The 46383-nt window shown below is 41.9% G+C and carries 45 protein-coding genes and 1 pseudogene; 28 read left to right on the top strand and 18 right to left on the bottom strand.

Annotated elements, in window-relative coordinates; all coding sequences use genetic code 11:
- The coding region (locus ACTJKA_RS18840; RefSeq protein ID WP_440607896.1) for a ribonuclease YeeF family protein at positions 1 to 691 on the bottom strand (691 nt) is incomplete at its 3' end.
- 542 nt (positions 692 to 1233) lie between these two features.
- Here ACTJKA_RS18840 and ACTJKA_RS18835 point away from each other — a divergent pair.
- Positions 1234 to 2208: a tRNA dihydrouridine synthase gene (locus tag ACTJKA_RS18835; RefSeq protein WP_035703581.1), complete on the top strand. Its 975-nt coding sequence runs from the start codon at positions 1234 to 1236 to the stop codon at positions 2206 to 2208.
- A gap of 106 nt (positions 2209 to 2314) precedes the next feature.
- On the top strand, positions 2315 to 3169 hold the full coding sequence (locus tag ACTJKA_RS18830; protein ID WP_058214234.1) for an SMI1/KNR4 family protein: 855 nt from the start codon (positions 2315 to 2317) through the stop codon (positions 3167 to 3169).
- A 53-nt stretch (positions 3170 to 3222) separates the two neighbouring features.
- On the opposite strand, the gene ACTJKA_RS18825 is transcribed toward ACTJKA_RS18830, so the two are convergent.
- Positions 3223 to 3594, bottom strand: a complete 372-nt coding sequence (locus ACTJKA_RS18825) for a hypothetical protein (RefSeq protein ID WP_007496834.1) — start codon at positions 3592 to 3594, stop codon at positions 3223 to 3225.
- A gap of 180 nt (positions 3595 to 3774) precedes the next feature.
- Here ACTJKA_RS18825 and ACTJKA_RS18820 point away from each other — a divergent pair, with 180 nt between their 5' ends.
- Together ACTJKA_RS18820 and ACTJKA_RS18815 are read left to right on the top strand one after the other, a co-directional pair.
- Positions 3775 to 4212 (top strand): Rrf2 family transcriptional regulator, encoded by a 438-nt coding sequence (locus tag ACTJKA_RS18820; RefSeq protein ID WP_336750325.1) that lies wholly within the window; start codon positions 3775 to 3777, stop codon positions 4210 to 4212.
- 64 nt (positions 4213 to 4276) lie between these two features.
- A complete protein-coding gene (locus ACTJKA_RS18815) occupies positions 4277 to 5191 on the top strand; it encodes an NAD(P)/FAD-dependent oxidoreductase (RefSeq protein ID WP_336750326.1) in 915 nt (304 codons plus the stop codon).
- Between the two features lie 10 nt (positions 5192 to 5201).
- Here the strand turns inward: ACTJKA_RS18815 and ACTJKA_RS18810 are convergent, their stop codons facing one another.
- The gene (locus ACTJKA_RS18810) at positions 5202 to 5402 is read right to left on the bottom strand and encodes a hypothetical protein (protein ID WP_025206887.1); all 201 of its coding nucleotides are present in this window, start codon (positions 5400 to 5402) and stop codon (positions 5202 to 5204) included.
- A gap of 113 nt (positions 5403 to 5515) precedes the next feature.
- Between ACTJKA_RS18810 and ACTJKA_RS18805 the strand changes: the two genes are divergently transcribed.
- Positions 5516 to 6163, top strand: a complete 648-nt coding sequence (locus ACTJKA_RS18805; RefSeq protein WP_345912142.1) for a DUF3885 domain-containing protein — start codon at positions 5516 to 5518, stop codon at positions 6161 to 6163.
- Positions 6164 to 6197: 34 nt separating this feature from the next.
- Here the strand turns inward: ACTJKA_RS18805 and ACTJKA_RS18800 are convergent, their stop codons facing one another.
- Positions 6198 to 7526, bottom strand: a complete 1329-nt coding sequence (locus ACTJKA_RS18800) for a 6-phospho-beta-glucosidase (protein WP_017366779.1) — start codon at positions 7524 to 7526, stop codon at positions 6198 to 6200.
- A 204-nt stretch (positions 7527 to 7730) separates the two neighbouring features.
- On the opposite strand from ACTJKA_RS18800, the gene ACTJKA_RS18795 reads away from it, so the two are divergent.
- Entirely contained in the window at positions 7731 to 8462 is a 732-nt protein-coding gene (locus ACTJKA_RS18795; RefSeq protein ID WP_017366780.1) for a MurR/RpiR family transcriptional regulator, read from the top strand.
- Between the two features lie 13 nt (positions 8463 to 8475).
- On the opposite strand, the gene ACTJKA_RS18790 is transcribed toward ACTJKA_RS18795, so the two are convergent.
- A complete protein-coding gene (locus ACTJKA_RS18790) occupies positions 8476 to 9678 on the bottom strand; it encodes an MFS transporter (RefSeq protein ID WP_025206889.1) in 1203 nt (400 codons plus the stop codon).
- A gap of 146 nt (positions 9679 to 9824) precedes the next feature.
- On the opposite strand from ACTJKA_RS18790, the gene ACTJKA_RS18785 reads away from it, so the two are divergent.
- Positions 9825 to 10304, top strand: coding sequence for an aminoacyl-tRNA deacylase (locus tag ACTJKA_RS18785; protein ID WP_025206890.1), 480 nt, complete (start codon positions 9825 to 9827; stop codon positions 10302 to 10304).
- A 32-nt stretch (positions 10305 to 10336) separates the two neighbouring features.
- Here ACTJKA_RS18785 and ACTJKA_RS18780 read toward each other — a convergent pair whose 3' ends face one another.
- On the bottom strand, positions 10337 to 11245 hold the full coding sequence (locus tag ACTJKA_RS18780; protein ID WP_025206891.1) for a LysR family transcriptional regulator: 909 nt from the start codon (positions 11243 to 11245) through the stop codon (positions 10337 to 10339).
- Between the two features lie 103 nt (positions 11246 to 11348).
- Between ACTJKA_RS18780 and ACTJKA_RS18775 the strand changes: the two genes are divergently transcribed.
- Positions 11349 to 12548: an MFS transporter gene (locus ACTJKA_RS18775; protein ID WP_035391404.1), complete on the top strand. Its 1200-nt coding sequence runs from the start codon at positions 11349 to 11351 to the stop codon at positions 12546 to 12548.
- 63 nt (positions 12549 to 12611) lie between these two features.
- Here ACTJKA_RS18775 and ACTJKA_RS18770 read toward each other — a convergent pair whose 3' ends face one another.
- Both ACTJKA_RS18770 and ACTJKA_RS18765 read right to left on the bottom strand, forming a co-directional pair.
- Positions 12612 to 13691: a DUF3900 domain-containing protein gene (locus ACTJKA_RS18770; RefSeq protein ID WP_017360425.1), complete on the bottom strand. Its 1080-nt coding sequence runs from the start codon at positions 13689 to 13691 to the stop codon at positions 12612 to 12614.
- Positions 13692 to 13891: 200 nt separating this feature from the next.
- Positions 13892 to 14041 carry a DUF1540 domain-containing protein gene (locus tag ACTJKA_RS18765; RefSeq protein ID WP_008344201.1) on the bottom strand — a complete coding sequence of 50 codons (150 nt, stop codon included), beginning with the start codon at positions 14039 to 14041 and terminating at the stop codon, positions 13892 to 13894.
- Between the two features lie 354 nt (positions 14042 to 14395).
- Here ACTJKA_RS18765 and rfbF point away from each other — a divergent pair, with 354 nt between their 5' ends.
- The 5 genes from rfbF to ACTJKA_RS18740 are packed head-to-tail and all read left to right on the top strand — an operon-like array spanning position 14396 to position 19177.
- Entirely contained in the window at positions 14396 to 15160 is a 765-nt protein-coding gene (gene rfbF / locus ACTJKA_RS18760) for a glucose-1-phosphate cytidylyltransferase (protein ID WP_017360424.1), read from the top strand.
- Positions 15161 to 15164: 4 nt separating this feature from the next.
- Positions 15165 to 16136 carry a GDP-mannose 4,6-dehydratase gene (locus tag ACTJKA_RS18755; RefSeq protein WP_017360423.1) on the top strand — a complete coding sequence of 324 codons (972 nt, stop codon included), beginning with the start codon at positions 15165 to 15167 and terminating at the stop codon, positions 16134 to 16136.
- A gap of 12 nt (positions 16137 to 16148) precedes the next feature.
- Positions 16149 to 17060: a putative nucleotide-diphospho-sugar transferase gene (locus ACTJKA_RS18750; RefSeq protein WP_058214226.1), complete on the top strand. Its 912-nt coding sequence runs from the start codon at positions 16149 to 16151 to the stop codon at positions 17058 to 17060.
- Positions 17057 to 18247 (top strand): glycosyltransferase family 2 protein, encoded by a 1191-nt coding sequence (locus ACTJKA_RS18745; RefSeq protein ID WP_060832149.1) that lies wholly within the window; start codon positions 17057 to 17059, stop codon positions 18245 to 18247. Before ACTJKA_RS18750 ends, ACTJKA_RS18745 begins: the two co-directional genes overlap by 4 nt.
- Positions 18248 to 19177 (top strand): putative nucleotide-diphospho-sugar transferase, encoded by a 930-nt coding sequence (locus ACTJKA_RS18740; protein WP_025206895.1) that lies wholly within the window; start codon positions 18248 to 18250, stop codon positions 19175 to 19177.
- Positions 19178 to 19211: 34 nt separating this feature from the next.
- On the opposite strand, the gene ACTJKA_RS18735 is transcribed toward ACTJKA_RS18740, so the two are convergent.
- Both ACTJKA_RS18735 and pbp4 read right to left on the bottom strand, forming a co-directional pair.
- Positions 19212 to 20450: an MFS transporter gene (locus tag ACTJKA_RS18735; protein ID WP_099496376.1), complete on the bottom strand. Its 1239-nt coding sequence runs from the start codon at positions 20448 to 20450 to the stop codon at positions 19212 to 19214.
- 145 nt (positions 20451 to 20595) lie between these two features.
- A complete protein-coding gene (gene pbp4 / locus ACTJKA_RS18730) occupies positions 20596 to 22635 on the bottom strand; it encodes a penicillin-binding protein PBP4(5) (RefSeq protein ID WP_345912143.1) in 2040 nt (679 codons plus the stop codon).
- A 249-nt stretch (positions 22636 to 22884) separates the two neighbouring features.
- Here pbp4 and ACTJKA_RS18725 point away from each other — a divergent pair, with 249 nt between their 5' ends.
- A complete protein-coding gene (locus tag ACTJKA_RS18725) occupies positions 22885 to 24297 on the top strand; it encodes an SLC13 family permease (RefSeq protein ID WP_017360416.1) in 1413 nt (470 codons plus the stop codon).
- Here ACTJKA_RS18725 and ACTJKA_RS18720 read toward each other — a convergent pair.
- The gene (locus tag ACTJKA_RS18720; protein WP_224562676.1) at positions 24229 to 24642 is read right to left on the bottom strand and encodes a hypothetical protein; all 414 of its coding nucleotides are present in this window, start codon (positions 24640 to 24642) and stop codon (positions 24229 to 24231) included. The genes ACTJKA_RS18725 and ACTJKA_RS18720 overlap by 69 nt on opposite strands.
- Before the next feature lie 82 nt (positions 24643 to 24724).
- Between ACTJKA_RS18720 and ACTJKA_RS18715 the strand changes: the two genes are divergently transcribed.
- Complete coding sequence (locus ACTJKA_RS18715) at positions 24725 to 24952, top strand: hypothetical protein (protein ID WP_017360415.1); 228 nt, start codon at positions 24725 to 24727, stop codon at positions 24950 to 24952.
- Here ACTJKA_RS18715 and ACTJKA_RS18710 read toward each other — a convergent pair.
- Positions 24933 to 25412 (bottom strand): Hsp20/alpha crystallin family protein, encoded by a 480-nt coding sequence (locus ACTJKA_RS18710; RefSeq protein WP_017360414.1) that lies wholly within the window; start codon positions 25410 to 25412, stop codon positions 24933 to 24935. The two genes, ACTJKA_RS18715 and ACTJKA_RS18710, sit on opposite strands and share 20 nt — an antisense overlap.
- Positions 25413 to 25477: 65 nt before the next feature.
- Between ACTJKA_RS18710 and ACTJKA_RS18705 the strand changes: the two genes are divergently transcribed.
- Together ACTJKA_RS18705 and ACTJKA_RS18700 are read left to right on the top strand one after the other, a co-directional pair.
- Complete coding sequence (locus tag ACTJKA_RS18705; protein WP_008344180.1) at positions 25478 to 25735, top strand: hypothetical protein; 258 nt, start codon at positions 25478 to 25480, stop codon at positions 25733 to 25735.
- Between the two features lie 6 nt (positions 25736 to 25741).
- The gene (locus ACTJKA_RS18700; RefSeq protein ID WP_008344178.1) at positions 25742 to 25975 is read left to right on the top strand and encodes a hypothetical protein; all 234 of its coding nucleotides are present in this window, start codon (positions 25742 to 25744) and stop codon (positions 25973 to 25975) included.
- A gap of 35 nt (positions 25976 to 26010) precedes the next feature.
- Here the strand turns inward: ACTJKA_RS18700 and ACTJKA_RS18695 are convergent, their stop codons facing one another.
- The gene (locus ACTJKA_RS18695) at positions 26011 to 27402 is read right to left on the bottom strand and encodes an amino acid permease (protein WP_008344176.1); all 1392 of its coding nucleotides are present in this window, start codon (positions 27400 to 27402) and stop codon (positions 26011 to 26013) included.
- A gap of 178 nt (positions 27403 to 27580) precedes the next feature.
- Positions 27581 to 28654 carry a tetratricopeptide repeat-containing glycosyltransferase family 2 protein gene (locus ACTJKA_RS18690; protein ID WP_191219208.1) on the bottom strand — a complete coding sequence of 358 codons (1074 nt, stop codon included), beginning with the start codon at positions 28652 to 28654 and terminating at the stop codon, positions 27581 to 27583.
- Between the two features lie 133 nt (positions 28655 to 28787).
- On the opposite strand from ACTJKA_RS18690, the gene ACTJKA_RS18685 reads away from it, so the two are divergent.
- Positions 28788 to 30680, top strand: coding sequence for an ABC-F family ATP-binding cassette domain-containing protein (locus ACTJKA_RS18685; protein WP_345912144.1), 1893 nt, complete (start codon positions 28788 to 28790; stop codon positions 30678 to 30680).
- A gap of 227 nt (positions 30681 to 30907) precedes the next feature.
- On the opposite strand, the gene folE2 is transcribed toward ACTJKA_RS18685, so the two are convergent.
- On the bottom strand, positions 30908 to 31804 hold the full coding sequence (folE2, locus tag ACTJKA_RS18680; protein WP_345912145.1) for a GTP cyclohydrolase FolE2: 897 nt from the start codon (positions 31802 to 31804) through the stop codon (positions 30908 to 30910).
- Between the two features lie 143 nt (positions 31805 to 31947).
- Between folE2 and ACTJKA_RS18675 the strand changes: the two genes are divergently transcribed.
- Complete coding sequence (locus tag ACTJKA_RS18675; RefSeq protein ID WP_017366797.1) at positions 31948 to 32373, top strand: MerR family transcriptional regulator; 426 nt, start codon at positions 31948 to 31950, stop codon at positions 32371 to 32373.
- A 57-nt stretch (positions 32374 to 32430) separates the two neighbouring features.
- Positions 32431 to 33621, top strand: coding sequence for an MFS transporter (locus ACTJKA_RS18670; RefSeq protein WP_341002449.1), 1191 nt, complete (start codon positions 32431 to 32433; stop codon positions 33619 to 33621).
- Positions 33622 to 33667: 46 nt separating this feature from the next.
- Here ACTJKA_RS18670 and ACTJKA_RS18665 read toward each other — a convergent pair whose 3' ends face one another.
- The gene (locus tag ACTJKA_RS18665; protein WP_322536274.1) at positions 33668 to 35221 is read right to left on the bottom strand and encodes an ABC-F family ATP-binding cassette domain-containing protein; all 1554 of its coding nucleotides are present in this window, start codon (positions 35219 to 35221) and stop codon (positions 33668 to 33670) included.
- Positions 35222 to 35373: 152 nt separating this feature from the next.
- Between ACTJKA_RS18665 and ACTJKA_RS18660 the strand changes: the two genes are divergently transcribed.
- Positions 35374 to 36516 (top strand): DEAD/DEAH box helicase, encoded by a 1143-nt coding sequence (locus ACTJKA_RS18660; protein WP_268359162.1) that lies wholly within the window; start codon positions 35374 to 35376, stop codon positions 36514 to 36516.
- Between the two features lie 37 nt (positions 36517 to 36553).
- Here the strand turns inward: ACTJKA_RS18660 and ACTJKA_RS18655 are convergent, their stop codons facing one another.
- On the bottom strand, positions 36554 to 37558 hold the full coding sequence (locus ACTJKA_RS18655; RefSeq protein WP_216099603.1) for an NADP-dependent oxidoreductase: 1005 nt from the start codon (positions 37556 to 37558) through the stop codon (positions 36554 to 36556).
- 120 nt (positions 37559 to 37678) lie between these two features.
- A complete protein-coding gene (locus ACTJKA_RS18650; protein ID WP_017366799.1) occupies positions 37679 to 38056 on the bottom strand; it encodes a YfmB family protein in 378 nt (125 codons plus the stop codon).
- A gap of 222 nt (positions 38057 to 38278) precedes the next feature.
- Between ACTJKA_RS18650 and ACTJKA_RS18645 the strand changes: the two genes are divergently transcribed.
- The 7 genes and pseudogenes from ACTJKA_RS18645 to ACTJKA_RS18615 form a co-directional block, all read left to right on the top strand.
- Positions 38279 to 38626, top strand: coding sequence for a general stress protein (locus ACTJKA_RS18645; RefSeq protein ID WP_007496775.1), 348 nt, complete (start codon positions 38279 to 38281; stop codon positions 38624 to 38626).
- 1132 nt (positions 38627 to 39758) lie between these two features.
- Entirely contained in the window at positions 39759 to 40415 is a 657-nt protein-coding gene (locus tag ACTJKA_RS18640; RefSeq protein ID WP_007496773.1) for a class I SAM-dependent methyltransferase, read from the top strand.
- Between the two features lie 512 nt (positions 40416 to 40927).
- Positions 40928 to 41653: a GTP cyclohydrolase II gene (locus ACTJKA_RS18635; protein ID WP_017360404.1), complete on the top strand. Its 726-nt coding sequence runs from the start codon at positions 40928 to 40930 to the stop codon at positions 41651 to 41653.
- Positions 41654 to 41685: 32 nt separating this feature from the next.
- Positions 41686 to 42489, top strand: a complete 804-nt coding sequence (locus ACTJKA_RS18630; RefSeq protein ID WP_024718589.1) for a formylglycine-generating enzyme family protein — start codon at positions 41686 to 41688, stop codon at positions 42487 to 42489.
- Positions 42490 to 42493: 4 nt separating this feature from the next.
- Positions 42494 to 44251, top strand: coding sequence for a WD40 repeat domain-containing protein (locus ACTJKA_RS18625; RefSeq protein ID WP_046527041.1), 1758 nt, complete (start codon positions 42494 to 42496; stop codon positions 44249 to 44251).
- Between the two features lie 281 nt (positions 44252 to 44532).
- The gene (gene ribD / locus ACTJKA_RS18620; protein ID WP_440607895.1) at positions 44533 to 45615 is read left to right on the top strand and encodes a bifunctional diaminohydroxyphosphoribosylaminopyrimidine deaminase/5-amino-6-(5-phosphoribosylamino)uracil reductase RibD; all 1083 of its coding nucleotides are present in this window, start codon (positions 44533 to 44535) and stop codon (positions 45613 to 45615) included.
- A 116-nt stretch (positions 45616 to 45731) separates the two neighbouring features.
- Positions 45732 to 46383 (top strand): annotated as a pseudogene (locus tag ACTJKA_RS18615) (exosporium glycoprotein BclB-related protein); the annotation flags it as partial.

The following is a 46383-nucleotide window of genomic DNA, read 5'->3' as shown; positions in this document are numbered from 1 at the left end:
TGTCTATTTTTTTATTCAATTCGTTTAGGTTACTGCTGATCTTTTTGTCTTCCTTATCTTTGAGAATGGACCCTTTTTGATAGGTGGTGATCCCGATTTTTGCACCAGTGAACATTGTGCCTAGAGTGTCTATGTATTCTTTCATTGTTTGTATGGAGTTCTTGGTTTCATTCAAAGCACTGGCTTGTTCTCTGTCAAAGGCATGGAGCGTACCGATGGTTTTTGAGATGTTCATCCAGGCTTTTTGGTAACTGACTTGAAAAGCAGACTCGTCCACAATTGGTAAATGAATAATATGGCTGACTTTGCCGATGGCACTGCTCACATCTGACATGATATCAGATACAGCTGTTTCGGCATTTTTTAAACCTTGATCAAGCTCATGCTCGAGAAATGCTTGTGAGATAAAGCCATTTTCATTTGATTTAAATGCGTGAAGTGCATTCTGTACCTTTTGGAGTACGGAGGTGTATTCTCCAATCGTGACTTGAAAGAATTGCAAGAAAGGGATATGGCACTCTGAGTAAAACGCTCGAATCGCTTCTCCAGCTTCCCCCTTTAGTGCGCCATCCAATGAAATGATTCGATTGATTTGGCTTTCAAGGGATTTGATATGTAGTGATTGTTGTTTTAACTGTGTCAGTGTTTGATCAATTGCATGGTGCAAAGTTTTAACATCTAACGTTTTCATGGTATTCTCCTTTAATGCTTGGTCGCAATCAATAGAGATTTTACCATTATACGGAGAATGATTGGGGAATAAATACTTAATTTCATGAAGTTGAACCGATTTGCTTAGGTGATAAAGACTAGTTGTTCAAATAACAAGTGGAACAGTTTGAAAAGGTGTACGTTCTCACAAGCTTGCCATGTGCTTTATTGACAGCACGTTGTATAACACGATTCCCGAAAGTTTCCTTTTTGAACAACGTTTACGCCTTCTGAAATTTTTGATATTTTATATAGTGCTGATCGTATTTTGTTAACGTTTGTTTTACGCTTCTTTTGCATTGTCGCTTATAAAAAAAACATAATATTACCCAAAAGAATACTTTTAACTGCAAAATGATTTGCAATTATTGGTCATAGTTGATTATGATCAAGGCCTGTTATAATAAGGTTTTTAACACCAAGAATGAACGTTTGCGTTGGCTTCTTACTAAAGTATATAATGATATTTTATAGAAGGACATGCCCTTTAGGTGCTATGTCATGAGAGGAATTGGATGAAAGATGAGTAAAAATTTCTGGCGTGATTTACCACGGCCATTCTTTATATTAGCACCAATGGAAGAAGTGACAGATGTTGTGTTTCGTCATGTTGTGAGTGAGGCGGCGAGACCGGATGTGTTTTTCACAGAGTTTACGAACAGTGAGAGCTACTGCCACCCTGATGGCATTCAAAGTGTGAAAGGCCGTTTAACATTTACAGAGGATGAGCAGCCGATTGTTGCTCATATTTGGGGAGATAAGCCTGAGAACTTCAGACAAATGAGTATTGGAATGGCGGAGTTAGGATTTCAGGGGCTTGATATTAATATGGGCTGTCCTGTCCCAAATGTCACGCAAAACGGGAAGGGTAGTGGATTGATTCTTCGCCCAGACGTTGCGGCAGAGCTGATTCAAGCGGCAAAAGCAGGGGGATTACCTGTTAGTGTGAAAACAAGACTAGGGTTTACAGAGGTCGATGAATGGCGTAGTTGGCTCAGACACATTTTGGAGCAAGACATTGTGAATTTATCGATTCATCTTCGTACAAGAAAGGAAATGAGCCAAGTAGATGCGCATTGGGAGCTCATTCCTGAAATTAAAAAACTACGTGATGAAATAGCACCTGATACGCTTTTGACGATCAATGGTGATATTCCTGATCGTCAAACGGGCTTAAAGCTCGCTGAGCAGTATGGAGTGGACGGAGTGATGATTGGACGTGGGATTTTTCATAACCCATTTGCTTTTGAAAAAGAGCCGAAGGAGCATACGAGTGATGAATTGCTTGGTCTTTTAAGATTGCATCTTGATCTTCATGATCAATATTCCTCATTAGGCTTGCGTCCATTTAAGGCGTTGCATCGTTTCTTTAAGATTTATGTGAAAGGGTTCAGAGGAGCGAGTTTCTTAAGAAATCAATTAATGAATACATCGTCAACAGATGAAGTGCGTGAGATGTTGGATGAATTTGAGGCGAGAAATCAGGAACAATCATAATCAAAAAGAGGAGGGGTAACCCTTCTCTTTTTTTATGAATAGGACTATTAAACTAGTTCTATCAAATGGTAAAATGAGATAGAAATAACAATTGGAGGTATTTTATTTGAAACCATTTTGGGATACAGACAGAGAAAGTGAAGAGACATTTAAGAAAATCAATGAAAAAGGCATTGCAAAAGCAGAAAAGAAACTAGGCGTCATCTTGCCTGATACATATAAGAAGCTTATCCTCGAACAAAATGGCGGTTATACCTTGCATAATGCTTTTCCAACAGACCAGCCGAATGGATGGGCAGAGGATCATGTGTCATTTGATCATTTAAGAGGAATTGCCAAAGGCGAAGGTATTATGGATAGTGATTATTTAATAGAAGAATGGGAATTGCCTGAGGGAATTGTGCCTATTTGTGGGGATGGTCATACATGGATTGCATTGGATTATAGAGAAACAAAGGAACATCCGCCGGTTCATTACTTTGATCTGGAATATGAGACGGATTTTAAATTAGCGGATTCGTTTGATGAATTGATTGCGGGGCATTATACCGCAGAGGATAGTGAAGAAGATGAAATGTCGGATGAAGAGTGGCAGGCTGAATATGAAAAACAGAATAAACCATTATCAAAAGAAGAAGTGAAAGATATCTTTTTAACCAAAGACCCTGAGCAACTTTCAAAAATCGCGAATTTCCAAGTGGAACAAATTGATGATATCAAGTGGATTTTTTCTGAGGTGGAAACGTATATGGACAGCCTTCAGAACGAAGAAATGTTAACGACTGCTGGCTGGGCAATCAATACGATCTTTATAATGAATGACGAATTGATTAAGCAGCATACTGATGTTGTCGAGCATGCACGTCGTTTTGCGAAGCATTTGAATCAATCAGAAATAGATGAAATGCCCCACATTGCCTTTAATATATCAATCGCATTGGAATTTGATTTAGAGGAATAAGATCTATCATTTTAAAAATAGACCCCCTCACCAAAAGGGGGTCACCAATTCCTTTACTCTGCACTCTCCTCAACATCACGGCTATCTTCTGTTTCACCAATATAAATAGGACCGTTTGCATGGTCGATTCGGATTGGCCATTCGTATGGGACTTGCAGGCGTCGTGCGATGGCTCTCCAAAACTTTGCAGAATCAAATTCTAGTTCTTGAAAGTCTTTAAGCAATTCTTTATAAGAAGATCCATCAAATTGAATGTACGAGTCTTGCAGACGCATAAAGGCGTAATGTCTCACTTCTAATGCTGCCGCAGCTTCCATTTCTTCTTCTGTTGCTTCGCCAATGATTGTTCCTGCGGGTGGAAGCATGTCATATACGTTAAATTCCTCTTCTTCTTCGTGTGCTGCATTGTGCTGTTGATCTGACATTTTTTTCACTCCTTCTAGTCTTCATCAAGCTTTATTCGTGCTTACTTCTATTATCGGAAGGAAATGCGAAATGTGGAATGAAAAAAGAAGCAGATCGACAATACTTGCTTTTTCATCTTGAATCTTTTATGATCAATTACAGATATAAAAGGTCTACAATAGATAGAAAGGAATGTTTCGATGAAATATTCTAAAGCGACCAACTATGCGCTTCATACGATGGTATTTTTAACCCTTGCACCAAAGGGGAAAGCAATAGGCGTTGAGCCTCTCGCCAAGATGCAAGATCTTTCACCTACCTATTTATCTAAAATTTTAACAAAGCTTGTGAAGGCGGGATTGATTGAATCAACACCTGGCGCAAAAGGTGGTTACACCATTCTGAAAAAGAAGGAGGACATTTCGTTTTTAGACGTCATTCAGGCGGTAGAAGGACAAACCCATTTATTTCGTTGTTCCTTAGCACATGATTCTTTCATGCCTCACGATGGCTGTTTGATTGAACAAGTCATGCAGGATGTTGAAACGAAAATGCAGGAGACGTTAAGTCAAAAGCGGTTAGTTGATATTGCAAGTCAAATAGAGCAGACAGAAAAAAATCCATTTTTTAAGATGTGATTTTTTTGAACTAATTATAGATATTAAGAGTCTACAAAGTCTTGAAAGAAAAGGAGAGATGTACATGTTATTAGATTGTGCCATTATTGGAGGCGGGCCAGCCGGATTAAATGCAGCTCTTGTTGTGGGGCGGGGCAGAAAACAGGTCATGGTATTCGATGATGAGATGCCAAGAAATCGAGTGACTCAGGAATCACATGGATTTATTACAAACGATGGAATGACACCGTTTGAGATCAGACAAGCGGGAGAAGCGGATCTTCAAAACTACCCCAATATCCAAATCAAACGAAGCAGAATTGTGGAGATACAAAATCATGAGGACAACTTCGCATTACTGACACAAGAAGGAGAAAGATTCGAAGCGAAGAAAATCATATTGGCAACAGGACTTCAGGATATACTGCCAGAAATGAAGGGGATTCATGAAGTGTATGGAAAGACGTTGTTTAGCTGTCCTTTCTGCGATGGCTGGGAGCTGAAAGACAAGCCACTTGCCCTGATTGCAGAGAACCAGCGCGCTTTGCATATGGCGAAACTCCTTTCGAATTGGACACAGGATTTGATTGTGTTTACAAATGGACAGCAAGTGTTAGTTGAAGAGGAGAAAGCACTGTTATCAGCACATTCTATTCAAGTTATTGATGTGCCAATTGTAGCGATCCATCATGACAATGGACAGCTGCGCTCTCTTCAGCTTGCAAATGGAGAGATAGTGATAAGAGAAGGCGGATTTGTCGCAAGTGATTTCAAGCAGTCAACCCCTTTTGCTGAAAAACTAGGCTGTCAAATGACGAAAAATGGGGGCATTGAAACAGATATTCTTGGGCGTACAACCGTCAGCGGTATTTTTGCATGTGGTGATAATTTAGGCGGACCTGCTCAGCTTGTTCTTGCAGCAGCAGCCGGAAGTCAGGCAGGAATGGGCGTGATTCATGAACTTGTGCAGGAAGAGTTTCAACAAAAAACATCTCTGTAAAAAGAGATGTTCAGCGATGAGCGATTTTCCGTTTTGCTAAGACGTGAGCAGTCCATTCAAAAAGTGCGTAGATGACAAAGAAGATTAGGATCCAGCTGCTGACATCGACCCATACATTGGTGATATGAATGATGTTCGCCTGATCAAGTCCAGTCTGTATCCACATCGTGATCAATGCGGTGAGGAACACCTGTAAAAACCATTTTTTCAATTGGTCACACCTCCATCTCTTTCTATTATATAAGAAATGACAGTTTATTTCCAATTGAATTTCCATCAGTTTCAACGGTAAAATAAGAAATAAAACCAATGGAAGGACATGAGATGAGCGATCAAACCAATCGTTTTTTAAAAAGTCATTTTCCTGATCTTGTCCTCACGCCGTCTCTTTTTTATGGGTGGCCTTTTGGTCTTCGCTTTGAAGTGGCAGATTGGTCATTAGGAGAAGAATCGGTTATATTAGAAAAAGCAGGCGATCGGGCTTTAAAAATTGTCAGATATGCTTTTGATCCAGAAGACGATATTCTACTTGTCACGGATGTCTATACGCAGCATGAACATGAATTAACGAAGCAAAAGCTCCTAGTTTATCAAAAATATGCCGACCGGCAAGTGCGTCACCGATTACGTCACGAGCGTTTGACTTATGTACAACCAAAACAAGAAGAAACAATGAAAATAGAGAGATTTACACTCAAGTGTCAGCTGCAAGATATTCGATTGCGCACGCTATTACAAGCCATATGCCAAGAGGATTTTTGCAAACCGAATCAAATCTTGAAAGGAAAGCTAGGTTATGACAATTATCTCATCAATCTTTCAAAACAGATGATTTTCCACTTATATGATGATCGAGGCTGTGATCTTATTGCGGCAGATCCAGAACATCTGCGTCCAGTTTATGAAGGTTTACAGCACTGGCTATTAGACTATGACCGTGCTCAGATGGATCGGTTGTTTGCCGGGAAATAAGAAAAACCGCACTTTTGACAAGTGCGGCTTCTTTTTATGCTTCTACTTTATTGAAAAACTGTGGTAAGTAGTCTTTGTGTGCTTCTAGCATTTCATCTAGGATGCTTTTTGCAATGGCATCTGATGGGACGAGCGGATTGATGGTCATGGCGACAAGGGCTGTGTTGTAGTCACCTGTTACAGCTGCTTCAGCGGCTACACGTTCAAAGGATTTAATTTGAGAAATAAGTCCTTTGACAGCAACCGGCATTTCACCAACAGCGATTGGTTTTGGGCCGTCTTTTGTGATGACACAGTTCAGTTCAACGGCAGAATCATTTGGAATGTCACTGATGGCGCCATTGTTGATTGTGTTTACAGGCTGAATGTCGTGCTTGTCGTTATAAATGGATGCGATTAAGTTACATGCTGCATCACTGTAATAAGCACCGCCTCGTTTTTCAAGCTGTGGCGGCTTAATATCAAGATCAGGATCTTTGTAAAGTTCGAACAGGTCATTTTCTAGTGCACGGACGACTTCTGCACGAGTTCCTTCATTTTCTGCTGCTTTCTTCTCTTCAGCCAGCATATCACTTGTTTTGTAATAGTAGCGGTGGTATGGACAAGGAATCACACCAAGCCCTTTTAAGAAATCTGCATCCCACGGAATCGCTTGAATGTTGTTCATGGACATGGTGGAGTTTGGATCTGCCATGTCTTCGATCACTTGATCCATGATGCTTTTGCCATCTAAGAACACATTCAGTCCAAAGACCATATGGTTTAATCCAGCAAAGCTGACTTCGACTCTGCTTGCGTCGACATCAAGTCCTTTGGCGATGCCCATGCGAATGCCGATTGGTACGTTACATAAGCCGACGACTTTGCGGTGGTTTGAATAGCGAAGTACGGCTTCTGTGACCATACCAGCTGGATTTGTGAAATTCACAAGCCAAGCATCCGGGCATAATTCTTCAATATCTTTCACAATCTCAAGAATGACAGGGATGGTGCGCAGACCCTTGAATAGACCGCCTGGACCGTTTGTTTCTTGACCAATGACATCATATTTTAAAGGAATACGTTCATCCTTCATACGTGCTTCCAGTAATCCGACGCGGAATTGTGTTGTGACGAAATCAGCGTCTACCAGTGCTTTCCGGCGATCTAAAGTTAAATGAACCTCGATTGGAAGTCCCGCTTTTTTCACCATGCGTTTTGCAAGATTTCCGACGATCTCAAGCTTTTCTTTACCTGCTTCGATATCGACGAGCCAAAGTTCGCTAATTGGAAATTCCTCGTACCGTTTAATGAATCCTTCGACAAGTTCTGGTGTATAGCTTGATCCTCCGCCGATTGTGACAACCTTTAATCCTTTTGCCATGTTCTGCACCTCCGAATAATGTAACGCACAATGTTATAATAGAGTGAATCAATCTTTTATCATTTGTTTGTACATCTATAGCTTATCGTGAGAGTACCTTGTGCGTAAACGGTTTCAGCGTCTTTAGGCAAGGGTGCCCTATTTAGAGATTTGTTACATAAAAGAAACGTGTTGTGTCATGTTGTTGGAGAAAGGGGAAGTCAGATGTTTTCAAGTGAGGTCATTTCCAGCTTTAATGAACTAGAAAGCGCTTTATACCGATACATTATGGAAAACAGTGAAAAAGTCGTCTATATGAGAATTCGTGATTTGGCAGATGCCGCACATATATCGACCTCATCTGTCCTTCGCTTTTGTCGAAAAGTGAATTGTGAAGGCTTTTCAGAATTTAAGGTGAAGCTCAAAATGTATTTAGAAGCAGAACAAACACCTTCTTTGAAAAGCACGCAGCATTTCCTGTATGAATTTATCGAACGGACACTTAAAGGAGATTTTGAGGAAAAGATTAAAGAGGCAGCGAAGCTCATTGCGGATGCAAAGAATGTGCTGTTTATTGGGACGGGCAGTTCTGGTATTTTGGCGCAGTATGGGGCAAGGTACTTTTCAAGTCTGGAGAAATTTTCGTTTTACATCAACGATCCGTTTTTCCCGATGAATATGCAGTATTTAGACAATAGTGTCACCATTGTGCTGTCGGTATCAGGAGAGAACAGTATTACGATTGATCATATTTCGAAACTAAAAAGAGAAGGCAGCACGATCATTAGTATTACAAACAATCAGCACTGTACAATTTCTCGTATTTCTGACTTAAATATTGCTTATTACGTTACAGACGAACGAGTCCATAGAGCCAACATTACTACACAGACACCCGTTGTCTATATCCTAGAAGCAATGGCGCGTGACATGTTTGCGATGTTAAAAGAAAAGTAAAAGAGTCGCTGCCTTAAACAGCGGCTCTTTTTTTCTGCATCATGAAAGTGGTGATGGCAATGCTTGAGCAGATGAGTACAAACAGTCCGCCTAACAAATACACAAATCTCGCTCCGAATGTATCCGCAATTAATCCAACAAAGAAAATAGATAAACTGACAGACATAGAAGAGAGAACGTATTGAGCCGAATACACCTTTGATAACTCATGGACTGGCGTTTCCGTTTGGAGGATGGTTTGCTGCGAAACATCCCGAATTTGATAGGCAGGCCCCATTAAAATACAGAGCAGCAATGCAAGCCATGGCAGGCTGTTTAGCGAAAATAGGATCGTCAGCACTGCATAAATAAAAGAGCCCGCTGCCATAAAGAGGAGAAGTTGTTTTTGAATAAACTGACTTAGCCATGCGGCCATGAGTCCGCCTATAATGGCACCTATATAATATGCGGCATTGATATATCCCCACCATTCCGCACCTTCATTTAAAACAAGTGTGACAAAGGCAAGCGTAACCGGTCCGACCCACAAAGCACCTGCAATATTTTCACTAACATCCATGAAAGTCAGGATGCGAACCGTTTTGTTTGTCCAAATGATCTTCCAGCCATCCTTGAACCCGTTCATCTTATTTTCTTTTTGAACCGTGTCTTCTTGCTTGAGTAGAGGAAAAACAGGGATGATCAATAGATAGGACAACACAATCATGAAACAAGAGGCCCACATTAAATAAAATGGACCAATCAACAGGACGAGCATTCCAGTAAACGAATAGCCGGCGATTTGAACAGATTGATAAAAAACGGAGGCTGTACTGTTCGCTTTCACAAGCTGATTTGCTGATACAAGCATCGGCATGATGGCCTGTAATAAAGGGCTGATGAACCCGCCTGTGATGGAAATCAATACGAACGCACTAAACAGCCAGATCAGGTGCTGCTGAAAGAAATCAAATTGGGTCGTGAATACGACGAGCATTCCAATACGTAAAAGAGGGACCCATTTCAATAGACGCTTGGCTTGAAAGAGTTCTGTCAAAACAGGAGAGAGGAGCCCAGCCAATAGCTGACATAGTGTTCTTATGAGCGGAAATACAGCCGCATAGGCGACAGATTGTGTATCTTGATAAATAACCAATGTGACTGTCATCAAAAATAGAATATCACTTAGCATGAGAAGGCTTTTACTGCCTGTATAAAACCAAAACTTATTTCCCATATCCAACCGACTCCTTTTCAAAAACAAGTTCAGTATAGCATGTTGGCGAAGTGTGCAGAGGTTTTCCATTGAAAAATACATCTTAAGGATGAGAGGATTGTGATAAGCTAAATGAAAGAACATCGTAAGGAAAGGGGTTCAATCCATTGAAAAAATTACCAGCACATGACTTTTTGGACAAGTATGGCATCCCGTATGACATCAAAACATTTTCTGCCGACACAGAGAAGGGCGCAGCGAATGTAGCGGCTGCTCTTGGTTTTAGAGAAAGACAAATGATCAAGACATTGATCTTTGAAACAGGGGAAGGGGAGCAGCTGCTTGTAATGGTGGGTGCTGACCAGCACATCAAATCAGGGAAACTAAAGAAAGCCGCAGGCTCTCGCAATATCAAAATGGCTTCACCAGACACAGTGCTTGAAGTGACGGGCTATCGGATTGGCTCGATTCCGCCATTTTGTTGGCAGCCTGAAGGGTTCCGCACGATTATCGAAGCATCGCTATTAGAAGAAGAGATATTAGGCGTTGGAGCGGGAGAATGGGGAAATGAAATCCTCATCACACCAGAACAATTAGTGATAGCCTCAAAAGCGGTCCCATTTGATCTTGTTCAGCCATCCGAGTAGAAAAAGTGCCTGTTTTTGAAGCAGGCACTTTTTTAATTGGAGGCAGGTGCTATAAAGGGTCCGATGTCTTTCATTTGCAGAAAAGCATTCACCGTCCTATTTTCCTCAAGGTCATTCGCCCGTTTGCAGACCACAACAGGTCTGATAATGTCAATTCCTTCGATATACACGCGCCCAATCTCTCCACGTTCTAAGCTTCGCTGAACAGCGTCACGAGGAACAAGGGTGATGCCATAGCCAGCTTTGATCATTTGAATGGCTTCGTGGACACCACTGAATTGTAAATCAACGGTCGGTTTTTTAATTCCTTTAGCGGTAAAAAGGGAAAAAAGCTTGTCTCTCGTCGAACTGCCTTCTTCTCGCATTAAAAAGGGTTCGTGGCTTAGGCGTTCTAGGGGGACGGTTTGTCCATTTAACGGATGATCCACAGGCACGATAAAGTCATAACTTAAATCAGTTAAGTGAGAGGTGTGAAGATCTTCGTGGTGCAGATCCTCTATTACGGCGATCGCCACATCTGATTGATATTGAAGCAGGCTTTCGATCACTTGAGCGGAGTTTCCGCTTTTTAATTCAATATCTGTCTGTGGCGATGCTGTTTTAAAAGAGGCAAGCCAATCAGGCAGTAAAAAGTTAAGTGGTACGTAGGTAGAAGCAATTCTGAGTCTTCCTTTTTTTCCGTTTTGCAGAAGAGTAATCTGATATTCTACTTCTTTTTCCGCCTCGAATACTTGCCGGGCATATGGATACAGGATCTTCCCCATCTCCGTCAGGGTAATCCCCCGGCCGTTTCGTTTGAAAAGACGAAAGCCGATCTCTCGTTCAATGCTTCGTAATTGTGCTGTCACAGCCGGCTGCGTCAAAGACAGCACGTCTGCCGTTTGTGTGACACTTTTTGTTTCGGCTACCTTTGCAAAAATACGGAGGGCATGTAAATTCATCTTTGCACCGCCTATCAATTATTTTGATGATTCAATCAAAAACATTCATTAGATTTATTATAAGGTATCCCTTATCGTAAAGGTAGCGAAGGGGGAAGAAAAAATGGATCGTCGTCAAAAGCAAGTGGTGTCAATTGCACTCATCACAGCATTTGCCCTTATTGGGGATTCAATGCTCTATATTGTTCTCCCGGTCTATTGGAAAGAGATTGGTTTATCATCCATTTGGGAGGTGGGGTTACTGCTGTCTATCAACCGATTCATTCGTATCCCGCTAGCACCTGTCGTATGGTGGCTTTATCGATATATTCCAATGAAGACCGGTGTACTGATCGCAATATTGATCGCGTCAGTGACCACGATATTATATGGTATGAGTGGATTTTGGCTGCTATTGATTTGCCGCTGTGCATGGGGTCTCGCTTGGACGTTACTCCGTATGAGTGGGATGAGGGTCCTAGCTGAAATGGACGAAGGCTCACAAGGACATTTGACGGGTCTTTATAATGGGCTTTACCGGCTTGGCAGTTTATTTGGCATGTTATTTGGGGGAATCCTTGCCAGCTTGATCGGTTTTCAGTCCATGACGCTTGTCTTTGGCTTACTCACATTAATGGGCTGCATTTTTTATGTATCGTTGGATGAAATTGAAAAGAGAGAAGGCACGCAGGTGTATCATGGCATCAAACAGAAGTGGTTTACACGAGATGTGGTAAAAGTACTGATAACAGGCATGCTGATCGCACTGATCATCCAAGGTTTATTCGCATCCACCCTGAGTCATGTCATTGAAGCAAAGATTGCCCAAGATGAATTGACTCTGTTTGGCTTTGTCATCGGAGCTTCGGCTTTAAGCGGTGTTATTCAAGCACTCAGGTGGGGATGGGAACCATTTCTCGCACCGAGAACGGGCAAATGGTTTGATCGTCTTGTGATGAAGGAACGAATGTTATGCTGGATGTTTCTTTCATTTGGAGGGCTCAGTTTTCTTGTGATCATGTTGAAGGTAAGCGGCTGGTTCCTATTGATGCTGCTTTTGATTCAACTAATGGCAACAATTGTCACAACGTTCACCGATACACTTGCCTTTCAAAAAGCTTCTGCTCAAACAGATAAGAACCGCTTTCTCGCCAGCTATTCTTTTGTTCAAGATATGGGGGCTGCTTTAGGACCTTTGTGTGGGTATACGTTGATCCAGTTTTTCGGAACAAACAGCGTCTTTTGGCTGATGCTTATCATAAGCTTAATGCTCGTCAGCATGTGGATAAGAAGCGGGCAGCATGTTTCTTCTAGTGCAGTGTAAAAAATAAAGCTTTATATAAAAAACTGCCTCATGCAGCTGATCGCAGGAGGCAGTCATATTCTCTTATTCTAAGTCTGAATCATAGGCTTTTTGCGTGAGTTGGCTGACGACCTCTTTCAATCCATTGGGTTTATGGAATTCAACAGGTGTGCTTCCTTTTTCAAATACAATTTGATCTGCTTCAACGAGCACGACATATCGATTGTTGACCTTTGCGATATGAATCGAGTGGCCGAAGTCGGCTAAAAGTCCTTTAATTTCTGTTTCGCCTAGACGCATCTTCATTGTGATATCAGGGGTTTGTTCAACAATATGCGAAGCCGCTAGTGTGACCTGTTCTGTATCGAGTGTTTCCCGAATCTCCCGTTTTTCACTTGCTTCCCATATTTCAAGGTCCTCTTCAAATTGTTTTAATTCTTCACTTTCATCCTGAAATGTTTCAAATACATGTTCCTGCACCATATTCATGACCTGTGATTTCATGATTTCAGGCATCGATTCTCCGTATTCGACGAATTTCAGAAAGTCTTCAAAATAACGAGCGTGTGAGGATTGGTGAATTTTCACTTCGGCTTCCTCTGTCATGCCCTCTTCTGGCATAAACGGGTATTGAATCGATTTCATGTTTTTTGTTGTAATCGCCATTTCTACTTTTTTGATCAAGGTAGATGTATCAGCAATAGAAGCGACTTTCTGTTCAAAATCGCATTTCATGATAAAGACAAAAGAGTCATCGAAATATTTTTTAGGAACCGCAGATGCAACCAAAAACACGCCGCCTCTGACAGCACTTGTATCTAAATAGGTGCGAACAAATTGTTCACTGCATTCGTTAAATACTTCTTTTGTATCTGCAAATCTCGTCTGATGAAATAAATTGTAGTTTGGATTTGAATCGAGTTCATGCCCGGGTTCGACAATAAATCGGCCAATTTTAGTCGGTACTTGCTCAGACTTAGGGTGTCTGTCCACTTTTCGTTTGACGATTTTTTTAAGCTCACCGTCTAGAAAGTCTTTCAGCTCACTTTGTTCAAATTCCTCTTGGTCTAATGTTTGGTAATGTTTAAACCGTTTATTTGCTTGTTCCTCTTTGCCTTCTATTTCAACCACATAGAATGATAGAAAACGTATCGTAAAATCCACTGATTGGTCACCACTTTTTCTTCTTTGGATATGTTGAGTATAGAAAAAGGAGTGAAAATCGTCAACGAATGGAGAAATATCGTGTCATTATTTCCCGAGAAATGTTTCGTGAAAAACGCTTGATAATAATTATCATTCTTGATAGAATGATAAAAGAAAAGAAGGAACCTGCCAGTTCCTTCATCTCAGAAAATCATGTATTATTTTGTTTCAAATGTTTCGCAATCCGTTTCAGCATTGCGAGTCACGTCAGTCATTGTGCTTTTACCAATTTTAATGGTAGAAGCTGTACAGCTGTTGTCAGCCCAAAAACGGCAAGAGTTCACTTCACAAAGTACATTTTGTGCCATGGGAATTCACCTCCGTGATTCATATTAAGAATGAAGCAAGCTGCCACTTGAGTTCATTCAATCTAGTAGTCTCTTTATCGAAAGAGGCTGTTTGTGCTGTATATGCACATGTTTATCATACCATCTACCCTGAAAATATACAATTTAAACTTTGAAAGAGCGAGAATGCAAATCTCGCTCTTTTTTGTTTGTAAAAATAGTTAAATGCTAGGTGGCATCCTCTCTTATTCCGACATATGAATAGAGTAGATTCAAAACCTGATGTCGGACAAAGTATAAGGGTACATGTACTGATTTTCCGCATGAAGATAGGGTTTTCAATCAAAAATTTTCATAGAGAGATGAGGGGAGAAGATGAAAGCAGTCATTCTCTGCGGAGGAAAGGGAACGAGAATGAGTGAGGTCACACAAGCGCTTCCTAAACCACTTGCTATGATCGGAGATCGGCCTATTCTATGGCATATTATGAAAATCTATCAGTATTACGGTGTAGACGAGTTTATCTTATTGCTTGGATATAAAGGAGAGAAAATCAAAGAGTATTTTCTCAACTACGACTGGCGGCATCACAGCATGCAGCTGGATATGTCGACAGGGGAAATGAAGCTTTTAGGGAATTCGGAGAATTGGAAAATCACCTTTTTAGATACGGGTGAGAATACGATGACAGGCGGGCGGTTAAAGCAGGTACAGGATTATATTGGTGATGAGACATTTATGATGACGTACGGTGACGGACTTGCCAATATCAATATGTTTCATTTGCTCAAGCGCCATCAAGAGCTTGGAGCAGCTGCCACTGTCACAGGAATTGAAAAGACATCACAGTACGGCACGCTGAAGGTGTATAACGGGATGGCACAATCCTTCTCTGAGAAGACAGACAGTATCGGGATGATCAATGGAGGATTTTTTGTGTTGTCTCCAAAGGTTTTTGATTATTTAACAGATGATGATCAATGTGTGTTCGAAGCAGAGCCTCTTCAGAACTTGGCGAATGATGGCGAGCTTGCAGTCTATGAGCACCACGGATTTTGGACAGCAATTGATACGTATAAAAACTTGAAAGAAATCAACGGCATGTGGACTGAAGGAAAACAACCATGGAAGGTTTGGTGACAGCATGAGCGGATTTTGGAATGGGAAAAACGTATTTGTGACTGGGTGTACGGGATTGTTAGGGAGTTACCTCGTCAAGGAATTGATAGATCAAGGGGCAAACGTAACAGGGCTTGTACGTGATCAGGTGCCAAGATCGAACTTATATCAAGGCAGTCAATTTGAAAAGATGAATGTCGTCCAAGGCGCACTTGAGGACATGCAAACGATAGAACGTGCGTTAGGAGAATATGAGATTGATACGGTCTTTCATTTGGCCGCCCAAGCGATTGTTGGGGTCGCAAATCGTCACCCGGTCTCTACATTTGAAGCCAATATTTTAGGAACATGGAATGTGCTGGAGGCATGCAGAAGGCAGCCGCTTATCAAACGAGTGATTGTGGCATCGAGTGATAAAGCATACGGGGATCAAGAGCAGCTTCCTTATGATGAAGACATGCCGCTTAACGGCAAGCATCCATATGATGTGTCAAAAAGCTGTGCAGATTTAATTTCTCACACGTACTACAACACATATGGCCTTCCGGTTTGTATTACGCGCTGCGGTAATTTATATGGAGGCGGGGATTTGAATTTTAACCGAATCATTCCGCAAACCATCCAGCTTGTGTTAGAGGGAAAGGCGCCAGAAATTAGAAGTGACGGAACCTTTATCCGTGATTATTTCTATATTGAAGATGCGGTCAAGGCTTATTTACTGCTAGCTGAAAAAATGGAGGAAAAAGGGCTTGCAGGAGAAGCATTTAACTTTAGTAATGAAATTCAGCTGACCGTGCTTGAGCTCGTTGATAAAATCTTAAAGGCGATGGGCAGTGAACTGAAGCCGTGTATTTTGAATCAAGGAACGCATGAGATTAAGCATCAATATTTATCAGCAGAAAAGGCGAGAAAGCTGCTTGATTGGAAGCCTGATTACTCCATTGATGAAGGGTTAGAAAAGACAATTGAATGGTATCGCGAATTCTTTCAAAAATAGAGGTGTATACAGATGAACAGCATATATTGTACGGTTCTATCAAGTGGAAGACTTTATCAAGCCATTGCGTTTTTCTTATCGTTGAAGCAAGTAGAAGATGATGCTGTCATCAAGACGTTATGTATGGATGATGCTGCATTTGATTTGCTTCATCAAATGAATTTCCCGCATGTCGATCTTGTTCATGTGCGTGAGCTTGAAACGCCGGAACTTCTAGAGATCAAAAAGGAACGAAATGATTCGGAATATTGCTGGACATTAAAACCGATTTGGATTGAGTGGCTATTTAAGCAGGGCCAGGCGGAGGAAGTGACGTATCTTGATGCGGATTTGTTCTTTTATGAGCGTCCACAAGTGATTTTTCAAAATCAGCCTGATGCCTCTGTGCTTCTATCAAGAGGGGATATTGTCATTCCAAGCTTTGATCGAGAGGAAGTGAAAATGCTTCAGAAACTTTTAGGGCGCTATAATTCAGGATTCCTGCATTTTAAAGGAGATGAAGCCGGCCGGAAGTGCCTGAGCTGGTGGAAAGAAGAATGTCTAAAGGAATGCAAAAATGCGCCTGGAGAGGGGAAATTTGGCGATCAAGGGTATTTGGATCATATGCCGATGCTGTTTGAAAAAGTAGAAGATATTCAAACAAAGGGTGTGAATATTGGTCACTGGAATTATGGCCAGCATTCTTATCAGGAAGAGAATGGACGTATTTTGCTTGAGGATGGAAGCCCACTCATTTGCTATCATTTCAGTGGTTTTCGGATCTTAAGCAAAGATGATATGCAGCAAATCCATGAAAAAGGAAGAGATGATTTGCCATTTTTCCAAGAGGCCTATCGGGAAGTGCTGCGTCATGTGATTGAATCGGTAGAACAAGTCAATCCGATGTTTAACGGCTATGCCAAACTGGAGGAGGATGGCGCATGAATGAAAAGCCGAAGGTCAGCGTCATTATTCCGAGTTATAATGCGAAAGAGCGTTTAGAAGGGAGCCTCTTTTCCTTAACGCTTCAGGAAACCGATATTCCATTTGAGGTCATTGTTGCTGATAATGGGTCAACGGACGGCACGATGGAAATGCTCGAAAACATTGAGGTGAACTTTCCATTCAAAAAGGTGCGTATTCCTGTCAATCAAGGAATTGCCAAGGGGCGCAATCATGCCATTCGTGAGGCAGAGGGAGACCTCTTAATATTCCATGACAGCGATATGTTGGCAGAGCCCCAATTTATTCAAAAGCACGCAGAGGCCCATGCTGATCATGAGGACCGTGTCATTTGCGGTGTATGCTGGAAGCGAATCTACCGTTATTTTTACACCGGTTTTGATAAAGATCATGTGAAACGATTAAAAAAACAAGGGCTGTATCAGCGGAAAATGAAAGACAAAACGTCTCTTGTGTCGATGGAGGAAGTGAAAAGCGGCGCATTTCTAGAGAGAAGCTTCGACTTGCAGTCCGAATTTATTGATATCCTGAAAGACATTTTAAACACGTACGACTATGATTTAAGTTCTTATCAATTGCCGTGGCGATTTTTTATCACAAATAACTCTTCCGTCAAGCGAAAGCATGTCATGGAACTAGGGATGTTTGATGAAAAAATCGTTCGATACGGGTTTGAGGATTATGATTTAGGCATTCGTCTGCATCAGCTTGGCCTCTCATTTGAGCTGCGTGAGGATATTTTAAGTGTGCATCAGGAACATCCAAGTAATTTAACGTCATTCGATGACATCAAATATAACATTTTGTATATGTGCGAGAAGTACAACAATATTGATTCGATTGATGTTCATTTGGCTTTCTCTGGTCCGTTTTCTCATACCGTGACAAATGATATCGTGAAAGACATTCGCCAGCTGCGTAAGAATGCAGCATATGATGATATGCTTGCTTATTTTTTGGAGCTGCTTCATATGATCACAGAGCGGAATGTGGGCATTAAACGTGATCAAAAGGACGTGCTGACGGCAAAGCATTTCCCTTTGAAAAAGCTGTCAGAGGCGGCCCAGCTTGCCAAGCAGGAACATGGATGCACGGTGCTGGTAGAAGCCATTCAAGGGCTCACAAAAGAGCTGCTGCATGTTGACTTGTTCCAAGTGGATGTGTTGTAGATGGCATCCTATCATTTCACAACCATTGTGTCGAATACCCATGTATTTAAACTGCTGGCGCTGATTCATTCACTTGAGCAGACGGCTCAATCATACAAACTTTCTGTCTTATGTGCTGATCCTTTGGCTTACAAGGTGTTAAGTCAGTTTCCTCATCCACATGTCCAATATGAAAAGCTTGAAGATGTGGAAGATGATTCGCTGCGAAAAGCAAAGGCGGATCGTACGTTCCACGAGTATTGCTGGACGCTTAAGCCTGCGTTTCTACTCAAAATTCTTGAGTCCTCTGATGCAGATTATCTCGCTCATTTGGATACGGATTTGTATTTTTATCATGATCCAGAGGCGATATTTGCAGAAAATCCACTCGCTCATGTATTTTTGACAGATCATATGAATTCCAAGCGATTCTATCACTTTTATGAATTATCCGGCCGTTTTAATACTGGGTTTGTAGGCTGTCGAAACACAGATGTGGCCAAACGGGCTGTGACGCAGTGGAAAGAGAACTGCATTGCGCACTGTACAGTAGAAATGGATACGGAAAAAAAGACATATGGTGATCAGCGGTATGTTGAAAGATGGGTCGATGATTTTGAGGGTGTCCATGTGGTGGCATCTAAAGGTGCCAATGCAGCGATTTGGAATATTGAAAACTATAAGCTCTCCGTTGTGAAAGGAGATATGTATCTCGACGAATGTCCACTGCTGTTCTATCATTTTTCTGCCTTTACGATCATTGATGAAAATACCTTTAATCTGAACTGGTATTACTATATGACAGAACACACTCTTGTGGATCATTTGTATATTCCGTATGCGGATTTGATTCATCTGAAAATTAAACAGGTGCAAAAGGTCTTTCCAGACTTTCAGCAGGGGTTTATTGCAAAGAAGCATGTTCCGGACACGCATTTTTATGAGATATGAAAAAACCGCTCATTTATTGAGCGGTTTTTACCTTTTATGATTCATTCCATTTCGCTATGGTCTGATCGCTTGGCAGTAAGAAGGCTAGGATGCCTAATATCGGTAAAAAGGCGACACCAATCATGGTAGGCGTTAAACCGACTGCATCAATTAATGAGCCGAGGGCAACGGATCCAATCGCTCCCATACCAAACGCAAGCCCAACAGTTAAACCAGACATTGTGCCAATTTTCCCGGGAAATAGTTCTTGGGCATAGACCACGGTGACAGAGAAGCTTGAGGTCAGAATGATCCCAATGAGTCCAAGTAAAACATAAGCAAAAACTGGTCCGGCAAATGGGAGAAGTAGGGCAAGCGGAAAGGATGCTAATAAAGAAATTAAAATGACGGTTTTCTTGCCGAAGCGGTCTGCAAGCGGCCCGCCTAAAAATGTCCCAATCGCACCCAATATAAGAAATAAGAAAATATAAGTTTGTGATTCTTTAATTGTCAAACCATATTGCTCAATCGCATAAAACGCATAGAAATTCGAGATCGCATTTCCATACCAAGAACGCGCGAAAATAAGAAAGACGATAATGCCAAGTGCTGTGAGCGCTGATTTGCGGTGAAGTTCAGATCTTGCTGCTTTTGCAGGCGCTTTTTTCGCTTGTGCTCGAATGGTTTGAAGTCTTCCTGCGTACCATCTTGAAATATAAAGAAGGAAACCGACAGCAATCATTCCAACAATCGTAAACCAAGCCACACCTGGCTGACCGAGAGGGACGAGCATGAATGCAGCGATTAGCGGAGCAAAGGCTTGACCTGTATTTCCACCGACTTGATAGATGGATTGAGCAAGACCCCGTCTAGGACCAGCTGCCATGTTGGCAACCCGTGAGCCCTCTGGATGGAAAATCGCAGAGCCGAGTCCAATAAAGACGACGCACAGTAGGATGGTTGCAAATGATGGCGCAAACGCAAGGCCGAGAATGCCGACAGCACTTGAAAATAATGCGATAGGCAGTGCATAGGGCATCGGCCGTTTATCTGTGTACCACCCGATCGCAGGCTGCATGACAGAGGAGACCATATTTAATGTAAAGGCGATTAGCCCTAATTGAGTAAAGGTCAGCCCCATTGAGCGTTCTAAAATAGGGAACATGGCAGGAATCACGGCTTGCAATGTGTCGTTGAGCATATGGCAAATACCAATAATCAATAAAATAGGATAAACCGTTGAACCGGTGACCGCTTTTTGAGGTTTATCCTTTGTTTGAGCAGCAATAGCCAATGAGACTTCCTCCTTTCATTCAACTTGTTTCTTTTTTTCATTCTCCTCATTTTATTCATAAGGTGAACTATAAAACAATAGCAAATTGTCATGATTTAGAAAAAAAGAGACACATGCGCTTGATGGAGCGTGTGTCTCTAAAGGGTTATTTATAGAAAGAAGCGATGACAGGCTTCATTTTTTGAATGACAAGTCCACTGCCTCCACGGTTTTTCACACCTTCAATCATGCCGACGAGGACGTAATCTTCTTTTTTAGGATTAAACGCAAGTAAAAATCCATTTTCAGTACCGTCTGTCGCACCTTGTTTGCTCTTTAGTTCCGCTGTTCCCGTTTTAGCGGCTATATCAGCCCCTTTTATTTGCAACGAGTGAGCGGTTCCGTTTGAATTGGTGACGACTTGAGTCAGTGCGTCCTTCACCGTATTTGCTGTATCTTCTTTGATGATCTGTTTTGGTGATGCTGTTTTTTCATTCTGAATGACTCGAGGGTACACAAGCTTTCCTCCTGTTGCAAATGGAGAATAGGCATGTACTTGTTCAATTGGAGACATGAGTAATTCTCCTTGGCCATATGCTGAGTCGGCGAGTAAGATGTCTGATTGGATCCCGTCGTTAGACACTTGTGCCGGTTTCATTGTGAACGGCATGTTTAAATCATCGCCAAACCCAAATGTTTTCACTTTTTTCTCGTAAGTATCTTTGCCGATTTCAAGGGCTTCCTGTCCAAAATAAATATTATCTGAGTACACGAGGGCATCGACCATATTGACTTGTTCTTTGTCATGAACCCGTGTAATGCGATAATTTCCCCATGATTGATCCTTTTGCCATTTCAGCCCATGAATGGTGCGCACTTTATTAGGTTTTGTGACACCTGTTTCCAGTCCAATCGCTGCTGTAATGGTTTTGAATGTAGATCCTGGTGCATATCTGCTCGCATACCGAGCTTGGAATGGGAGATCAGGATTTTCACTGTATGCTTGGTATTGTTTAGGCGTGATCCCGTTGGTCATTAAATTGACATCGTAAGAAGGGGTGCTAACAAGCGCTAATAAATCACCTGATGATGGATTCATAATGGTGACAGCCCCTTTTTCACCTTTCAGCTGTTGATAGGCTTTTTTCTGTAAAGATGCATCAATGGTCAGTTTGACTGTTTTTCCGTCTTTTCGGTCTGTTTTTTGTAATGTTTCTTCAATACCTGTTTCATCATGGATAATGAGGATGCTTCCGCCATCTTGTCCTCTTAAGTTCTTGTCAAATGTGAATTCAAGGCCGGTTTTGCCGATGATTTGATCCGCCTTTAAAGCTGGATTTCTTTTGATATCATCCGCATTTGCTTTTCCCACATAGCCTGTCAGATGAGCAGCGGCTTCGTTATATGGATAGTAGCGCATTTCCTTCGTTTGATAGGTGACGCCATTTATGTCTTTTGGAATCGGCTTTTGCTCTAACATAGACTTTAGCGGGACAAATGTGTCATCTGTGACCCATGCTTGTTTCAGCTGATTTTGAATCAGCTCTTCATCTATATCAAAAGCGCTGCTGATTTTTTTGATGTTGCTTTCTTTTTCCGTACCTGTCCCGAGCTTTCCAGGGATGATGCCAAGTGCGTGTCCACCAGTTGTTTCTGCTAACGTGCGTCCTTTTCGATCTACAATATTTCCGCGTACCGCAGGATCCGTTGTCACTTTGATGGTGTCACCCGTTTCCATTTGCGGGAAGATGAGATTTGGTTTCCAGTCTACTTTCCACTTGTTATCCTCTGCGGAGAGAACGCCCTTGTAAGAGAGCTTATTCAGTTTTCCAAGAGACGTTTTCATCGTGACATCATAGGTGAATTGATACCCATTTCCTTTATCCTGTTTTTCTACGTTGACGTTTGAGACGTTTAGATCATTCGCACCGATGCCGCTAAAGATCTTATCGTATTTTTCGGCAAGTTGTTTTTTAGAAAAGTCACTGGCTTTCAGAGAGCCACTTGTGACCTCATCTGCCAGTTTCGTGAATTCTTTTTTCTCCAGATGTTTCGTAAAGGATTCAGCGGCTTTCAGCGCCTCTTTTTCTTTTGAGAAAAGCGAATCTTTTAAGAAAAAGAGAGCAGCAGCAATCACGATGATGCTAAGAAGGGGAATGATGACTTTTTTCTGTTTCCAAAATGATTTTCGTTGATCTGTATACAATGAAAACACCTCAATTTTTGATTAGATCCTCTATAGTTTACAGTTACTGTGTAGGATTTGTATAGTTTCTCCTATGAAAATAGACCAAGACATGAAGTGGAAATATGAATCAAGACACAGTTGCTGCTGAAGAATCTCTTCATTTTTTCTTATGATTTAAAGGATTTTTTATGTGATCATCGAATGTGAAAAATTAGAAAAAATTAAAAGCGTTTTCATGAAGGAGGAATTGAGATCGTTTATAAAAAAGTGAATCTAACTGGACTTGTTCTTGGACCAATCTTCTTTTTGCTTATTTTTTTGCTCATTCCAGAAAGTGAATTGACCTATGCAGCGAGAGTGGTACTTGGCATTACAGCATGGACTGCGACATGGTGGGTCACAGAAGCTTTGCCTATACCGGCGACCTCTTTATTGCCCATCATCCTTTTGCCAACACTTGGTGGGCTATCGATGGAGCAAACATCAAGAGCTTATGGAGATCCGATTGTTTTTATGTACATGGGTGGATTTATGATTGCCATTGCCATTGAAAAATGGAATTTACATAGAAGAATGGCTTTACATATTTTAAACATCATTGGCACAAGAAGTGACCGCATTGTATTAGGGGTTATGATAGCAACGGCTTTTCTATCTATGTGGATTTCGAATGCAGCCACAGCACTGATGATGCTGCCTGTGGCACTGGCTGTGATTAAAGAGGTGAAGGCGAACGATATTTTGTCTGGTGCATCTCTTGACCGATTCAGTAAAAGCATCCTATTATCGGTCGCTTATTCAGCCTCTATTGGCGGACTGGCGACACTCGTTGGGTCTGTGCCAAATGCTGTTTTTGCGGCGATGTCAAAAAAGCTGTTAGATCGAGAAATTATGTTTTTTGAATGGTTTTTGTTTGGTTTTCCGGTGGCGGCTGTTCTGCTCATTCTCTTATTTCTGTATTTGACCAAGATACAATTCAAGGTAGAGCACACAGGGGAAATGGGAGCAGTGTTTATACGGAAGGGTTTAGAGGATTTAGGCAAAATGAAACAAGAAGAAAAATGGGTTTTTGCTATTTTTCTTATGACGGCTTTTTTATGGATCTTTAAAATCTTTTTGTTTGGCGGGCTTCCTGTCTCGGATACGTCGATCGCAATCTTTGGGGCGATGCTGTTATTTCTCATTCCAGCGACAAATGGAGAGAGAATACTAGAATGGCAGGATATGAAACAGCTGCCATGGGGGCTTTTGCTTTTGTTTGGAGGCGGGCTTTCGCTCGCTACAGGATTTGCGGAAACGAATCTAACAGGATGGATCGGGGAAAATTTACAGCATTTAAATGGGCTGTCTTACCTCATGCTGCTGATTATTTTAACGGCTTCAATTTTATTTATGACCGAAATTATGTCTAATACAGCAGTTGCGAACATGATCATTCCGATTACAGTAGGGCTTGGACTTGCAATTGGCATGGAGCCGTACGGCTTAATGGCTGCGGCTGCGTTAGCATCTTCATGTGCATTTATGCTGCCAATCTCCACACCGCCAAATGCGGCTGTCTTTAGTGCGGACGTGCTGAAAATATCTGATATGGTCAAGGCTGGCTTTTGGTTAAATGTGATCAGTATTGTAGCGATTGTGCTTGCGGTTTATTTTTGGCTTCCGGTCGTTCTGAGATGAAGACTTTGATCGAATGGAGACTTTTGGTGTTTTTGTTTCTTTTGGCTTCGGTACTGAAGCTGCCTTTTTGAGGTGCGGGTCCTTTGGCGTGTAATAGGTGGCTCCAATGTTGAGTCTGCCTTTAAGCTGATCAATGGAAAGCTCACCAAACTCTAAATGGTAGTCAATTTTGTCCACATGCAGTGATTCAATATGAATGTGCGTATCCTCCGAGACAGGCGGAGCAGGTGCAGACATTTTTTGCTCAAGAGCGGTGAGTCTTTTTTCCAGCTCGACGACAGATGGGGATGGACTGGATTCAGTTTTTTTAAAGAGTGATTGAATGAAATGTTTCAAATGGACCACAACCTTTTCTTTCGCCTTGCTCTAGTCTATGGAAAAGCTGCCCGGTATATACTTATAGAGATACATGAAAGGGGAGAAGGGCATGCTGCCTACACGCATTCAGATTACCCATATGAAGACGAATACGATTGGTACAGGGTCCTCGATGACATTCGGCTCAACGATCGTACGAAATCACTGCTCGACGATCAAAAGAAACAATGGTTTTGGTGAACAAAATGCCGATGGCGTGATCACGATCTTGCCGATTGAAACGATTGATGATCGTGATCTAATAGACGCAGTCAGTATCAATATTCGTCATCTATGATAATCGCAGTTGCTTTTCCTTCATCTTTTTGCAGGCGAATGTATAGCACGCCGTCTTTAAAGGCCGCATTCATTTGACCAAGAATCATATCTGGGAGCCGAATTTTTCTTTCAAACGGACCATACTTTCCTTGTCTTTGGCGAAAATCCTGTTCGTTAAAAAAGGAAAAACGCTGTCCTTTTACAACTAAATATTCACCATATGACAGCACCTGAACATCTTCCTTCCGGTAGCCAGGCAGATAAATTAAGTACTGAAATTCAGTAGGGGTTTCCACAATGTCGACTGGTGGAAACGATGCATCTGTTCCTCGCTGATCTTGCTGCGAGAATGTAAATGGAGACGGACCATTTGCCATAAAGGGAGATCTTTGCTCATCATCGAATATCATTTTCCAAAAATCATCTCCATGCATTTGCTGGGCAATGTCCATCCACTGCTTCATTTTTTCGAAGTCCATGTGAAGACCTCCTGTTAACATACTTGATGGGTGCTCGCATATACCTATAAAAAGGAGGTTTATCTGTGGTTCAACCAACTCCGTATATCAATATTAATATTTTCATGTTAAAAATTAATTCCTTTGAAAATGCGTCGGCGGTGAATGTCGGACAAAATTTGTTAGCAGAGTGGCAAAACTCAGATAAAAAAAATCAGGGGTACGGACAGAATTTTGGAGATGCCAGCGGTTTTGTCGGAACAAAGAGCCATGTAGATGATCGAGATCAAGTGGACTCACCTGCCTCTTTTTCGCCAGCAGCTAAACCTATTCCAAGGAAGTGATGTGTGATGTTATTCTCACCCTCAGTCGTCAATGTCGGTGCTTTTAAAATCAATGCAATGGATCGGGGGGCATCACTGACGCTAGGACCTTATCAGCAGATCGATTATTTTCTCTCGATGAAATTGAACCAAGGTTTTGGTGAGGACAATGGAGATTGTTCACCGCTTGTCATTCCGATTTCAAGCGTTCTCGATCCAGATATGGTGGACTCGAATTCAGTGAAAAACAGTGTGATTTAAACAAAAAAGAGACCGGGATTCCCCGTGTCTCTTTTCTATTGTGTTTGATTCAGATGGCTTTTGCGTCTTGCGTAGGTAAAATACACAACGACACCAATGGCTACCCAGATGAGGAAGGCTCGCCATGTCTCCCATTTCAGTGTGGCAGCCAAGATCATACAAATGACCGCACTAATGATGGGAAGGACAGGAACAAAGGGTACTTTAAACGCTGTTTTCATATTCGGATGTTTTTTCCGGAGTATGATCACAGCGATCGAGATAACCGTAAAGGCCGCAAGCGTACCGATGCTCACTAAATTCGCAAGCGTTGATAAATTCACAAAGCCTACGATACATGCCGCAACAGCGCCTGTCAGCCAAGTGTTGGCAACCGGTGTCTTCGATTTTGGATGAACGTTTGAAAAGATTTTCGGCATGAGCCCATCTCGGCTCATCGCAAAGGTTAAGCGAACTTGTGCATAGACCAAGGCAATTAACACTGTTGTAATCCCGATAATGGCACCTGCTGATATAATACCTGCCACACTATTCAGGCCAACCACTTGAAGCGCAAAAGCGACAGGATCACTGACATTCAGCTTCGTATAGTGAACCATGCCTGTTAAGACAAATGAAACCCCGATGTATAAAATCGTACAAACGCCGAGCGCACCAATGATTCCGATCGGCATCGCTTTTTGCGGGTTTTTGACTTCTTCAGATGCATTAGCGATTGCATCAAATCCAAGGTAAGCAAAAAAGACAGTGGCCGCTCCTGCGATCACGCCATGGAAGCCCATCGGCATAAAAGGTGTCCAATTTTCAGGTTTAACGTAAGCAAAGCCTGAAATGATAAAGAGGAGGACAATGGCAATTTTGATGAGCACAATGATGTTATTCAGCTTCGTGCTCTCTTTTACGCCTCTTGAGACAATAAAGGTAATGAGTAAAATAATGAGTGCGCCTGGCAGGTTGAAGATGGCCCCATCAGCGGCTCCGGGTGCAGCCGATAAAGCCTTCGGTATGTGCAGACCAAATCCACTGAGCAGTGATTGAAAATAGGATGACCATCCGCTTGCCACAGCAGAGAGCGCAACAACATATTCAAGCATTAAATCCCAGCCCATTAAAAAGGCGAGGAATTCTCCAAGTGTTGCGTAAGAATACGTATAGACACTTCCTGACACTGGAATGGACGAGGAAAATTCAGCATAGCAAAAAGCAGCAAGTGCGCATGCGATCGCAGCCAAAATAAAAGATATAATAATCGCAGGTCCCGCATCTTTCGCAGCCGCAACCCCCGTTATCACAAAAATTCCAGTCCCGACCACACAGCCAATGCCAAGCAAGATTAAATCAAATGTATTCAAAGAACGGCTCAGCCGCTTCGTTTGACTTTCAAGCATGAGCTGATCGAGAGACTTTTTTCTAAATAAAGAACTCATGTTGACCTCCTAATGGATAAATCTTTTCGTAAGACGAATGTTAGTATATGCGTAAATGACAATTTAGTCAATTGGTTGAAAAACGCTTTAAATCACTAAAGTGTTAAATGTCACAAAAGTCTAATGTGTATCAAAAGACATCCGCCGTCATTGACAGGCGGATGTGATAACAGGAGATTTACGTTTCTTCAGCAAATATCTTTTCATTGTACAGCACACTCGGATGGGTTGGGTAATGGGCTGAGGATGCAAGATGATGGGTTTTGGCTTGAGCCAAATCACCGAGCTGATAATAACAATAGCAAAGCTGAAGGTGAGGATACCATGTTTTATATTGTGTCAGTGTAAAGGCTGTTTCGATTTCAGGTGCCTTCAGTGCCTGCTCATACCAATAGATCGCTGCTTTGTGTTTATTTTGTGCTTTGAAATGATCCCCAATCCGGCAGCAAAATTCTGGACGGGGCTGATCATATAAGAAGGATCGCAATAAGGAGGATAAGGCGGCTTCCTCAAAACCGACTGCATAATAGCAGTCAGCTAAATTTTGGCATGTGCGAATTTCATCCTCAATCCAGCATTGTTTTGTGGCTAAAAATTTGTGATAAAAGCGAATCGCCTTCACATGCTGCTTGTTATCTCGTAATTCATTGGCGAAGTAAAAGAGATCACGAGGTGTCATCTCTTCGCCTTTTGCAAGCATGTTTTCATAAATGCGCAGATTGCGTCCAGGCTCTCCGGCGGTTGTTTTCTTACGCTTTTGATGGGTGACGGCGATATCAGCGGGAAAAATGTTGCCATACACTTGAAGGAATTCATGAACGGCCCCATACCACTGAAAGTTCAAGGCACGCTTGACGAGCCGATTTCTTCTATATTTAAAATTCACCTGACCGTCCTCACTAAATCCAACGTGGTAAAACATCGAGACGGCATCTACTGCGGGATCAAGCGTCTGTTTGAGCTGAAGCAGTTTTTGCTGATCCTCTTCAAGCAGGACATCGTCGGCATCCAGCCATAAGATATACTCTTTTGTCGCATGGGAAAAAGCGAAATTGCGTGCTTTTGCAAAATGCTGGATCCATTCAAAGTCGAGTACCTTTGCTGAAAAGGAGTGAGCAATGTCCTTTGTTTGATCCGTTGATCCTGTATCAACAATGATCATCTCATCTACAATGTCTTGAACAGAAGACAGGCAGTCAGCCAAAACCTCTTCTTCATTTTTCACAATCATACATAAACTAATGGTTATCATCTTTAGATCACCTCTTCATAGTGTATCGAGCATCAAAAGGAAACATTCTTTTCAGCAGCGGGTTTTTTTAAAACTAGTTTTCTGCTACTGGCTGATTTAAAATAAAGGAAGAATCTATGTAAGGGCTGATAAAATGAGTTTATTGAATGTAGAAGGATTATATAAAACCTATGGCGAAAAAACGCTGTTTGATCATATCTCTTTTCATATAGAACCAAAGGAACGCATCGGGTTAATTGGACCTAATGGAACAGGGAAGTCAACGCTTTTAAAGGTCATTGCAGGACTTGAATCATTTGAGGAAGGCGACATTACAAAGGCAGGGACACTTGATATCGAATTTCTTGAGCAAGATCCTGAAATGAGCGGAGATGAAACGATTCTCGACTATATTTTTTCAGGAACAGCACCAATGATTCAAACGATGAAAGCCTATGAACAGGCGCTGGCTGATTTAGAGCATGATCCACAAAACGAGGCAAAACAAGAAGCGCTTATGGGTATGCAAAATAAAATGGATCAGGACGACGCATGGGATGCGAACCTTTCGGCGAAAACGATTTTGACAAAGCTTGGCGTCAAAGATGTGAGCCGATCTGTTCATGCGTTATCAGGCGGACAGAAAAAGCGTGTGGCGATCGCCAAAAACTTAATCCAGCCTGCGGGTTTGCTGATTTTAGATGAGCCGACAAACCATCTAGACAACGCAACCATTGAATGGCTTGAGGGATATTTGAGTCAATACAGCGGGGCTGTCATTCTTGTAACCCATGATCGTTATTTCTTAAACCGTGTCGCCAATCGGATTTATGAATTAAATCAGGGGCAGCTTTACACATATAAAGGAAATTATGAAGTCTTTTTAGAAAAAAGAGCAGAACGAGAAGCAGAAGCTCAAGTAAAAGAAACGAAACGTCAAAACCTGCTTAGACGTGAGCTAGCATGGTTGAGAAGAGGGGCAAAGGCTCGAACAACAAAGCAAAAAGCACGTATCGGCAGAGTGGAAGAGCTGAAGGATCAAAAGGGACCTGATGCAAAGGGAGAGCTTGATTTTGCGATCGGTTCTCACCGGCTTGGAAAACAAGTGATTGAGGCAGAAGAGATCAGCATCACATTTGCTGGACAAACCCTTGTGGACCAGTTCAGCGATTTAGTCGTGCCAGGTGATCGTATCGGATTTATCGGACCGAATGGAGTGGGCAAAACGACTTTACTCAATTGCCTGGCGGGTAAAATCGAACCGACGAATGGACAATTGACCATTGGACAAACAGTCCGCATTGGCTATTACACGCAGGACCATAACGAAATGAATGAAGAGCTGAATATCATTGATTACATCAAAGAAACAGCTGAAATTGTCAAAACGGCAGATGGCGTCATTGTGACAGCAGAGCAGATGCTGGAGAGATTTTTATTCCCTAGATCCATGCAGCGCACGTTTATCCGCAAGCTGTCAGGGGGAGAGCGCCGCAGATTGTATTTATTGAAGGTATTGATGGAAGAGCCGAATGTTCTCTTTTTAGATGAGCCGACGAATGATCTTGATACAGAGACGCTCAGCATTTTAGAGGATTATTTGGAGCAGTTCCCAGGCGTAGTCATCACCGTGTCGCATGATCGTTATTTCTTAGACCGAGTCGTCCATCGTCTGCTTGTGTTTGAAGGGAATGGACGTATTTCACACTTCCAAGGTGCTTACAGCGATTACATGGAGCAAGAAAAAGAACAGAAGCGAACAGAGACAAAACCTGCTGAAAAACAAGTAGAAGCTGCACCGAAAAAGAGGAAAAAACTATCCTATAAGGACCAGCTTGAATGGGATGGGATTGAAGATCGGATACAAGCACTAGAGGACAAACACCAGCAGCTCGAAGCCAGCATTGCTGAGGCTGGCAGTGATTTTGGGAAAATTCAAGAGCTGATGGACAAGCAAAAAGCCGTCGCTGAAGAATTAGAACATGCGATGGATCGCTGGACAGAACTGTCGATGATGATTGAGGAATTAGAAAGTAATGAAAAATAAAGATTGGCAAAAAAACTGTAGAGACATTCTACAGTTCAGATTGTTGACAAAGGGCTAAAATGAACTTGATTTTAGCCCTGTGTCTTCTTTTCAGCGTGATAGAAAGCCTTTGCAGTCTAGGAAGGACGAGTACTGGCGCGGAGCGAATTTGGCATTCGTGAGCACCAGCACGCAGGACTGACAAAGAATGCGAGGGTTTGCCTACACGCTGAAACTGTAGAGACATTCTACAGTTTTTTTTGATAAGAACATTTGGCATAAGCATCGTGCTGATGAATGGATTCTTCATTTCGACACTCAATTTGAAACCCTTTGATCCAGTTTTGTTCGTACAACTCTGCTGCAATTAATCTCGCAACATCCTCTACAAAACGTGGATTTTCATAGGCCTCTTCTGTCACTTGTTTTTCATCTGGTCTTTTGAGTACAGGGTAAAGAGGCGCACTCGCATTAGACTCGATGATCTGCAGTAGATCTGCTTTCATGTCATCAGGGAGTTGACCTTGTTCAAACAGCTCTACCTGAATCGATACAGTGCCGCGCTGATTATGTGCGCCGTATTCACTGATTTCTTTTGAACAAGGACATAACGTTGTCACCTGAGCAGTGCAGCCAATATGACAAATCCATCCGTTTTCTTCATGAAAGTGGATGTCGTATTGCACGTCTGCATGCATCAAACCGGACTTTCCGCTGATGGGACTCTTTTTTTCCATGTACCACGGAAAGGAAACTTGAATCGAGGCAGATGGCTGATTCATATGCTTGGCAAGCTGTGCTGTCAATTCTTTTAAGGAATCCACATCAACCGGCTTTCCGCTCTCATAAAATGAGTGAAGCTGCTCGGTGAGACGGCTCATATGAATGCCTTTTTGATGAGCTGGCAAATATGTACTCAGCGTAAAATCAGCGGAAGAGGTTTGGTGCTGTGGAGCCGTTTTAGACAAAATATGTACAGGGTACGACACACGGCAAATTCCGACCTGTTCCAGATCAAAATAAAAGTCCTGTTCGGTTTGTTGGATGTCTATCATGTCCTCTTTTTGACAAGGTTTTGTCCTAGCGCTTGGCGGGACAGAACCGAATTGTGCGTGTCGTTCTTTTTTGGATGGAAATGAACACATATGGTACCTCCTTTAAAACGTAATGATTCCTATTTATTCTGCATCAAACCACAATAGAAATCAAGTGATCAAACATTAACGTTTACGTTAAGGTCACAAAGGTGTATAATAAAACATGAATTGATGAGCAGGAGGCACTGGTGATGGAATGGATGAAAATTGATCAAGTGGCGAAAAGAAGCGGTCTGACGAAACGGACCATTCGTTTCTATGAAGAGATTGGTTTATTATCAGCACCAAAGCGGACAGAGGGCGGTGTCAGACTTTACTCAGAGGATGACATGGAAGAACTGGAGAAAGTGATGCAGGCCAAAGAAGTACTTGGCTTTTCTTTACAAGAGCTTCAGTCGTTTATGGAAATAGGAAAACAGCTTGAGCTGAATAAAGAAGGCTACTTGCTGTCGCTTGATCCGAAGGAACGATTAGAGAAACTGTTAGATATTGATGCGCAGCTGACTGTGCAGCATCAATTGATTACAAAAAAGCTAGAAACGATTCAATCCTTTAAAAAGGATCTTGAAATGATGAAAGAAAGAGCGGCTCATGCCATTGAGCAATTACAAAAATAAACACCTCAGTGTGTTTATTTTATTTTGTTAAACAACTGTAGGAAAGGTTCTGATGGAATGAAGGAAGAAGAAGTGTTGAAACAGCGTACAAGTCTGCTTAGGCAGCCAAAAGCCGTCTGGGCGGTGGCCTTTGCTTGTGTGATTTCATTTATGGGCATAGGGCTTGTAGACCCGATTTTGCCAGCCATTGCATCGCAATTACATGCATCTCCAAGTCAGGTGTCTCTTTTATTTACGAGCTATTTGCTTGTCACCGGCTTTGTGATGTTTTTTACAGGTTTTATTTCTAGTCGTATTGGTGCCAAATGGACGTTATTATTAGGACTCATCTTTATTATTGTCTTTTCTGCTTTAGGAGGTACTTCTTCAACCATTAATGAATTAATTGGTTTTAGAGGCGGATGGGGCATTGGGAATGCCTTATTTATTTCAACGGCATTATCAGTGATTGTCGGTGTGTCTGTTGGAGGAAGTGCGAAAGCCATCATTTTATATGAGGCGGCACTAGGTCTTGGGATTTCGGTTGGACCGCTCCTTGGCGGAGAGCTTGGGACGATCTCTTGGCGCGGGCCATTCTTTGGTGTGGCAGTGTTAATGCTCGTTGCTCTTTTAGCCATTACGTTTATGCTTCCACCGATGCAAAAGCCGCAGAAAAAGGTGAAGTTATTTGAAGCTGTTGGAGCCTTGAAATATAAGGGGCTTTTAACGATGGCATCTGCTGCTTTCTTATATAACTTTGGATTCTTTGTTCTTCTAGCTTATTCGCCATTTGTGCTTCATCTTGATGAGCATGGTCTTGGCTATGTCTTTTTTGGATGGGGATTATTTTTGGCTGTGACATCTGTCTTCTCAGCGCCGGTCATTCATCGCAAATTGGGTACATTAACAGCTCTTGTTGTTCTCTTCGCTTCGTTTGCTGTGATTTTATTCGGCATTGGAATATGGACATCACATGTGGTCGTGGTCATTTGCGGTATTGTCATTGCTGGGGGAATTCTCGGCATGATCAATACGGTGCTGACGACGGCTGTGATGGGATCAGCTCCTGTTGAGCGTTCAATTGCATCATCCTCATACAGTGCTGTACGATTTATTGGTGGTGCGATTGCGCCTTGGATTGCAGGAGTACTCGCTGAAACTTACACAGCAAGCACCCCTTATTATGTAGGGGCGGCTGTTGTTCTCTTAGGATTGGTCATCCTGCTTCTTGGCCGTAAGCATTTGGTGAATATCCAGGCAGGTCATTAATAGAAAAAAGCCTTATATCTGCAAACGATATAAGGCTTTTTTGTCTTTATAATACTTTGGTTGTCCAGGATTCGCAATTCCAAGTTTCAGTGGCCACATCTTGATAAAATTCAGGTTCGTGGGAAATCAATAGGACGCTACCTTTATATTCTTTTAATGCGCGCTTTAATTCTTCTTTTGCATCGACATCCAAGTGGTTTGTCGGCTCATCGAGAACAAGTAGGTTGGTTTCTTCATTGATCAGCTTACAAAGGCGGACCTTCGCTTTTTCACCACCACTTAAAACAGACACACGGCTTTCAATATGTTTTGTCGTTAAACCGCATTTGGCAAGGGCGGCTCTGACTTCATATTGTGTGTACGATGGGAAGGTGCTCCACACCTCTTCGATACAAGTGTTGCTGTTTTGCTCTTTTACTTCTTGTTCAAAGTAGCCAATATGCAGGAATTCTCCTCGTTCCACCTCACCAGAAATGGGGGAAATTTCTCCAAGCAGGCTTCGGAGCAGTGTCGTTTTTCCGATACCGTTGGCACCGTATAACGCAATTTTTTGACCGCGTTCCATTTTCAAATTCAATGGGCGGGAGAGCGGTTCATCATAACCGATGACTAAATCTTTCGTTTCAAAAATCAGTTTCCCAGACGTACGTGCCGGTTTAAAGTGGAATTCTGGTTTTGGTTTTTCTGCCGCTAATTCAATTATGTCCATCTTATCGAGTTTCTTTTGACGAGACATCGCCATATTTCGAGTGCTGACACGTGCTTTATTTCTCGCGACAAAATCCTTTAATTCAGCCACTTCTTGCTGCTGCCTTTTATACGCTGCCTCTAGCTGCTGCTTTTTCACTTCGTACACTTGTTTAAATTGATCATAATCACCAACATAGCGCGTGAGTTCTTGATTTTCGACATGATAAATCAAGTTAATGACACTGTTTAGGAACGGAATATCATGTGAAATGAGGATAAACGCATTTTCATATTCCTGCAAATAGCGCTTCAGCCACTCAATATGCTGTTCATCTAAATAGTTGGTCGGCTCGTCAAGAAGAAGAATTTCAGGCTTCTCTAATAGCAATTTCGCAAGCAGTACTTTTGTACGCTGTCCGCCGCTCAGCTCTGTCACATCACGATCCAGCCCGAGATCTGTTAACCCAAGACCTCTTGCAATTTCCTCTACCTTGGAATCAATGATATAAAAATCATTGTTCGTCAGGGCATCCTGAATGACGCCTACTTCTTCTAAAAGCTTTTCTAGCTCATCAGGATCTGCTTCACCCATTTTTTCGTAAATGTCATTCATTGCGGCTTCCATTGAGAATAAATAATGGAATGCATCTTGAAGGACTTCACGAATGGTTCTTCCTTTTTCAAGCACGGTATGCTGATCGAGGTAGCCGACACGGACATTTTTTGCCCATTCGACTTTTCCTGCATCTGGCTCAAGCTTGCCAGTAATAATATTCATAAACGTTGACTTTCCTTCACCGTTGGCGCCGATCAAGCCGACATGCTCGCCTTTTAATAACCGGAAGGAGACTTCGTGGAAAATGGCTCTGTCGCCAAAGCCATGACTTAAATCTTTAACAGATAATATCATTTTTTACACCTCAAATAGATTCAAAACGGCTAGTGCCTCTCATGATTATATCGAACTGTCCGGCTCGATAAAAGCATCAAAAGAAAAATTGCGTTTCAAAGCTGATTTTGAGATACTTAAGGATAGATTGAATGAGGATAAAGGAGATCAACATGACGGAAAATTGGGCATTTTTGAAAGAAGCAAAGCCATTTATTCAAAAGAACTTTGAAGCGGCTGGCTTTGAGAAGCCAACAGCGATACAAGAACAAACAGCAGAGTGGATTACGGAAAAACGCGATGTGATCGCAGAATCACCGACTGGAACAGGGAAGACCCTTGCGTATGTTCTGCCGCTTTTAAATAAAATTGATGTGAGTATCAAACACCCGCAAGTCTTAATCTTGGCACCTTCAAGAGAGCTTGTGATGCAAATTTTTGATGTCGTGCAAGAGTTCAAACAAGATTCAGACATCAAAGCTATTTCCTTAATAGGCGGGGCAAACATCAAGAAGCAGCAGGAAAAGCTAAAAAAACATCCGAATATCGTGGTGGCGACACCGGGCCGCGTACAAGAGTTAATCAAAATCAAGAAACTGAAAATGCATGAAGTGAAAACGATCGTGTTAGATGAGGCAGATCAGCTTCTTGTCCCAGAGCATATGAAAACGATCCAAGCGATTATTAAATCCACATTAAAAGAAAGACAAATCCTTTGTTTTTCTGCGACATTGAAAGAGGAAACCGTTCAACTGATCAAAGACATCGCATCTGAACCAGAAGTATTGAAAATTAGCAGAAGCCAAGAAGAAGCGCAGAAGGTAGGGCATTATTACCTGTTATGTGATCAGCGCGACAAGGTAAAATTACTGCAAAAGCTATCACGGCTTGAGGACATGCAGGCGCTTGTCTTTGTGCGAGATATTACGAATTTGAGCATTTATGCAGAAAAATTAGCGTATCACCATGTCGACCTTGGTGTGCTTCACAGTGAAGCAAAAAAAGCTGAGCGTGCTGTGATCTTAAAATCATTTGAACAGCGTGAATTCCCGCTCCTTCTTGCAACAGATATTGCAGCAAGAGGAATCGATATTGATGATCTGCCATATGTGATTCATGCAGATATGCCAAATGAAGAGGGCTACATCCACCGTTCAGGCAGAACCGGACGCGCAGGAAAAGAAGGCGCAGTCATCAGTCTTGTCACACCTCAAGAGCAATCAATGTTGAAAAAAATGGCGAAAAAGCTGAATCTTTCGCTTGAAGAAATTGTGTATAAGCAAGGCCAGCTGCACCTTGCGCCCAAGCAGGCATAAGAAAAGGACCCTCCATTATTGGCAGGGTCCTTTTTTGTTATGAAATTTTGACAAGTTGTTTTCCGACATTTTCCCCTTTGAATAGTCCAAGGAATGCATCAGGAATGTTGTCAAAGCCTTCAATGATTGTTTCTTTATATGTGAGTTTATCTTCTTTTACCCATTGTGCGAGATCCTTCGCTGCCTCTCCAAAACGATCTGAATAGTTGCCAACAATGAAGCCCTGCATCAATGCACTTGTTTTAATGAGTTTTGTTTGCACACGAGGGCCAATGTCTTCGTTTGCACTAATGTTATAAGAAGAAATGGCGCCGCAGACTGGAATACGTGCAAAACGGTTCAAATGATTCATCACAGCATCAGAGATTTCGCCGCCCACATTGTCAAAATACACATCGACACCGTTTGGACAGGCTTTTGCAATAGCGTCATCTAAATCATTTGTTGTTTTATAATTAATGGTTTCATCAAAGCCCAGTTCTTTTAAATAAGCTAGCTTATCATCAGATCCGGCAATTCCAACGACGTGGGCACCTTTGATTTTAGCAATCTGTCCGACAACAGAACCAACGGCACCTGCGGCTCCAGAAATGACAACAGTTTCTCCTTCTTTTGGCTGACCAATCGCAAGAAGTCCAAAATAGGCTGTTTGTCCTGGCATGCCCAAAATCCCTAAGTAATAAGATAACGGCGCAATGGATGGATCAATTTTTGTCAGAGACTCTGCTTTGGCAGTAGAATATTCCTGCCAGCCAAGGAATCCAAGTACAAAATCACCTTTCTCAAATTGAGGAGATTTGGACTCGACGACTTCTCCGACCACTCCACCCTGGATCACTTCATTGAGTTTAAACGGAGGTGTATAGGATTTTGTATCTTGCATTCGTCCTCTCATGTAAGGATCTACAGACACATATTTCGTTTGAATCAAGACTTCGCCATCTTGCGGCGTTGGTATATCAACTGTTTCAAAATGAAAAACATCTTTAGTAGGTAACCCTTTTGGACGTTTTACTAATTGAATTTGTTTTTGTTGACTCATGTCAAATCCTCCCTTTCACTTGCAACCTAGATTTACATTAACATGATGCTTCTTTTCGTTCAAAACATACGGTCTTTTCCAAGCACATACAAAAAAGCAGCCACCATCTAAAAGAAGGGGCTACTTTTTTTGAAGAGAGACAGAAAGGAGCGGCGGGAGACAACCAAACAGTTGATACTCATCCGCATCACGTTCTTTTAACAAATATTCATTTGCATTTTGCATGGAGGCTTTCATCATATCGTGCGTCACAAAAGGAAAAAGGATATTTAAATATGAGGACAACAGGTCTTGTGGATCTTGTTCGATTGACTCGATATCTCCAATGTTAATAATAATAGAAAAGAGATAATCGATGCAGATGTGAAAGTGCTGTTCAGCAAACAAAGTAAGCGGCTTTGCTTTTGATTCTTCAGGATTCCATTTTTGAAAAAGCTGTTTCACCAAATCACTGACAACCCATGCATTAAACTGCTGCTCAGCTGAAAAATAATACATCAGCTCCACCCCATTTCTAGCCTCCAGTATAAGAATTGTACAACAAATGACAAGGAAAGCATATAATTTTTCAGAAAATTTAGTCATTTTTACAGTCTTTTTGTCAAAAATAAGTCCATAGACGCATTAAGTTCACAGAGTAAAAATGGATGTGCTGGAGGAAGGTTTAATGACAAAAGTGACGGGTAAAAGATTCGTAAGACGTTAAAGGAGGAATAATAAATGAAACCTGTCGTAAGAGAGTATTCAAATGATGAAACACTTCAAAGAGATGTGGAGCAATTAAAACAACTCGGTGTTGCAAGAGAGGACATTTATGTTCTGTCCCATGACGATGATCGAACTGAGCGTATTGCAAGCAACGCAGATGCCAATACGATAGGTCCAAAAGAAGTTGGACTCAAGCATGCGGTTGGAAACATCTTTAGCAAAAAGGGAGATGAACTCCGCAATAAGATTCACGAAATTGGTTTCTCAAAAGAAGAAGCTGAGACATTTGAAGAACATTTAGACGAAGGAAAAGTTCTTCTCTTTGTGACTGACCATGAAAAAGTGAAAAATTGGGCATAAACGCCATCGTAAAAAGCCTCTTACTTTTGTAAGGGGCTTTTTTTCAGATTGTTGACAAAGGGCTAAAATGAACTTGATTTTAGCCCTTTGTCTTCTTTTCAGCGTGATAGAAAATCTTTGCAGTCTAGGAAGGACGAGTACTAGCGCGGAGCGAATTTGACATTCGTGAGCACCAGCACGCAGGACTGACAAAGAATGCGAGGGTTTGTCTACACGCTGAAAGCCTCTTACTTTTGTAAGGGGCTTTTTTTCATGCTGCGATAATTAAAATCTACCATCTGTCTTTTTCACTATAATAAGAAAGGTTGAAAAATTGGGATAAACAGTAAAATGTCTAATTGAAAATATAGAAACATCAAAGGATACCATCAAAAAAAAGAAAAAAGTAGTGAAAATATCACAAAAAACCATTCGGGAAATAATTATGATATCTTTATTTTTATCTCAAAATGAAATAAAAATCTTGTGTAATTTAGTAGATAAATTTCTTAGTTCTATTGGTTTAAGTTGTATTTTTGTGTAGAAATAAGTGTTTTAAGGTCAAAAAACCACGAAATATACCTGTATTTTCAATTAGAAAATCATTCTAATGTTTAGGAAATAATTTGTTGACAAAATAATCTAAAAACAATATATTTGGCTTAATCAAGTCATTATGGAATTAGTTGTTAAATTTTTGATAGGTGGATTTCAGGATCAATTCTGTAAATGATGATGCATTAAGACCTAAGGAAGAGCACTTCTGGGGCAAAGCGATACTGAAGAAATATCTATTAGACAAAAAGAAATGAATGATAGATAGCTTAGAACGGTAGATTCGTTTTTCTACTATGCCTACTTCTCAATGGTAATATTCAGAGGATCATCATAAAGAAAGCGCTTTCCTAGCGCTGTTAAGGAGGTGAACCCATATGAAGAAAATGTATAACAAACTGAGGCGCTGTAATAGTTGAATGGCTGTGGTTGTATGTGAAGATGAGTGCTGAAAAAGAAGAGTGACATGTGGGATGCTTCTCTCCTTTTTCAGAAAACAGATTTCCTAAAAAATCCATCTTTCATTTTATCATAAGGCTTTTTGCTTGAAAACCACCTTTGTTAGGAAAGGTGATTGTGAATTGAAGGAGGTCAAGTGATGAAAAAGGCTTTGTATCATGAAGACAGCGGGTTGTATTTAGAGAAAATGCGCATGGCTTTTCAAGAACACTATGAGCAAAGAACAGATATGTGGTCTACTGATCCATCATTAACAGACGCTGCTGTGATGTCTCTCAAGGCATGGCGTTCCAGGGAAAAGGATGCACTTGCTTCTGTGCTGGATATCGGCTGCGGGAATGGACGGGCTCTTGAACATTTACAAGGACTGTCGGCATATACCGGCATTGACCTTTATGAGCATGAGGAATGGCAAGGATTGAAGAAGAGAAAAGAGGTTCCTGTCCATTTTTATCATCAAGATTTTATGTCTTGGTCAATGGATCAAGGGCGCGAGCTGACGTTTGATTTGATTTTAGATCATGGCTGCTTTCACCATCAGCACCCTGATGACCACGAACGATACTTAAAGCAGATTTCCTCGCTGCTTCATGAAGGTGGTGTGTTTTCCCTTGTTGTATGGGGAGAAGAGTGGAAAACAGGCTTAATCGGAGAAGATGGACGCTTCCATTTTTCATTCTCAGATACTCAGCTTGGAGAAAAGATTTGTACATCAGGGCTTGAGCTCGTTTCGATTACACCATTACAAGCGAAGGCTGGGATCAGCCAGCATCATGTCATTGCTGTCAAAATCTAGTGCAAAGGAGGATAAACGCGATGTTTGATGTGATGGTTCTTGGTGCATACCTAGGCGAGTGCTTCAATCAATGTAGCTGAATTGAAGTACGGACTATTCATCCAATCAAAGGGTACAACCGGATGACGTGCATTTGAAGGACCAGAGCTTCTAGTAAAGGAGAAAGCAGCTCGAAGCTAGCAGAGATATTCTTTTAGAGAAAGAGCATGTCAGTTTCCATTCAAGAATCATCCAATGGTGTTGCTCTCTTACAGAGAATACAGCGTATGAAGCTCGATTTCTGCTCCTTTGTACTGGACAAGTGACAGTCTAAAAAGAGTCTTTATGAAAGGTACTGATGGATGATTGGCATCGCACATCTATTCAGCCAGTATGACAGGAAATTTCTCCTGAGCCATGATTCTAGCTGGAACCGGTGCTCAGGATGCAAAGGGAGTGCATACACATATTCATCACGCCATCACTGCGCTGAGAGAGTTCAATGGGGTGCAGTGATGAATAGGGGGAGACAAATGAACAAGTTTGTAGCTGAACTACAATCAATGATTCATCATTTTACATTTCAAGAAAAACACTATTTGCTCGTGGGGCCAGTGAACCTGCCGATCTCTATTGAACATGAAGAAGTGCAGTTTACATGGTATGCCTTTGCGTCTGTAGAAGCTGATACAACGCCAACGGTTGAGTCTATTGTACAAATGAGTACCGAGCAGCAAACATTTTCCTCTTGTCTCCTTTTTGGCGACTTTGAAAATGAAGTGCCGCCGCTTGTGCGAATTCATAGTGTCTGCCAAACAGGGGATGTGTTTGGGTCACTGAAATGTGATTGCGGTCCACAGCTTGCATCATCGCTAAAAAAAATCACCGATTACGGAAAAGGCATGCTTGTGTATATGGCCAATCAAGAAGGGCGCTCTATTGGGTTAATGGCCAAAGCCTTCACGTATAAATTACAGGAAATGAAACTAGATACATTTGAGGCGAACAGGTTGATCGGCTGCGGAGATGATGATCGGCATTACGAGGAAGCAGCGGCTGTCTTGCACTATTTAAACAAAGGGAAACCATTGCATCTCTTAACCAATAATCCAGATAAAGTCGATTCCATTGCTGCTTACGGTCTTCCGGTTTTACGGTTTGATCATACGGTAGAAGCCTCTCTCTATAATGAAGCATATTTAAAGGCAAAAGCAGCATCAGGGCATATGGTCGATGAGAAGAAATTAATTAATCAGTAGATGAGTTTATTTAAAGAAGGCGGGAGAAAAGCGTGAAACCTGATATCAATTGGATTCAAATCCCAAGCGGCTATGCGACGATTGGAAGTAATGAAGAAGATATGAAAAAGGCATCAGAATTTTGGAAGGACAAACTTCTGAATCCAGCCTATGGCCGTGAGAAAAAATTTCAAAAATGGTTGTACAAAGAATTTCCATCTTATCAGCCGTATATGAGCGAATTTTTCATTTCAGATACGGTCGTCACAAATGAATGGTATCAAAGCTATTGCGACGAGACAGGAAAGCCTTATCCAGAGAGCTTGACGAACCTAGAACTTGGCGGGGGAAAAGACCATCCAGCTTGGGGCATGGACATCGAGGAAGCTTTCTCATTTTGTCAGTGGCTGAGCGGGAAGCTTGGATATGAGGTATCGATCCCTACTGAGGAAGAATGGGAATATGCTGCCCGGGGCAATACGAGACATCAATATCCTTGGGGAGATGAGTTTGACCCCTCTTATTGTAATACGCACGAATCAAATATTGAAAAAACGACACCTGTCCGTCATTACGAAAAAGGAAGATCTCTATTTGGACTATATGATATGGGTGGCAATGTCGAAGAATGGGTCAACACCAAGTATCACATATATGAAGGCGGAATTGAGGTTGTCGATGATTTAACCGAGACACTCGGCAGTGATTACTACATTTTAAAAGGTGGCTCCTTCGCAAGAGGCGGAGATTTATGCAGAGTCGCAAGAAGACACGGGAAACACCCAGACCCTGTTTTTCGATTTACTGGTTTTCGTGTAGTTACTCGTCAAAAACAACATATAAAGGTGGGAGTGTAAAACCATGCATAGAGGACCGATTACATCCGTTTTATCAACTCAGCATGACCAAATTGTCTACACAGGCGGCTATGACCGCTGTATTTATAAATGGGACCGTGCCACGGGAGAAGGAACATTCATTGGCAGTCACGAGCATATCATCAACTCTTTATCCCTTTCGGAAAATGGAACGTATTTAGCGAGTGCATCGTCAGACTATACGATTCAATTATATGATACTGGCACACATACAAGAATTCGTACGCTATATGGTCATGCGGATGACGTGGAAGCTGTCGCATTTGCAAAGCAGGATACGCTTCTTGTATCGGTGTCCAGAGACAGAAGATGCTTAGTTTGGGATATTGAAACGGGAGCCATTTTAAGAGAATTTCATGGACATAGCAAGGATGTATTAGCTGTATGGATTCATGAGGATAAAGCTTATACAACTGGTGACGATGGCTATGTCCTAGTATGGCTCTATGAAACAGGAGAAATTGTAGGTGAAATTGGCCCGTTTGATTATGAGCTGGATACCATCAGCGGCAGCAATCAAAAAGAAGTATTCGCCCTTGGCAGAGATGATGGCACAGTTATCATTTATGATGCCGCTACATTACAGGAGAAAAAAATCATTAAAGCTCATTTACAAGGTGTGAAGCGTGTGAATTTTTCGCCGAGCGGTAACTACTTGCTTACAGCGGGTTATGACCATTTAATTAAGCTGTGGAATTATGAAACCGGTGAATTAATTGATACGTTGCTGCCTCATAAATATCAATGGGAGCGCTCGCTTGTTTGGACAGAAGACGAGCAAGCCATTTTAGGAGCCAGCTTTGGGAAAACGTATTGTGAATGGTCAATTCAAGAAGGAAAAGTGATCTCTGATGAGCAGGAATTGGCGACACCTTCTATTAATGATATTGCGTTGACTGAAGCGGGTGATATTATCACTGCATCAGATGACGGAAAATTCAGAAAGAATGGAATCGAAATCGCAAAGTCAACAGGTGTTCTCACAAATGGAGTGGCTGTTGCACGGGATGGAAGCTATTATGCATGGGGCGATCATGCGAGTCAGGTGCATATTGTACACGAGTCATTGCAGCAAATGGTCTCTTTTGATCTCAACACAGGTCCTGTCAATAGTGTGTATTTCCATGAGGAGGATCGTCAATTTTATATCGGCACTTATGGCGGTTATGTGCATGTCATTTCGACAGAACACTTAAAGGAAATCGGCCGTTCTAAAGCACATGATTGCGCGGTCAAAGCATTAAAGGTAGAAGGAGATCATATCATCACAGCGGCAGTTGAAGGAACCATCTGTCTTCTCGATAAAAAGAGTTTGTCCTTAACAGCAGAATATATCGGGGCGACAGAGCTGTTAAATGATGTATTTATTGATAGCAAAAGAGATCGTATTGCCATTGTCAGCCGTGATAAAAACGTCCGATTGTTTGATTTGCATACAGGCAGAATTTTAAATCAGCACAACGAGCATCAATATTCCATTAAATCCATCACTGTGACAGACTCTGGCTATATTGTGAGCGGAGACTATTGGGGATATATTGTGGTATGGAATCCAGAGCTAGATGTCAATACAGGTCCGATTCGAATTGCTAAGAATGGTATTAGTGCCATTAGACAACTAGGAAATGATGTGTATGCAAGCTCATATGACGGTGGTATTTATCATATTCGAGAAGATGGCACACATACGGAAGTACTGCGCTTATTTGAACAATTTCCGAAAGAAGTAATCTCTCATTAAGAAAAAGAATGTAAGCGGGGGATTCTCATGATAAGTGTTTGCAAGGAACATATGAAAAAAGGTCTGACTGTACTCAATTGTCCGCATGTGCTCCTCATTAATAAATATGAATGTCGCAAATGCTGTTTTTGTAAACAACGAGCATCATATAAACTGTTTTATTCCTTGCCTTACTATGATCGATCTGAAAAGAAACGGCTTGAGAAAGTATAGCACATGAGAATAGAACTCCTTCATTTTCTGAAGGAGTTCTTTCCCTTGAGAGAAGAAAGGAGCCCGAGATGAAAGACGATGTTTTTTATATGAAGCTGGCGATTGCCAACGCGAAGGCGATGAAAGGACAAACCTCACCCAATCCGCTTGTTGGTGCAGTGATTGTTCAGAGCGGTGAGATTGTTGGGATTGGTGCGCACATGAAGGCGGGCGAGCCTCATGCTGAAATTCATGCGCTGCAAATGGCAGGAGAAAAGGCGAAGGGAGCTGACATGTATGTGACACTCGAACCTTGTACACATCACGGAAAAACAGGCCCTTGCACCGAAGCGATCATCAAAAGTGGTGTGAAGAAAGTGTTGATTGCCACCAAAGATCCGAATCCGGTTGTTGCAGGTAAAGGAATTGCCTTTTTGAAAAAGGCTGGAATTGAAGTGGAGCAAGGTATATGTAAACACGAAGCAGATCGTTTAAATGCTCCTTTTTTTCATTTGATGCAAACAAACCTTCCTTATGTCATCTTAAAATCAGCTATTTCGATAGATGGGAAAATTGCCACGGCTGATCAAGAAAGCAAATGGATCACTGGAATAGAAGCGAGAACAGAAGTGCAGCGCTTACGTCAAGAAGTAGATGCGGTGCTGACAGGAGTGGAAACGATTATTCAAGATGATGCCGGCTTAATTGTAAAGGATTCATTCAACCATCAGCCCATTCGTGTCATTTTAGATTCAACATTAAGGATACCGCTTCATGCCAAATGCTTAACAGATCATAGGGCAGAAACCATAATTTGTACATCACAAGATTATGATCATCAAAAGTATCAACAGTTGATACAAAAAGGTCATCAAGTATTTGTCACAAGCGGAGAACACCGGACAGATCTTCAGGATGTGTTACACCTGTTGAAGAAGCGCTCTGTGATGTCAGTGCTTGTAGAGGCAGGGGGCAGTGTGAGTGCGTCATTTTTAAAAGCATCACTTGTGAACGAAGCTGTTATCTATATGGCACCTTTATTAATCGGAGGGAAAGATGCACCTACTTTTTTTGAAGGAGAAGGTGTGAAAAAACTAAAAAAGGCGATCCGTCCAGCGGATATTGAATATAGTATGGTAGGAAAAGATTTAAAAATGACGATGACATTTTAACGATGGAGAGAGGTCCTTGCACGCAGAGTGCAAGACCTTTCAAATTTTTTGATAAAAATAAAATTGTACATACACCTTTATCGATCATGATGAATACGATGGATGGGGGTGATTCTATGAGAAAATGTAGACAATGCGGAAAGATATACCCAACTCATTCGACAGACCACTACCAAAAAGGAAGCTGGTATGATGCGTATAAGGATGATGGCTGGGAATGTGATAGTTGTAAGAAAGGTAAATCAGACAAACCAAGGAAACCAGTAAAAAATCCATGCTGCGGAAAAGATCCTTGTGTGTGTGTCATTCAAGGACCGCCAGGGGGAAGAGGAAGGAGAGGCCCAGCAGGTCCGGCGGGTCCAGTGGGTCCAGTAGGCCCAGCGGGTCCAGCAGGAGCAACGGGCGCAACAGGCGCCACCGGTGTAGGTTTAACCGGTATCGTGGCATTTGATCCAGCGGATGCCCCAACCTATCCAGAAGGTCAAGTGGTGACATTTGATGGAAGTACGTATGTGGCGAATACAGCTTCACCAACAGGTACGCCAGGTACGTCTCCAGATTATACATTGTTAGCAGCTGCGGGAGATACGGGCGCCACGGGTGCCACAGGAGCCACAGGAACAGGAGCGACCGGTGCTACAGGAGATACAGGCGCAACCGGAGCGACAGGAGCCACAGGAGCAACGGGCGCAACTGGAGCCACAGGAACAGGAGCGACCGGTGCTACAGGAGATACAGGCGCAACCGGAGCGACAGGAGCCACAGGAG

The organism is Bacillus sp. 22190 (assembly GCF_052045575.1).
GTDB classification, from domain to species: Bacteria; Bacillota; Bacilli; order Bacillales; family Bacillaceae; genus Bacillus; species Bacillus altitudinis.
The sequence above is the reverse complement of the archived record's forward strand: the minus strand, read 5'-3'. Positions and strand labels throughout refer to the sequence as shown.

Coding starts and splice junctions, on each gene's coding strand:
- ACTJKA_RS18835 (WP_035703581.1), top strand. CDS start 1,234: ATGAGTAAAAATTTCTGGCGTGATTTACCACGGCCATTCTTTATATTA.
- ACTJKA_RS18825 (WP_007496834.1), bottom strand. CDS start 3,594: ATGTCAGATCAACAGCACAATGCAGCACACGAAGAAGAAGAGGAATTT.
- ACTJKA_RS18820 (WP_336750325.1), top strand. CDS start 3,775: ATGAAATATTCTAAAGCGACCAACTATGCGCTTCATACGATGGTATTT.
- ACTJKA_RS18815 (WP_336750326.1), top strand. CDS start 4,277: ATGTTATTAGATTGTGCCATTATTGGAGGCGGGCCAGCCGGATTAAAT.
- ACTJKA_RS18805 (WP_345912142.1), top strand. CDS start 5,516: ATGAGCGATCAAACCAATCGTTTTTTAAAAAGTCATTTTCCTGATCTT.
- ACTJKA_RS18800 (WP_017366779.1), bottom strand. CDS start 7,526: ATGGCAAAAGGATTAAAGGTTGTCACAATCGGCGGAGGATCAAGCTAT.
- ACTJKA_RS18795 (WP_017366780.1), top strand. CDS start 7,731: ATGTTTTCAAGTGAGGTCATTTCCAGCTTTAATGAACTAGAAAGCGCT.
- ACTJKA_RS18790 (WP_025206889.1), bottom strand. CDS start 9,678: ATGGGAAATAAGTTTTGGTTTTATACAGGCAGTAAAAGCCTTCTCATG.
- ACTJKA_RS18780 (WP_025206891.1), bottom strand. CDS start 11,245: ATGAATTTACATGCCCTCCGTATTTTTGCAAAGGTAGCCGAAACAAAA.
- ACTJKA_RS18775 (WP_035391404.1), top strand. CDS start 11,349: ATGGATCGTCGTCAAAAGCAAGTGGTGTCAATTGCACTCATCACAGCA.
- ACTJKA_RS18765 (WP_008344201.1), bottom strand. CDS start 14,041: ATGGCACAAAATGTACTTTGTGAAGTGAACTCTTGCCGTTTTTGGGCT.
- rfbF (WP_017360424.1), top strand. CDS start 14,396: ATGAAAGCAGTCATTCTCTGCGGAGGAAAGGGAACGAGAATGAGTGAG.
- ACTJKA_RS18755 (WP_017360423.1), top strand. CDS start 15,165: ATGAGCGGATTTTGGAATGGGAAAAACGTATTTGTGACTGGGTGTACG.
- ACTJKA_RS18750 (WP_058214226.1), top strand. CDS start 16,149: ATGAACAGCATATATTGTACGGTTCTATCAAGTGGAAGACTTTATCAA.
- ACTJKA_RS18745 (WP_060832149.1), top strand. CDS start 17,057: ATGAATGAAAAGCCGAAGGTCAGCGTCATTATTCCGAGTTATAATGCG.
- ACTJKA_RS18740 (WP_025206895.1), top strand. CDS start 18,248: ATGGCATCCTATCATTTCACAACCATTGTGTCGAATACCCATGTATTT.
- ACTJKA_RS18715 (WP_017360415.1), top strand. CDS start 24,725: ATGCTGCCTACACGCATTCAGATTACCCATATGAAGACGAATACGATT.
- ACTJKA_RS18710 (WP_017360414.1), bottom strand. CDS start 25,412: ATGGACTTCGAAAAAATGAAGCAGTGGATGGACATTGCCCAGCAAATG.
- ACTJKA_RS18700 (WP_008344178.1), top strand. CDS start 25,742: ATGTTATTCTCACCCTCAGTCGTCAATGTCGGTGCTTTTAAAATCAAT.
- ACTJKA_RS18695 (WP_008344176.1), bottom strand. CDS start 27,402: ATGAGTTCTTTATTTAGAAAAAAGTCTCTCGATCAGCTCATGCTTGAA.
- ACTJKA_RS18690 (WP_191219208.1), bottom strand. CDS start 28,654: ATGATAACCATTAGTTTATGTATGATTGTGAAAAATGAAGAAGAGGTT.
- ACTJKA_RS18685 (WP_345912144.1), top strand. CDS start 28,788: ATGAGTTTATTGAATGTAGAAGGATTATATAAAACCTATGGCGAAAAA.
- folE2 (WP_345912145.1), bottom strand. CDS start 31,804: ATGTGTTCATTTCCATCCAAAAAAGAACGACACGCACAATTCGGTTCT.
- ACTJKA_RS18675 (WP_017366797.1), top strand. CDS start 31,948: ATGGAATGGATGAAAATTGATCAAGTGGCGAAAAGAAGCGGTCTGACG.
- ACTJKA_RS18670 (WP_341002449.1), top strand. CDS start 32,431: ATGAAGGAAGAAGAAGTGTTGAAACAGCGTACAAGTCTGCTTAGGCAG.
- ACTJKA_RS18665 (WP_322536274.1), bottom strand. CDS start 35,221: ATGATATTATCTGTTAAAGATTTAAGTCATGGCTTTGGCGACAGAGCC.
- ACTJKA_RS18660 (WP_268359162.1), top strand. CDS start 35,374: ATGACGGAAAATTGGGCATTTTTGAAAGAAGCAAAGCCATTTATTCAA.
- ACTJKA_RS18655 (WP_216099603.1), bottom strand. CDS start 37,558: ATGAGTCAACAAAAACAAATTCAATTAGTAAAACGTCCAAAAGGGTTA.
- ACTJKA_RS18650 (WP_017366799.1), bottom strand. CDS start 38,056: ATGTATTATTTTTCAGCTGAGCAGCAGTTTAATGCATGGGTTGTCAGT.
- ACTJKA_RS18645 (WP_007496775.1), top strand. CDS start 38,279: ATGAAACCTGTCGTAAGAGAGTATTCAAATGATGAAACACTTCAAAGA.
- ACTJKA_RS18640 (WP_007496773.1), top strand. CDS start 39,759: ATGAAAAAGGCTTTGTATCATGAAGACAGCGGGTTGTATTTAGAGAAA.
- ACTJKA_RS18635 (WP_017360404.1), top strand. CDS start 40,928: ATGAACAAGTTTGTAGCTGAACTACAATCAATGATTCATCATTTTACA.
- ACTJKA_RS18625 (WP_046527041.1), top strand. CDS start 42,494: ATGCATAGAGGACCGATTACATCCGTTTTATCAACTCAGCATGACCAA.
- ribD (WP_440607895.1), top strand. CDS start 44,533: ATGAAAGACGATGTTTTTTATATGAAGCTGGCGATTGCCAACGCGAAG.